General features: G+C 70.4%; 43 protein-coding genes and 1 pseudogene. 27 read left to right on the plus strand and 17 right to left on the minus strand.

Annotation, left to right across the window (positions count from 1 at the left end):
* A partial coding sequence (locus Q0R63_RS21370) for a hypothetical protein (RefSeq protein ID WP_295701944.1) occupies positions 1-203 on the plus strand: 203 nt, incomplete at its 5' end.
* 57 nt (positions 204-260) lie between these two features.
* Here Q0R63_RS21370 and Q0R63_RS21375 read toward each other — a convergent pair.
* Positions 261-1,946, minus strand: a complete 1,686-nt coding sequence (locus Q0R63_RS21375) for an APC family permease (RefSeq protein WP_295701946.1) — start codon at positions 1,944-1,946, stop codon at positions 261-263.
* A gap of 155 nt (positions 1,947-2,101) precedes the next feature.
* On the opposite strand from Q0R63_RS21375, the gene Q0R63_RS21380 reads away from it, so the two are divergent.
* Positions 2,102-2,794 carry an SDR family oxidoreductase gene (locus tag Q0R63_RS21380; protein WP_295701948.1) on the plus strand — a complete coding sequence of 231 codons (693 nt, stop codon included), beginning with the start codon at positions 2,102-2,104 and terminating at the stop codon, positions 2,792-2,794.
* Entirely contained in the window at positions 2,791-3,267 is a 477-nt protein-coding gene (locus Q0R63_RS21385) for a MarR family transcriptional regulator (protein ID WP_295701950.1), read from the plus strand. Before Q0R63_RS21380 ends, Q0R63_RS21385 begins: the two co-directional genes overlap by 4 nt.
* Positions 3,268-3,617: 350 nt before the next feature.
* On the opposite strand, the gene Q0R63_RS21390 is transcribed toward Q0R63_RS21385, so the two are convergent.
* Genes Q0R63_RS21390 through Q0R63_RS21400 form a run of 3 tightly spaced genes read right to left on the minus strand, consistent with a single transcriptional unit; the run spans position 3,618 to position 5,904 of the window.
* Positions 3,618-4,511 carry a biotin-dependent carboxyltransferase family protein gene (locus Q0R63_RS21390; RefSeq protein WP_295701951.1) on the minus strand — a complete coding sequence of 298 codons (894 nt, stop codon included), beginning with the start codon at positions 4,509-4,511 and terminating at the stop codon, positions 3,618-3,620.
* Positions 4,508-5,140 carry an allophanate hydrolase subunit 1 gene (locus Q0R63_RS21395; protein WP_295701953.1) on the minus strand — a complete coding sequence of 211 codons (633 nt, stop codon included), beginning with the start codon at positions 5,138-5,140 and terminating at the stop codon, positions 4,508-4,510. Before Q0R63_RS21395 ends, Q0R63_RS21390 begins: the two co-directional genes overlap by 4 nt.
* Positions 5,137-5,904 carry a 5-oxoprolinase subunit PxpA gene (locus Q0R63_RS21400; RefSeq protein ID WP_295701955.1) on the minus strand — a complete coding sequence of 256 codons (768 nt, stop codon included), beginning with the start codon at positions 5,902-5,904 and terminating at the stop codon, positions 5,137-5,139. The genes Q0R63_RS21395 and Q0R63_RS21400 overlap by 4 nt, the downstream gene beginning before the upstream one ends.
* 79 nt (positions 5,905-5,983) lie before the next feature.
* Here Q0R63_RS21400 and Q0R63_RS21405 point away from each other — a divergent pair, with 79 nt between their 5' ends.
* On the plus strand, positions 5,984-6,721 hold the full coding sequence (locus tag Q0R63_RS21405) for a GntR family transcriptional regulator (protein ID WP_295701957.1): 738 nt from the start codon (positions 5,984-5,986) through the stop codon (positions 6,719-6,721).
* 239 nt (positions 6,722-6,960) lie between these two features.
* Positions 6,961-7,989 carry a DUF2891 family protein gene (locus tag Q0R63_RS21410; RefSeq protein WP_295701959.1) on the plus strand — a complete coding sequence of 343 codons (1,029 nt, stop codon included), beginning with the start codon at positions 6,961-6,963 and terminating at the stop codon, positions 7,987-7,989.
* A gap of 75 nt (positions 7,990-8,064) precedes the next feature.
* Here the strand turns inward: Q0R63_RS21410 and Q0R63_RS21415 are convergent, their stop codons facing one another.
* Positions 8,065-8,670 (minus strand): hypothetical protein, encoded by a 606-nt coding sequence (locus Q0R63_RS21415; protein WP_295701962.1) that lies wholly within the window; start codon positions 8,668-8,670, stop codon positions 8,065-8,067.
* A 29-nt stretch (positions 8,671-8,699) separates the two neighbouring features.
* On the minus strand, positions 8,700-9,359 hold the full coding sequence (locus Q0R63_RS21420; protein ID WP_295701964.1) for a hypothetical protein: 660 nt from the start codon (positions 9,357-9,359) through the stop codon (positions 8,700-8,702).
* Between the two features lie 240 nt (positions 9,360-9,599).
* On the opposite strand from Q0R63_RS21420, the gene Q0R63_RS21425 reads away from it, so the two are divergent.
* Positions 9,600-10,832 carry a hypothetical protein gene (locus Q0R63_RS21425; RefSeq protein ID WP_295701966.1) on the plus strand — a complete coding sequence of 411 codons (1,233 nt, stop codon included), beginning with the start codon at positions 9,600-9,602 and terminating at the stop codon, positions 10,830-10,832.
* 12 nt (positions 10,833-10,844) lie between these two features.
* On the opposite strand, the gene Q0R63_RS21430 is transcribed toward Q0R63_RS21425, so the two are convergent.
* Positions 10,845-12,038 (minus strand): PucR family transcriptional regulator, encoded by a 1,194-nt coding sequence (locus Q0R63_RS21430; protein WP_295701968.1) that lies wholly within the window; start codon positions 12,036-12,038, stop codon positions 10,845-10,847.
* Between the two features lie 321 nt (positions 12,039-12,359).
* Here Q0R63_RS21430 and Q0R63_RS21435 point away from each other — a divergent pair, with 321 nt between their 5' ends.
* The 11 genes from Q0R63_RS21435 (at position 12,360) to Q0R63_RS21485 (ending at position 23,549) form a co-directional block, all read left to right on the plus strand.
* Complete coding sequence (locus Q0R63_RS21435) at positions 12,360-13,385, plus strand: ATP-binding cassette domain-containing protein (RefSeq protein WP_295701970.1); 1,026 nt, start codon at positions 12,360-12,362, stop codon at positions 13,383-13,385.
* A gap of 89 nt (positions 13,386-13,474) precedes the next feature.
* On the plus strand, positions 13,475-14,266 hold the full coding sequence (locus Q0R63_RS21440; protein WP_366521193.1) for an ABC transporter permease: 792 nt from the start codon (positions 13,475-13,477) through the stop codon (positions 14,264-14,266).
* The gene (locus Q0R63_RS21445) at positions 14,266-15,105 is read left to right on the plus strand and encodes an ABC transporter permease (RefSeq protein ID WP_295701975.1); all 840 of its coding nucleotides are present in this window, start codon (positions 14,266-14,268) and stop codon (positions 15,103-15,105) included. Before Q0R63_RS21440 ends, Q0R63_RS21445 begins: the two co-directional genes overlap by 1 nt.
* A gap of 22 nt (positions 15,106-15,127) precedes the next feature.
* Positions 15,128-16,489, plus strand: a complete 1,362-nt coding sequence (locus Q0R63_RS21450; protein ID WP_295701977.1) for an MCE family protein — start codon at positions 15,128-15,130, stop codon at positions 16,487-16,489.
* Positions 16,486-17,505 carry an MCE family protein gene (locus Q0R63_RS21455; RefSeq protein ID WP_295701979.1) on the plus strand — a complete coding sequence of 340 codons (1,020 nt, stop codon included), beginning with the start codon at positions 16,486-16,488 and terminating at the stop codon, positions 17,503-17,505. Before Q0R63_RS21450 ends, Q0R63_RS21455 begins: the two co-directional genes overlap by 4 nt.
* A gap of 13 nt (positions 17,506-17,518) precedes the next feature.
* Positions 17,519-18,532 (plus strand): MCE family protein, encoded by a 1,014-nt coding sequence (locus Q0R63_RS21460; RefSeq protein ID WP_295701981.1) that lies wholly within the window; start codon positions 17,519-17,521, stop codon positions 18,530-18,532.
* Positions 18,529-19,638 (plus strand): MCE family protein, encoded by a 1,110-nt coding sequence (locus Q0R63_RS21465; protein WP_295701983.1) that lies wholly within the window; start codon positions 18,529-18,531, stop codon positions 19,636-19,638. The genes Q0R63_RS21460 and Q0R63_RS21465 overlap by 4 nt, the downstream gene beginning before the upstream one ends.
* Positions 19,635-21,062, plus strand: a complete 1,428-nt coding sequence (locus tag Q0R63_RS21470) for an MCE family protein (RefSeq protein ID WP_295701985.1) — start codon at positions 19,635-19,637, stop codon at positions 21,060-21,062. Before Q0R63_RS21465 ends, Q0R63_RS21470 begins: the two co-directional genes overlap by 4 nt.
* The gene (locus tag Q0R63_RS21475; protein ID WP_295701987.1) at positions 21,062-22,264 is read left to right on the plus strand and encodes an MlaD family protein; all 1,203 of its coding nucleotides are present in this window, start codon (positions 21,062-21,064) and stop codon (positions 22,262-22,264) included. Before Q0R63_RS21470 ends, Q0R63_RS21475 begins: the two co-directional genes overlap by 1 nt.
* Positions 22,261-22,782 (plus strand): hypothetical protein, encoded by a 522-nt coding sequence (locus Q0R63_RS21480; RefSeq protein WP_295701989.1) that lies wholly within the window; start codon positions 22,261-22,263, stop codon positions 22,780-22,782. The genes Q0R63_RS21475 and Q0R63_RS21480 overlap by 4 nt, the downstream gene beginning before the upstream one ends.
* Positions 22,779-23,549, plus strand: a complete 771-nt coding sequence (locus Q0R63_RS21485) for a hypothetical protein (protein WP_295701991.1) — start codon at positions 22,779-22,781, stop codon at positions 23,547-23,549. Before Q0R63_RS21480 ends, Q0R63_RS21485 begins: the two co-directional genes overlap by 4 nt.
* Positions 23,550-23,692: 143 nt before the next feature.
* Here the strand turns inward: Q0R63_RS21485 and Q0R63_RS21490 are convergent, their stop codons facing one another.
* Positions 23,693-24,262 (minus strand): helix-turn-helix domain-containing protein, encoded by a 570-nt coding sequence (locus tag Q0R63_RS21490; protein WP_295701993.1) that lies wholly within the window; start codon positions 24,260-24,262, stop codon positions 23,693-23,695.
* A 243-nt stretch (positions 24,263-24,505) separates the two neighbouring features.
* Here Q0R63_RS21490 and rplM point away from each other — a divergent pair, with 243 nt between their 5' ends.
* From rplM to Q0R63_RS21510, 4 genes are all read left to right on the plus strand, one after another.
* Positions 24,506-24,949 (plus strand): 50S ribosomal protein L13, encoded by a 444-nt coding sequence (rplM, locus tag Q0R63_RS21495; RefSeq protein WP_295701995.1) that lies wholly within the window; start codon positions 24,506-24,508, stop codon positions 24,947-24,949.
* Between the two features lie 71 nt (positions 24,950-25,020).
* Positions 25,021-25,521, plus strand: a complete 501-nt coding sequence (gene rpsI / locus Q0R63_RS21500; RefSeq protein ID WP_295701997.1) for a 30S ribosomal protein S9 — start codon at positions 25,021-25,023, stop codon at positions 25,519-25,521.
* 131 nt (positions 25,522-25,652) lie between these two features.
* Positions 25,653-27,005 carry a phosphoglucosamine mutase gene (gene glmM / locus Q0R63_RS21505; RefSeq protein ID WP_295702000.1) on the plus strand — a complete coding sequence of 451 codons (1,353 nt, stop codon included), beginning with the start codon at positions 25,653-25,655 and terminating at the stop codon, positions 27,003-27,005.
* Between the two features lie 76 nt (positions 27,006-27,081).
* Positions 27,082-27,507 (plus strand): Ohr family peroxiredoxin, encoded by a 426-nt coding sequence (locus Q0R63_RS21510; RefSeq protein WP_295702002.1) that lies wholly within the window; start codon positions 27,082-27,084, stop codon positions 27,505-27,507.
* Between the two features lie 19 nt (positions 27,508-27,526).
* Here the strand turns inward: Q0R63_RS21510 and Q0R63_RS21515 are convergent, their stop codons facing one another.
* The gene (locus Q0R63_RS21515) at positions 27,527-28,516 is read right to left on the minus strand and encodes a S41 family peptidase (protein WP_295702004.1); all 990 of its coding nucleotides are present in this window, start codon (positions 28,514-28,516) and stop codon (positions 27,527-27,529) included.
* Between the two features lie 10 nt (positions 28,517-28,526).
* A complete protein-coding gene (locus Q0R63_RS21520) occupies positions 28,527-29,072 on the minus strand; it encodes a carbonic anhydrase (protein ID WP_295702005.1) in 546 nt (181 codons plus the stop codon).
* Positions 29,073-29,506: 434 nt separating this feature from the next.
* On the opposite strand from Q0R63_RS21520, the gene Q0R63_RS21525 reads away from it, so the two are divergent.
* The 4 genes from Q0R63_RS21525 to Q0R63_RS21540 all read left to right on the plus strand — a co-directional run bounded on the left by Q0R63_RS21525 (position 29,507) and on the right by Q0R63_RS21540 (position 33,883).
* Positions 29,507-30,793, plus strand: a complete 1,287-nt coding sequence (locus tag Q0R63_RS21525; RefSeq protein ID WP_295702007.1) for an extracellular solute-binding protein — start codon at positions 29,507-29,509, stop codon at positions 30,791-30,793.
* 84 nt (positions 30,794-30,877) lie between these two features.
* The gene (locus tag Q0R63_RS21530; protein ID WP_295702010.1) at positions 30,878-31,861 is read left to right on the plus strand and encodes a sugar ABC transporter permease; all 984 of its coding nucleotides are present in this window, start codon (positions 30,878-30,880) and stop codon (positions 31,859-31,861) included.
* Complete coding sequence (locus tag Q0R63_RS21535) at positions 31,858-32,808, plus strand: carbohydrate ABC transporter permease (protein WP_295702013.1); 951 nt, start codon at positions 31,858-31,860, stop codon at positions 32,806-32,808. The genes Q0R63_RS21530 and Q0R63_RS21535 overlap by 4 nt, the downstream gene beginning before the upstream one ends.
* A 64-nt stretch (positions 32,809-32,872) precedes the next feature.
* Entirely contained in the window at positions 32,873-33,883 is a 1,011-nt protein-coding gene (locus Q0R63_RS21540) for a LacI family DNA-binding transcriptional regulator (RefSeq protein WP_295702015.1), read from the plus strand.
* A 7-nt stretch (positions 33,884-33,890) separates the two neighbouring features.
* Here Q0R63_RS21540 and Q0R63_RS21545 read toward each other — a convergent pair whose 3' ends face one another.
* Genes Q0R63_RS21545 through glpX form a run of 3 tightly spaced genes read right to left on the minus strand, consistent with a single transcriptional unit; the run spans position 33,891 to position 37,551 of the window.
* Positions 33,891-35,636, minus strand: coding sequence for an alpha-glucosidase (locus tag Q0R63_RS21545; protein ID WP_295702017.1), 1,746 nt, complete (start codon positions 35,634-35,636; stop codon positions 33,891-33,893).
* On the minus strand, positions 35,633-36,550 hold the full coding sequence (locus Q0R63_RS21550) for a carbohydrate kinase (RefSeq protein ID WP_295702019.1): 918 nt from the start codon (positions 36,548-36,550) through the stop codon (positions 35,633-35,635). Before Q0R63_RS21550 ends, Q0R63_RS21545 begins: the two co-directional genes overlap by 4 nt.
* Positions 36,547-37,551: a class II fructose-bisphosphatase gene (gene glpX, locus Q0R63_RS21555; RefSeq protein WP_295702022.1), complete on the minus strand. Its 1,005-nt coding sequence runs from the start codon at positions 37,549-37,551 to the stop codon at positions 36,547-36,549. Before glpX ends, Q0R63_RS21550 begins: the two co-directional genes overlap by 4 nt.
* Before the next feature lie 123 nt (positions 37,552-37,674).
* On the opposite strand from glpX, the gene Q0R63_RS21560 reads away from it, so the two are divergent.
* Positions 37,675-38,313, plus strand: coding sequence for a DUF4245 domain-containing protein (locus Q0R63_RS21560; protein ID WP_295702024.1), 639 nt, complete (start codon positions 37,675-37,677; stop codon positions 38,311-38,313).
* On the opposite strand, the gene Q0R63_RS21565 is transcribed toward Q0R63_RS21560, so the two are convergent.
* The 4 genes from Q0R63_RS21565 to Q0R63_RS21580 form a co-directional block, all read right to left on the minus strand.
* A complete protein-coding gene (locus Q0R63_RS21565; RefSeq protein WP_295702026.1) occupies positions 38,291-38,614 on the minus strand; it encodes an exodeoxyribonuclease VII small subunit in 324 nt (107 codons plus the stop codon). The genes Q0R63_RS21560 and Q0R63_RS21565 overlap by 23 nt on opposite strands.
* Positions 38,615-38,784: 170 nt before the next feature.
* On the minus strand, positions 38,785-40,017 hold the full coding sequence (gene xseA / locus Q0R63_RS21570) for an exodeoxyribonuclease VII large subunit (RefSeq protein ID WP_295702028.1): 1,233 nt from the start codon (positions 40,015-40,017) through the stop codon (positions 38,785-38,787).
* Between the two features lie 82 nt (positions 40,018-40,099).
* Positions 40,100-40,747, minus strand: a complete 648-nt coding sequence (locus tag Q0R63_RS21575; protein WP_295702030.1) for a vWA domain-containing protein — start codon at positions 40,745-40,747, stop codon at positions 40,100-40,102.
* A gap of 55 nt (positions 40,748-40,802) precedes the next feature.
* A complete protein-coding gene (locus Q0R63_RS21580; RefSeq protein WP_295702032.1) occupies positions 40,803-41,204 on the minus strand; it encodes a hypothetical protein in 402 nt (133 codons plus the stop codon).
* 240 nt (positions 41,205-41,444) lie between these two features.
* Here Q0R63_RS21580 and Q0R63_RS21585 point away from each other — a divergent pair.
* A pseudogene (locus Q0R63_RS21585) lies at positions 41,445-41,568 on the plus strand (4-hydroxy-3-methylbut-2-enyl diphosphate reductase); the annotation flags it as partial.

Below are 41,568 nucleotides of genomic sequence, written 5' to 3' on the forward strand. Positions count from 1 at the left end.
TGGCGACAACGGTCTTCGCCCTCTGCGGCGTGCTCGTCGTGGTGTTCGTGCTGCTCGTCGTCGTCCCGGCGGCATACGGGGGCGCGGCGGAGCGGCTCCTCGCGCTCGCCGGGGCGGCCCTGCTCGGGGTGACTGCCACCCTGGTCCTGCGCCTCGAGCGAGCCCCCAACCCCCGCTTGTTGCTTTCGGCGGGCCCATCGTGACCGAAATGTCGGCCAGAACGGGCCATCCGGAAGCAACTAGCGGGGGGTGACGTCGGGCTACTCCGGGTCGGACTCGCCCTTGCCCCGGGTGAACTCCTCGCCGGTATGCGGGTTGACGGCGGTGGTGCCCGGCGGGAGGTTCGACAGGTCCGGGGCGATGACGGTCATCTCGCGGCTGTCGGGGAGCCGGACGCCGGTCGGGCGGCCACCACCCCCGACGAGGACGAGGTCGCTGGAGTCGCGCCTGGGAAGCGTCTCCCCCCGGAAGTAGGCCGGGGCGATGGCGCTCCAGACGAGCATCAGCACCACCCCCAGCAGCAGGGAGCCGACGCCGAGGATGAAGATGCCACCGATGCCGAAGATGCTCGTCGAGCCCTGGTCGGGGTTGGCGTAGGTCTTCGCGGCCCAGACGAAGGCCGCCAGCAGGATGAGGCCGCCGACGAACGGGATGACTCCCTGCATGATGATGTCGCGCGGCCTGGCCCACATCGTCTTGCGGTAGAACCAGGCGCAGGCGAACCCGGTGAGGCCGTAGTAGAAGGCGATCATAAGACCGACCGCCGCGATGGTGTCGGCGAGGATGTTCTGGCTGATGAGGGTGAGCCCGACGTAGAAGAGGATGGAGACGATCCCCATGCCGATGGTCGAGTCGGTGGGCGTGAGATACCTCGGGTGGATCCGGGCGAACCGCTCGGGGACGGCCTTGAAGACCGCCATCGACAAGGTGGTGCGGGCCGTCGGGAGGATCGTCGTCTGGGTGCTCGCGGAGGCGGACGTCAGCACGCTGATCGCCAGCAGGTGGACCATGATGAAGCCCACCGTGCCGCCGCCGAAGACCTCGTGGCCCATCGAGGCGAAGACGTCGCTGGCGTTGTCCGCGTTGCCCAGCCCGATGCCGTCGGTGCCGACGCCGGCGAAGGCGATCGTCGCGACGGACACCAACGCGTAGGTGATCAGCAGCAGCACGGTCGACATGATCGCCGCCCGTCCGGGGGTCGTCGCCGGGTCGTCGGCCTCCTCGTTGGTCGCCACCGCGGTGTCCCAGCCCCAGTAGATGAAGACGGCGATGAGGGTGGCGGTGACGACGGCGGTGCCGGACAGGCCGGTCGGGGTGAACCAGTCCCAGCTCGGCCGCAGCCCCTGGGGCGCCCCGCCCGAGTAGACCTTGACCAGGGCGAAGGCGGCGAACACGACCAGCGTGACGACCTCGATGCCGAGGAGGGCGTACTGCAGGCGCGCCGACACCTCGATCCCGCGGTAGCAGATCCAGGTCATGATGACGATCCAGACGATGCCCGCCACGGTGGACCAGAAGGTGCTCCCCGCGAGGTCCGCGAACCCGAAGAGGGTGAAGGTGTAGGACCCGGCGATCTGGGCGAGGTTGGCCATCACGATGACGTCGGCGATGATGATGCCCCAGCCGCCCATCCAGCCCACGCGGGTGCCGAAGGTGCGGGCGGCCCAGGTGAAGGTCGTGCCGCAGTCCGGCTCGGCCTTGTTGAGCTCGCTGTAGGCGACGGCGATCATGTACATCGGGATGAAGGCCAGCACCATCACGAGCGGCGCCTTGGTGCCGACGATGCCGTCGCCGTTCTTCGTGATGACGACGAAGCCGAGGCTGGCGGCCAGGCTGTAGGCCGGCGCCGTCGAGGCGACGCCGACGACGATGCTGCCGATCAGACCGAGCGCGCCGGCCTTGAGGCCCTTGCTCTCGGTGGTGCTGTGTGTCTCTGTGACGGTCACGGGGGCTCCTCTCCCGACGGGCCTCGGGGTTGGCAGTCGGTGAGGAGAATCTAGGGCCACCGGGGCACGGACGGGAGGGGTATGCCGGGTGAAGGTTCCTGGCCCCGTCGCCGCGAGGCTTGACGAAAGTAGTTGTACTAGTAACAATACTTGCTATGGCAATAACTAATGTGCTGTTGATCGGGGCGTCCCGCGGTCTCGGACTCGCGCTGGCCCGCGAATGGGTCGGAGGCGGTCGGGATGTCGTCGCCACGGTGCCTGGCTCGGCGCGGACGCCGGTGCACGACCTCGCCGACACCTGTCCGGGTCACCTCGAGATCGAGACCGTCGACGTCACCGTGCCCGAGCAGATCACGGCGCTGCGTGATCGCCTGGCGGATCGGCGGTTCGACCTGCTGTTCGTGAACGCCGGCGTCACGAACGCGCCCGAGGGCACGGTGTCCCAGACGTCGACCGACGACTTCAACCGGGTCATGGTCACCAACGCGCTCGGCCCGCTGCGTGTCGTCGAGGCGCTGCAGGACCTCGTCGAGCCGGCAGGCACGATCGGGGTGATGTCCTCGGGCCAGGGCAGCGTGGCCGGCAACGAGCGGGGTGGTCACGAGGTCTATCGCGGCAGCAAGGCCGCGCTCAACACCTTCATGCGCAGCTATGCGGCGCGGCACGCCGGCGATCGCCGCACCCTCGTCCTGATGGCGCCGGGCTGGGTGCGCACCGAGCTCGGCGGCCGGGACGCCCGGCTCACCGTCGACGAGAGCATCCCGAACGTCGTCCGCACGCTCGACGACCTCCGGGGCCGACCTGGTCTGCTCTCGGTCGACTACCTCGGCCGGACGGTCGCGTGGTGAGCGCGACCTCACGGTCCGCGGGCGATCCTGTCCGGCAGGCCTGGGCCCTCCTGCAGCGGTTCGCCGAGGTCCACGACCGCCGGGGCGAGCTCGCCGAGGCCCTCGGGTTCCGTCTCGGCGGCGGCCGGGGCAAGATCCTCTTCCAGCTCCGCGACGGACCGCTGACCCTCGGCCAGCTCGCGAAGTCCAACGGCGTCGATCCGCCTTATGCGACCGTGATCGTCGACCAGCTGGAAGCCCAGGGTCTCGTCGAACGGCGCCCGCACCCCGACGACCGGCGCCGCAAGCTGGTCACCCTCACGGCCGCCGGGCACCATGCCATCGTGACCGCCGACACCATCCTGCTGCGCCCACCCCGAGCCGTCAGTGCCCTTCCGGCCGACGACCTCGCGACGCTCACCCGGCTCCTGACGCGTCTTCTCGAAGCCGACGCGGCCGCACCCGACGATCGACGGTTGGCTCCCGACGGCTGATGGTCTTGAACCCCAGGGGTCGGCAGATCTCCCTGTGGACAACTCGTCAGGCCCGCGCGGCGAACGGGGCGCTGGTCCAACCACGCAGCGGGGGGCGAAGGTCATGATCGGGCACCAGATCCCGCCGGGGACGACGTGTGGACCACTCGATGTCGGTCTGCCATGGGGCTGCGATACCTGCGTTTCGGTGCGCGTCGGCCGGTCTCGGTCGCCGAGCACCTGGGCATCACCTCGCAGGAGGGCCGCTCGGGTCATCCGCGACCTCGAGCGCGCGGGCCTCGTCGTACGGTGACTCGGCTCGGGACAGCCTGTGGGCGGCTCGCACCTGGCTGCCCGACGACGACGGGGCACTACGTCCAGGACGGTCGGGTCGGCCGAAACCGCAGGCGTCCGCCCGGTCGCACCTGCGCAAGGGCATCGGTGTCCTCGTCGGCGAGGACACCGATGACGGGGTAGCCGCCGGTGGTGGGGTGGTCGGCGAGGAAGACGAGGGGCTGGCCCGAGGGAGGCACCTGGACCGACCCCCGAACCACGCCCTCGCTCGCGAGCTCGCCCGTGCGGGAACGAGCGAGCGGGGGGCCGGCCAGGCGGATGCCGACCCGATCGAGGTCGGCGGTGACCTCCCAGGCCGACGTGGTGAATCGCGCCACCGAGGCCGGGTCGAACCAGTCGTCACGGGGTCCGAGCACGACCCGGAGGACGAGGTCGCCGACGGCCGGGGACGCGGGTGCGGCGAGATCGGTTGCCGCGAGATCGTCTACGCCACAGCGCTGCTCGCTGCCCACGCGGGAGATCGAGAGGAGGGTGCCCGGCTCGAGGAGGGGCGGGCCCACCCCTGATGTCGGGTCGGTGCTGGCGCTGCCGAAGACCCGCGCCACCTCGAGCGGGCCGCGGACGGCGAGGTAGCTGCGCAGGCCGGTGGGCGGCATACCGAGGGAGAGGGTCTCGCCGTCGCGCAGGTCCAGGGGGACGCACGGCGAGGCCGGTCGCCCGGCCACGGTCAGCGGCGCCGGCGCCCCCGTGAGGGCGACGGTCGTGCGCCCGACCGAGCGCACCTCGAGGCCACCGAGGAGGACCTCGATCCCGGCGGCCGCCGGGTCGTTGCCGAGGATCCGGTTGGCCAGGCGGAGGGCGGAACGGTCCGCGGCGCCGCTCGTCGTCACCCCCAGCCGGGCGTGTCCCGGGCGACCGAGGTCCTGCACCGTCGCCAGCGGGCCGACCCGGATCACGAGCAGGGCGCTCACAGCCCGGCTTCCAGAAACCGCACCCGGCGCCCGGGCTCGAGCACCGCAGGCGGGTCCCGCCGGGTGTCCCACATCTCCAGATCGGTCCGCCCGATGAGCTGCCAGCCTCCGGGCGAGGCCCGGGGATAGACCCCGCTCCAGGGCCCCGCGAGCCCCACGGCACCCGCCGGGATGCGCGTCCGGGGCGTCGACCGCCGGGGGACCTCGAGCCCCCCTCGGTCGCCGAGGAGATACCCGAATCCCGGTGCGAAACCGGCGAACTCGACCAGCCACACCTGTCCCGTATGCCGCGTGACCACCTCCCGCACGTCGCAGCCCAGGTGTGTCGCGACCTCGGGGAGGTCGTCCCCGTCGTAGGTCACGGGGATCTCGAGCACGTCCGTGTCGGGCACGCTCTCGGTGGCCACGTCGGCACCGGTGAGCGGGAGGGTCAACGACCGCAGCGCGGCGACGACGCCGACGAGGCGGGTCGGGTCGTTCACGGTGACGAGCACCGTGCGGGCAGCCGGGACGTGCTCCAGCACGCCGGGCAGGGGCGTGGCCCGCAGCGCGGCTTCGAGCCGGCGCCGCTCGTCCGCGTCAGCGAGCTCGACCAGGACAGCGCGGTCGCCGCAGGGCCGCAGCCTCATGGGGCGAAGGCGGTGAGCGTGACGCCGGCGCTCGTCAAGGCCTTCCGAATGGCGTGGGCCAGCTCGACGGCGCCCGGGGAGTCGCCGTGGACGCATACCGAATCCGCATCGATCGCGATCTCGGTGCCGTCGACCGTGACGAGACGGCCGTGGGTCACGAGTCGCACGACGCGCTCGGAGACGGTTACCGGGTCGTGGAGGACGGCTCCGGGCTCGCGCCGGGAGACGAGCGTCCCGTCAGGGGTGTAGGCCCGGTCGGCGAACGCCTCGCGCACCGTGCGCAGGGCCCTGGCCTCAGCGGCGGCCAGGAACGCCGAGCCGGGCAGCCCGAGCACCATGAGGTCCGAGCGGTGGTCGGCGACCGCCGCAGCCACGGCGGCGGCCTGCTCGACATGGTGGACGATCGCGTTGTATAGCGCGCCGTGCGGCTTGACGTAGGTCACCGCCCCGCCGACGGACCGGGCGATGCCGTCGAGCGCGCCGATCTGATAAAGCACGTCCGCATAGAGGTCGTCCGGTGCGACGTCGATGAACCGGCGACCGAAGCCGGCGAGGTCGTGATATCCCACCTGCGCCCCGACAGCGACGCCGTGCGCGACGGCCTTCCGACACGTGGCGACGAGGGTCGCGGGGTCGCCCGCGTGGAAACCGCAGGCGATGTTGGCCGAGGTGACGACATCGAGCAGACCGGCGTCGTCGCCGAGGGTCCAGCGTCCGAAGGACTCACCCATGTCCGCGTTCAGGTCCACCTGCTGGCGCGTCATACGCCGAGGATTGTTCAACAAGCCGTCACCTGTCAAGATGCTGGCACCACAGAGACAGAGAACGAACGACGGAGGGTCGATGGGCAAGCTGGCTGCGGGGGCACTGGTCGACGCCTTGCGTGCCACGATCCTCGACGGGGGCCTGCGGCCGGGGACCCGGCTCGACGAGACGCGCCTCGGTGCCCAGTTCGAGGTCAGTCGCAACACCTTGCGCGAAGCCTTCCGCGTGCTCGCCCACGAGCACCTCGTGGAGCACCTGCCCAACCGGGGAGTGTTCGTCCGTCGGCCCAGCGTGCGCGAGGCCCGCGACGTCTACGAGACACGTCGACTGCTCGAGTGCGGCGCGCTACGGGAGGCCGCGGTGCGGCGGGCGGCCTGGTGCGGAGAGCCCGACCCGGACGGCTCCACGCGGGAGCGCCACTTGCAGCACCATTGGGAGACATCGGTCCTCGCGGTCGTCGATGCTGCCGAACGGGGATGGCGAGCCAGCGAGAGCGGTGACTGGGACGAGGTGGGCAGCGCGAACGGCCAGTTCCACCTGGCCCTGGCCACGCTCGCCGACAACGACGTCATCCTGCGCACGCTGCGGAGCCTCGTGACCGAGATGCGGCTGCTCTTCCTCGTCGTGGCCGCGGCCCGCGAAGTCCACGAGCCCTACCTCGAGGACAACCGCAGGATCGCCTCGCTCGTGGCGTCCGGCGAGCTGGTCCGGGCCGCGATCCTCCTGGAGGACTACCTGCTGCGCGCGGAGCGCCACCTCGTCGGCCTGTATGCCACACACACCCTCGACGGTCGCGCCGTCGAGCCCAGATCCTGACGCCGAGATCCACACGCGGAGATCCACACGCGGAGATCCCCACGCGGAGATCCCCACGCCGAGATCCCCACGCCGAGATCCACACGCCGAGCCCCTTGGCAAGATTGTTGAACAACTTCTAGAGTGCTTGTCGAGCGGCGCGACATCGTGCCGTCATCCCGACCTCAGCGAGGTGGCATGCCCATGTGGGTCCTGCTCGCGGCCAACGTCGCGATCATGTTCTTCTTCGCCTTCCCGCGATGAACGCCGCAGCCGTCGCGCCGGACTGGCGCCCGACCTATGCGACGCGCTGGGCGCAGACCGTGGCCACGGTGCTCCAGACGACGTATCCCTATGCCTCCCAACATGTTTCGGCGGACGCCGACGACGTCGACGTGACCCCGGTCCGATTGCACCCGGCGTTCCACGGCTCCTTCGACTGGCACTCCTCGGCGCACATGCAGTGGTCGGCGGTGCGCCTCCTGGGGCGCGCTGCCGACCACCTCGCGCCCGCGGCACGGGGAGAGCTCGTCCGCCTGCTCGACGAGCGCCTCACCCCACAGGCCTGCGAGGTCGAGGCGGCATACCTGCGTCGTCATCCCGGCTACGAGCGCCCCTACGGCTGGGCCTGGGTGGCGAGCCTCGCTGCCGCGACCGCGGGATCGACCGTGCCCGGCGCCGAACGCTGGGCGCAGGCGACGCGTCCGCTCTTCGACACCGTGGCGGACCTGCTGACCGACTGGCTGCCCAGGCTGGCCTACCCGGTGCGCCACGGTGAGCACTCCAACCTCGCGTTCGGACTGGCTCTCGTCCACGAGGCGGCGACGGCACTCGGTCGCGAGGACGTGACCCGGCTGGTGGAGGAGAGGGCACGGCACTGGTTCGGCGCGGACACCGACTACCCCGCCACGTGGGAGCCCGGTGGGAGCGACTTCCTGTCGCCCGCCCTCTGCGAGGCCGACCTCATGGGTCGCGTCCTGCCCCCCGGGGAGTATGCCGCGTGGCTGGCGGCCTTCCTCCCGCACCTCGCCGAGGAGGGGGACCCCCTGCTGACGGTCCCCGAGGTGCTCGACCGCACCGACGGCAAGGCTGTGCACCTCTACGGGTTGGGCCTGTCCCGCGCCTGGCAGCTGCGGCGGATCGCGCCGATCGTCGATGAGGAGCGTCGTCGACGGATCGCCACGGCGACCCGGGCGCAGGTCGAGCACGTCGAGCGCGAGATCGTCGTCGGTGACTTCATGTCCACCCACTGGCTCGTCTCGTTCGCCCTGCTGGCCGTGGACCCCTGACGACGGCGCCCGCCCGACACGGCGAAGCCCGGACCGCCGATGGCGGTCCGGGCTCCGTCCGTGAGCAGGGAGGTCTCAGGCCACGTGGCCGTTGCTCAGGGTAAGGGTCGCGGTGTTGCCCGGACCGGGGATGAGCTGGTTGATCAGCACCGTCGTCAGGCCGCAGTTCGAGAACTGCCCGATGGTGTAGGTGCCGGTGAGGTTACCGCCCTTGGTGAGGTCGAACTTCTCACCCTTGGGCGTGTTCGCCGGAATCACCGTGCGGCCGGTCTGGCACGAGTCGCCGACGGGTGTCGGGATCCCGGCCAGGGTGACGTCCGAGAGGCGGATGTCGAAGAACGCCTTGGACCGAACCTTGCCGATGCCCAGCGCACCCTTGACGGGACCGACCGGGATGAAGTTCACCGTCGCGGTGACCGGCAGGAAGCCCAGCAGCTTGAACGAGGTCTGGGCGGGCGGCAGGATCAGCGAACCGGTGAAGGTCCCGTCCGGCAGGACGTTGGTCGTCAACGTGGTCGGACCGAGTGCCACCACGCTGCCGGTCTTGAGCACTGTCGAAGAACCCGTGGCGTCGTAGATGACCTTGAGCACCGGGACCGGCGCGGCACTGGCGGTGGACACGGTCGTGCCGGTCAGGGCCAGGGCCCCGACCGCCACGGCGGCGATGGCTGACTTTCTCACGTCATCCTCCTGGGGGTGAAGTCAGACGCCTACGGGGTGGTGATCGAGAGCGGGCCGCTGGCCGCCGAGATCTTGTAGACACCAGCGAAGTTCGCCGTGTCGCCGTTGTTGATCTGGCCGAAGCAGCCGGCGACGTTGCTGACCTTCAGGGTGGACCCGGCCGTGATGACGGTGAGCTTCTGCTTGGTAGCGCCCGCGGCCGTGATCTTCGCCTTGACCCCGCCCGTGACGTTGAAGCTGCAGCTGCCAGCGTTGGCCGAGACCGTGGCGTTGACGCCGGTGACCGTGGCAGCAGTGACGCCGCCCGTCGTCGGGGTTCCGGTGAGGTTGATCGCCCACGGCGCGTTCTGCGTGACCGACACCGGCAGGCTGGCCGGCCCGAGGCAGCCGGTCCAGGTCGTCGAGGCGATGGAGCCGAGAGCGACACCGGAGATCTTGCTGCCGAGCTTGATCGAGCCGGCAGCGGTGCCGCTCGTGCACGACAGGGCGACACCGGTCGTGACGTCGTTGAACTTGATCTGGGGGGAGGCGCCTGTGGTGGCGGCCGTGTAGGTGGTCGTCCCGGTCGTCGTCGTGCCCGACTTGACTGTGTAGGTCGCCGCAGCGAACGCCGGTCCCGAGGACAGGACGAGAACTGCGGTCGCTCCCACAGCGGCGCTCGCCAGGGCGAGGGTCTTCGTGCGGTACATGGGGATTCCTCCAAACATCGTTGTCCGGTGGCCAAGGGCTGGCCCGAGAGTGAACGTAGGCCCGGAACGGCCCGGGGTGAAGCCCCTTCGGACAAGAACGGTGAAGTTCAGTACAGATGGATGGTCGAGCCGGAAGGGCGCGGGGCATCTGCACGAGATCAGCCAGAATTCTTCGCCGCACCGGCAAGAGGGGGGTGACGAGGCTTGTGCCGCCCGACGATCGGGACGTACGTTCGCCCGATGGATCGTCACTGGAGCCGATGGGGAGTGCGCGCGCTCGTCGTCGTCGCCTCGATGGCCTGCGTCGCCGGCGGCCTCCAGGGCGCGGGCGCGGCGACCGCTCCCGCACCCGACGGCTCCGTTCTCGCAGCCGTTGCTGCGCCCGATGCTGTCGGCGGCCTGGTGCTCCCCGACGCCAAGTCGGGCCTGGTCGTCCCGACCAACCCGCCCGCCCCGGGGCTGCCCAGCTTCTACCTCGGGACGACGCGCTCGCCCTGCAACCCTGGCCCGAAGTCAGGGCTGTGCCGCAATCAGCGTCCGGTGCTCGCCCAGAACGGCACCGCCACCTCGGCCCTCACGGTGGGCACGACGGATGTCGTCAAGGTCAAGCAGGCCATCCGGCTCCCCGTGACCCTCATCGGCGCGAACCTGATCGGGCAGTACTACAACGTCATCAGCGGCCACAAGAGCACGCAGTACCGGCAGAGCTTCCCGACCAGGGTCTTCGTCCAGTCGCCGACCGGGTCGCCCCACCCCTGGGGCGACCTGCCCGCGATCACCTCGACCGCCCTGGCCTTCGGGATGATCCCCGTCACGGTGACGACCCACCTGTCCCAGGTCCGCGACTCCAGCGACCTCCCCATCCCGATCCAGATCAAGGTCGACTCGACCCCGATCCCCGGCTCGTCCGCCTTCGACCTCTTCGACGTCGAGGCCTCGGGGCTGCTCACCATCCGCCTCGACGGGGTCACCATCGACGGCAGGCCGCTGGACGTCGGCCCCTCGTGCCGGGGGGTTGCCCCTCTGCCGTTGGCCTTCCTGGGGAAGTACGTCCCGGTGCCCGGGCTGCGCCCCACCCCACCCACGTACTACTACCCGATCTTCGGCGGCGACCTCTACGGCTCGCTCGACATACCCGCCTTCACGGGGTGCCGCTCCGCGTCGGGTGAAGACTTCTCGCAGCTGTTCACCAGCGCGCTCTCCGGCAAGGGCAACCCCGTCCACCTCGTCCAGGGGGCCACCGACGCGGCCAACAAGCTGGGGTGCCCCCCCGAAGCCGCCGGGCTGGGCTGCACCCTGCCGGTCAACACCGACAAGCTGACCGGGCCAGGAGCCATCTCCTCCGTCCCGCCGACCGATCCGCAGGGCAACCCGTGGAAACCGAACCCCACGCCCTGCGCGTGGCCGTCGTTCCTGCCCAACCTGCCGCTGACCCAGGAGACCCCGCCGACGGACACCTGCCTGAAGCCGTGACAGGCGGGTGGGCTACGGGGCCTCGGTGCCGAGCACGTCGGCCGGCGCCCGCAGGGCGTGCCGCAGGGCGAGGATGATCTCGACCCGCGCCTGCGGGTCCTCGAGCTGGTCGCCGTAGACGGCCTTGAGCTTGTTGACCCGGGACTGCAGGGTCTGCTGGTGGTAGTGCAGCTCGTGGGCGAGCTGGCGCACCGACTTGCCGGTCTCCAGCAGGGCCAGGAGGGCCACGGCATACTGCTCGCGGTCGCGTGGGGGGATGGCGGCGAGCGGTGCCAGCCGGCGCTCTGCGAGGGCACTGAGGCTGATGTGGTCCGAGAGCAGCAGCAGCTCGATGAGGTGGTCGTCGCAGCGGAAGACGTCCTCGCGGGGTAGCACGCCCGAGTCGAGGTGCCGCTGGGCGGCCCGGGCGACGGCGATCGACTCGGCGGCGTGCTGGGCCGAGACCACGGGCCCGACGGCCAGGCGGGTCATCGGGGGGAGGTTGGCAGCGGCGGCCGCGATGTCGTCGAGATGCTCGGCGGCGACCAGGATGACGGTGACCGGGCCGGACGCCGGCAGGAAGCCGTGCTCGTCGAGGGGCGGCAGGCGGCGCAGCGGTCGCCGCGTCCCCCCGACGACCACTGCCGCCACCCGGTCCGGCATCTGGAGCAGCGTGCTCTCGCCGAACTTCGCGAGGTCCTGGGTCGTCGCGCCGGAGGCGAGCAGGTCGAAGAGGTCACCACGGTCGCGTCGTGAGCCGATCTCCGCGGCCGGGGCAGCCGTGAAGCCGTCCTCGACGTAGACCCGGAGCTGGGTGAGGTACCGCGTCAACATCTGGATCAGCTGCACGGCGAGCGAGGCCGGCAGCGGATGCAGCTCCAGCAGCTGCTCCATCCGGTCGACGATGAGCGTGGACGCCTTCTCGAGGGCGCGCTGCATGGTCTCGAGCTCCACCCCGTCGACGGCCATCTGGTGCCCGATGCGGGAGAAGGTGCCGCCGATCGAGGCAGCCGCGAGGTCGGGGTTGTCGATCGAGCTCGCGAAGGCGGTGAAGGACATCTCGACGATGGACGTCACCGTCGCACCGTTGGGGGTGCGCGCCGCCTGCTCGACGAAGGCCGGCGCCACGTCGTGGACCGACCGGTCGACGTCGCGCACGAGCTGCACCATCTCGTGCTCGGGGAGGGAGGTGTACCACCGCATGATCTCTGCGACGCGGCTGCTCACGAGTTCTCCCGCCGTCACCGGCGCACCACCTGTCTCTGCCGCCGGAGCAGCCCCACTGGAGGCGCGGGCCGCGATTCGGGTCCGGCAGGTTTCGTGCACATGCACGGACCCGCCAAGATCGTCATGCTCGGATGAGCACTGTTTCCTACTCCGGAGTATTTCCCATCGCGGCGCTCTTGCACACCAGAATGGGCCTACTTACAGTGAGCGAGGTTCGGTGCTGAACCTGGTCCCGCCCTCCGAGAGGCGACCGATCGCGTTCTGCACCGAGGTTGAGCGTGCACGGCGCCACGAAAGATCGCGAAGAGACGGAGGCAGGTCATGGGGGCAACCGTCGAGGTTGACGCGCTGACCAAGTCGTTCGGTCGCCAGAACATCTGGAAGAACGTCGCGCTCACCCTGCCGCCCGGTGAGATCAGCGCCCTGCTCGGCCCCTCGGGCACCGGCAAGTCGGTCTTCCTCAAGACCGTCATCGGTCTGATCCGTCCGGAGCGAGGCAGCGTGCACGTCGACGGTGTCGACACGGTGTCCTGCAGCGAGCGCGAGCTCCAGGAGGTGCGGAAGCGTTTCGGGGTCCTCTTCCAGGACGGTGCCCTCTTCGGGTCCCTCAACCTCTACGACAACATCGCCTTCCCGCTGCGTGAGCACACCCGCAAAACCGAGACCGAGATCCGCCGGATCGTCCAGGACAAGATGGAGCTCGTCGGTCTCGGCGGCGAAGGCGCCAAGGTGCCCGGCCAGATCTCGGGCGGCATGCGCAAGCGCGCCGGTCTGGCCCGCGCGCTGGTCCTCGAGCCGGAGATCATCCTGGTCGACGAGCCCGACTCGGGCCTCGACCCGGTGCGCACCTCCTACCTCGCCCAGACGTTCATCGACCTCAACGCCGAGCTCGACATGACCATCCTCATCGTCACCCACAACATCGAGCTCGCCCGGCGCCTCCCCGACAACCTCGGGATGCTGTTCAACCGCGAGCTCGTGATGTTCGGGCCCCGTGAGGTCATGCTCACGAGTGAGGAGCCGGTCGTCGAGCAGTTCCTCAACGGCCGGCGCATCGGGCCCATCGGCATGTCCGAGGAGAAGGACGACGCCACCGCAGCACGCGAGGCCGAGCTCATCCACGACGACAACGAGGAGGACGTGCGCGGGCTCGTCCCCCAGATGCGACCGACCCGCGGGCTCCCGGCCCGGTCCGGCGAAGAGCGCCGCAGCCGGCGCGTCCTCGCGTCCCTGCACGAGCTGCCCGCCCGGGTGCGCGCCGAGATCCTCGCCGCGGCCCCCCCGGAGGAGGCCGCCCGCTGGCGGGCCATCAACGCCACGGTCGCCGGGCTGGGTGGAATGCCGTGACCCTGCTCGATCTCACGGGGGACCGTGACGACGACCGGGACCCCCCGGGTCTCGACATCGTCAAGCGCGCTGACCTGCACGACGACGACATCCCCTACCCGCCTCACCCCGGGGGCGCGCTCGCCCGCTCGCTGCGCGGCACCGGCCAGCTGTTCTCCCTCGGCCTCGACACGATCCGCCTGACCTTCCGGCGACCCTTCCAGTGGCGGGAGTTCATCGAGCAGTTCTGGTTCGTGGCGAGCGTGTCGATCCTCCCGGCGGCCCTCGTCGCCATCCCGTTCGGCGCCGTCATCGCCCTGCAGCTCGGCACCCTCACGGTGCAGCTCGGGGCGCAGTCCTTCACCGGGGCCGCCAGCGTCCTCGCGGTGATCCAACAGGCCAGCCCGATCGTCACGGCCCTGATGATCGCCGGCGCCGGTGGCGCTGCGATCTGCGCGGACCTCGGCGCACGGACGATCCGCGAGGAGATCGACGCGATGAAGGTGCTCGGGGTCTCGCCGATCCACCGCCTCGTCGTCCCCCGCGTCCTCGCCTCCATGCTCGTCGCGGTGCTGCTCAACGGCATGGTGTCCGTGGTGGGCGTCGCCGGTGGCTACTTCTTCAACGTGGTGGTCCAGGGCGGCACGCCCGGCGCCTACCTCGCCAGCTTCTCGGCGCTCGCCCAGCTGCCCGATCTCTACGTCGGTGAGCTCAAGGCCCTGATCTTCGGCTTCATCGCCGGGGTCGTCGCCTGCTTCCGCGGGCTCAACCCCCCGCCGGGCGCCAAGGGTGTCGGTGACGCCGTGAACCAGTCGGTCGTCATCACCTTCCTGCTGACCTTCTTCGTCAACTTCGCGATGACGACTCTCTATCTCCAAGTCATTCCGCCGAAGGGGACCTGATGAGCCTCGATCGCGAGACCCTCGGCGGCGTCGCCCAGCGCCCTGTGCGGTGGGTCGCCGGAGTCGGCTCCCAGGTGCGCTTCCACCTGCGTGCCGTGTCGCTCACGCCGGTCGCCCTGCGCCGCTACCCCAAGGACGTCGTCCGGCTGCTCGCCGACGTGAGCTTCGGCTCCGGCGCCCTCGCCGTCATCGGCGGCACCATCGGGGTGATGATCGCCCTCAGCCTCTTCACGGGCACGGTCGTGGGCATCCAGGGGTATGCCGCGCTCGACCAGATCGGCACCTCGACCCTCAACGGCTTCGTGTCGGCCTACTTCAACACCCGCGAGATCGCACCACTCGTCGCCGCCCTCGCGCTCGCGGCGACCGTCGGGGCGGGCTTCACGGCCCAGCTCGGCTCGATGCGGATCAACGAGGAGATCGACGCGCTGGACGCCATCGGTGTCTCGACCATCCCCTATCTCGTCACCTGCCGGATGATCGCGGGGATCATCGCCGTGGTCCCGCTCTACATCGTGGGGCTGCTCACCTCCTACCTCGGATCACGGGTGGTGACGGTCTACTTCTACGGCCAGTCAGCCGGCACCTACGACCACTACTTCTCCCTCTTCCTGCCGCCCGTCGACATCGTCCTCTCGTTCGTGAAGGTCCTCGTCTTCTCGATCCTCATCATCCTCATCCACTGCTACCACGGCTTCCACGCCGAGGGTGGTCCCGCCGGTGTGGGGCTCGCCGTCGGCACGGCCGTGCGTCGCAGCATCGTCACTGTCGCCGTCATCGACTTCTTCCTCTCGCTCGCTCTCTGGGGCGCGACGACGACGGTGCGGATCGCCGGATGACGGCGCCGCAGAAGGTGGTTCGGTGACACGCGTCAGCCGCGGGGACCTCAGCACGGGCATCGTCTCCCTCCTGGTGCTGGCCGGCCTGCTCGCCGCCACGCTGCTCATCTACGCCAAGACGTTCACCCCGTCGGTGTCGGTGACGCTGCTCGCGAGCAACGCCGGCAACGCCATGCAGCGGGGTGCCGACGTCAAGGTGCGGGGGGTGCTCGTGGGCCGGGTCACCTCGGTGACCTCGGTTGGTGACGGCGCCCGCATCTCCCTCTCGCTCGACCCGGCGCAGGCGGAGCAGATCCCCGCCGACGCGACCGCCCGGCTACTCCCCAAGACGCTGTTCGGCGAGCGGTTCGTCAGCGTCGTCGTCCCGTCCGCGAGCGACGGGTCACCCGCCATCAGCTCGGGCGCCACCATCCGCCAGGACAGCTCGTTCGAGGGCGTCGAGCTGCAGCGGGTCTTCGACGACCTTCTGCCCGTCCTGCAGACCCTCCAGCCCGAGAAGCTCGCCTCCACGCTCTCCGAGGTGTCCACTGCCCTCCGTGGCCGGGGCACGCAGATCGGCGCGAGCCTCGACGAGTTCAGCGCCTACCTCACGAAGTTCGGCCCGGAGGTCCCGAAGCTCGCCGACGACCTCCAGGCCCTCGCGAGCGTCGCCAACACCTACTCCGACTCGCTGCCGGACCTGCTCGGGGCGCTCAACGACCTCACGACCTTCGCGCAGACCCAGGTCGACCAGCAGCAGCAGCTCAAGACCCTCTTCTCGACGGTCATCAGCTCGGCCAACACCACCGGCGGCTGGGTCGGGTCGAACTCCTCGACGATCATCGGGCTGTCGCGCGACAGCCTCCCTGCTCTCGACGTCAGCGCGCAGTACGCCTCCGAGTTCCCCTGCACGTTCTCGGCCCTGACCGGAATGATCCCGAAGATGGACAAGGCGCTGGGGGTCGGCACCTCGCAGGTCGGGCTCCACGGCACCATGACGATCGTCCCGTCACGCGGCAAGTACGTCGCCGGCAAGGACGTGGTCGTGCCGACGGCGACCGGCAACCCCGCCTGCCCCTACGTCCCCACGGGTACGCCCGTGACGGCGCCGGACGGGTCGACCACGGCCTACCAGCCGGCGATCGCCCCGGCTGCGCCGAGCGCCGCGGTCACCACCGCCGCAAAGACGGCCGCGACCACTGCCGGGACAGCCACCACCACCGGGGCGGCCCTGTCGTCGCTCGCGGCGGCGCCGGGGCTGGGTATGGCCAACTCGCCCGCGGAGAACGCCTGGATCGCCGAGCTCGTGGCGCCCTCGTCGGGTGTCTCCCCGAGCCAGTTCCCCGACTTCGGCTCCCTCCTGCTCGGGCCGGCGCTGCGCGGATCGGTGGTGACGGTGCGATGAGGAGCCTGACCGGACCGATCATCAAGAGCATCGCGTTCATCGTCGCCACCGTCCTCGCCACGACGGTGCTCGCCGCGACGATCGCCAACGGCTCGAGTGCGTCGGGTGCGACGTTCACGGCCCTGTTCACCGATGCGACGAGCCTCAACCCGGGCGACGACGTCCGGATGGCGGGGGTGCGGATCGGGACCGTGGGCTCGATCGAGGTCCAGGACCGGCGGGTCGCCCGCGTCGAGTTCGTCGTCGACTCCACCATCCACCTCGCCAGCACCGTGTCCGCCGTGCTGCGCTACCGCAACCTCGTCGGACAGCGCTACCTCGCCCTGGACCAGGGCAGCGGGTCGCCCGACCAGCAGCTGTCGCCGGGCGCGACGATCGGGCTCGACCACACCCAACCCGCCCTCGACATGACGATGCTCTTCAACGGCTTCCAGCCGCTCTTCAAAGCCCTCTCACCCGGGGAGGTCAACACCTTGGCCTACGAGATCATCCAGGTCTTCCAGGGCGAGGGCGGCACCGTCGAGAGCCTGCTCACCCAGACCGCGGCCTTCACCCAGACGCTGGCCTCCAAGGACCAGGTCATCGGTGAGGTCATCACCAACCTCACCCAGGTCCTCGACACGGTCAACTCCCGTTCGGAGCAGCTGTCCCAGATGCTCATCACGCTGCAGCAGCTGACGTCCGGGCTCGCCTCCGACCGCGCGACCATCGGCGAGGCGATCCAGAGCATCGGCGGTCTCACCACGAGCGTGGGGGGCCTGTTGCAGAACGGGCGGGCCCCGCTGAAGTCGTCGATCGCCCAGCTCGGCACGCTGTCCGGCACCCTCGCCGGGTCCCCCAAGCTCGACCAGTTCCTCACCACCCTCCCGACCAAGCTCAACGCCCTCGGGCGCGCCTCGAGCTATGGCTCCTGGGTCAACTTCTACCTCTGCTCGGTGACCGGTCGCATCCCCGTCCCCGAGGGCTACTACGGAGGGGTCGGGGTCAACCCGGTCGCGGCGAGGTGCCAAGGATGACGAGGTGCCAGGGATGAAGCCGTTCAGCGAGCGCAACCCCATCGTCATCGCCGTGGTCGGGATCCTCGCCCTCGTGCTCGTCGGCGCAGGGGTCTTCTGGTCGCGTGACCTGCCGGTCATCGGCGGCGGCACGACCTACCACGCCTACTTCACGGAGGCCGCCGGGCTCAAGACCGGCAACGAGGTCCGGATCGCCGGGGTGAAGGTCGGCGAGGTCCAGGGGGTCCGGCTCGAGGACGACGTGGTGGCCGTCGACTTCCAGGTCAAGAACGCGTGGATCGGTGACGCGAGCTCGGCGTCCATCCGGATCCGGACGGCCCTCGGCCAGAAGTACCTCGCGGTCGATCCCGAGGGGACGGCGCCGCTCGATCCCTCGGCGGCGATCCCCGTCTCCCGCACGACGTCCCCCTTCGACGTCGAGCAGGCGTTCGCCGGCTTCACGACGACGGTCGACCAGATCGACACCGCGCAGCTGGCCAAGAGCTTCGACACCCTGTCCGCGACCTTCGCCAACACCCCGGACTCCGTCCGCGGGACGTTGCAGGGCTTGTCCGCCCTCTCGAAGACGATCTCGTCCCGGGACGCGGAGCTGGCCAAGCTCGTCGCCAGCACGAAGCAGATCTCGGCCACCCTCGACGACCGCAGCCCGCAGATCGAGGCCCTCGTCACGGACGGCAACCTCCTGCTCGGCGAGCTCCAGCGTCGCCGTGACGCGGTCTCCGCGCTGCTGGAGGGCACCCAGACCTTCGCCGTCCAGGTGCAGGGACTCGTGACCGACAACCAGGCGCAGCTGCAGCCGGCCCTCGACAAGCTCCACGCGGTCACCGTCATCCTCGACCGCAACCAGAAGAACCTGGAGAGCGCCATCAGTCTCGCTGCTCCCTACTACGGCCTGCTCACCAGCGCCTCCGGCAACGGCCGGTGGCTCGACGCCTACGTCTGCGGCCTCTTCGACGCGACGGGCAGCCCGATCCTCGACGCCAACGCCCAGCGCACCTGTGCTCCCAAGTCAGGAGGGGGCTCATGAGCCTCCGCTCCAAGCGGCTCGCGACCATGGCCGTCGTCCTCGTGCTCGTCCTCGTGGCCGCCGCGACCTACCTCCTGACCGGCAGCGGACGCTCCGGCACGCAGGTCAGGGCCATCTTCAACAGCGGAGTAGGGGTGTATGCCGGCTCCGACGTCCGCGTCCTCGGCGTGCGCGTGGGTCGGATCGACTCGGTGGTGCCCCAGGGGCAGACCGTAGTGGTCGCGATGACCGTCGACCCGGACGTGCGGATCGCCAAGGAGAGCCACGCCGTGGTCATCGCGCCGAGCGTGGTGAGCGACCGCTACATCCAGCTCACCGGGGCCAAGCGTGGCGCCGAGACCATCGCTCCGGGCACGACGATCGCCCTCACCCAGACGGCGACACCCGTCGAGCTCGACCAGCTCTACTCGGCGATCGACAACCTCAGCAGCGCCCTCGGCCCGGCGGGTGCCAACAAGACGGGCTCGTTGTCCCAGGTGCTCACCGTCGCCTCGAAGAACCTCAAAGGCAACGGCGCCACCTTCAACCAGACCATCAAGGACTTCGGGTCGGCGGCGAAGACCCTCGACAACTCCCAGGCCGATCTCTTCAGCACCGTCTCCAACCTCAAGTCCTTCAACGACGTGCTCGCCCGCAACGACGCCGGCGTGACCCAGGTCAACGCCCAGCTGGCCTCCGTCTCGGGCTATCTCGCGGCCGACCGCCAGGACTTTGCCGCCGCCACCTCGCAGCTCGGCCAGGCGCTGGCTCAGGTGCAGGGCTTCATCCACGACAACCGCTCGTCGATCACGGCCGACGTCAACGGGTTGCAGAGCACGGCCCAGACCCTGGCCCGGCAGCAGGCGGCGCTCCAGCAGATCAGTGCGACGCTGCCCGTCACCCTGCAGAACTTCCTCGACGCCTACGACCCGACGACCGGGACGCTCAGCTCGCGCGGCAACCTCAACGACATCGGGGTCTGGGCGGGCGCGTCGGCTGCCGGCGCGGCGGCGACGAAGGGCGCGGCCAGCGCACTTCCCGGGGGCACCGGTGCCCCTTCGAGCGCGGCCGGCAGCTCCGCACCCCCTCCCTTGTTCCTCCCGAGCGTGACCGGAGCCGTCCCGTGACCCGCCGCCCTGCCCCGCGCGTCGGCCGCGCCACGCATACCGGCCGCCGGATGCTCGTCGCCCTCCTGCTCCTCGCCGTCACGGCGACCCTCGGCGGGTGCGGCCTGACGGGTGGTCTCTACGACCTGCCCCTGCCCGGTGGGCCGGCCATCGGCAACAACGGCTACCAGGTCACGGCGGAGTTCAACGATGCGCTGGACCTCGTCCCGCAGTCTTCGGTGAAGGTCAACAACGTCCCGGTGGGCAAGGTCACCCAGATCGCTCTGCGGTCCGACGGGCGGGCGGCCGTGGTGACGATGCTCCTCAACGGCGACGTGCACCTTCCGGCGAACGCCACGGCCCGCATCCAGCAGACGAGCCTGCTCGGCGAGAAGTACGTCTCTCTCGACAACCCGACCTCCGCCCCGATCGGGTCCCTGCGGGCGATCGGCAAGATCGGTCTCGAAGGCACCTCCGAGTCGGTCGACGCGGAGCGGGTCCTCGGCGCGATGTCGTTGCTGCTCAACGGTGGTGGCATCGCCCAGATGCAGGACATCTCCCGGGAGCTCGCCAACGTCTCCCGTGGTCGCGATGGCGAGATCCGGGCCTTCCTCACCAACGTGTCGGCCTTCGTCACCACCCTCAACTCGCGCAAGACGGCCATCACCGGCGCTCTCGACAGCCTCAACCGGCTGTCCACCACCCTGCAGGCCAACGAGGGCCAGCTGACCAATGCGCTCGACCGGCTGCCGCCCGGGCTGCAGGTCCTCGTCGAGCAGCGCACGCAGCTCGTCGCCATGCTCAAGGCGTTGGACTCGCTCTCGACCGTCACGGTCAGCACCCTCGACCAGAGCTCGGCCGACATGGTCGCCGACCTCCAGCGCCTCGACCCGATCCTCACCCAGCTGGCGGCCTCGGGCCAGGCCCTGCCCGATGCCCTGCAGATCCTCTTCACCTTCCCCTTCCCCGATTCCGTCCTCGGAGCGATCAAGGGCGACTACCTCAACGCCTTCCTCGTCACCAACCTCTCGACCCCGGGCACGACGATCCCGGCGGTCAGCTCGATGAGCTGGCCTCAGGGGTATGCCGCGGCGCTCAGCGCGCCGGTGGCGGGGACGACCCTCAACCAGATAGGCGCGCCCCCGATGCTGCTGCCCTCCACGTCGTCGGCAGCTCCGGGCATCCCGACGCCGACCCTCACGACGAGTACTCCCACCTCGCCGCCCAGCCCGTCGGGCACGCCCACCACACCCGGCGCGGGAACCCCGTCGGGCACGCCGAGCACGCCTCCGACGACGCCGACGACACCACCGACGACGCCGACGACGCCGGCAACGACCTCCACCCCGTCGGCCACGGCCACACCGACGCCCACCCCCACAGCCACACCCACACCGACGACGTCCGGGCCGACCGGCGCGCGACGTGGGGGAGCGGGCAGCTGATGCTCGGACGCAAGGTCATCGTGCAGGTCGCCCTGTTCCTCGTCGTCGCCCTCGTCGGGACGGCGGTCATCGCGATCCGCTACGTCCAGGTGCCGCGCCTCATCGGGGCCTCCGGCTACACCGTCGTGATGTCGATGCCGGACACCGGTGGCGCCTACACCGACGCCGAGGTGACTTATCGCGGGGTCTCGGTCGGGCAGGTCGGCGCCATCCGGCTGACCGGTTCCGGGGTCGAAGCCGATCTCGACATCACCAGCGAGGCCCCGCCCATCCCGGCGGACCTCGTCGCCGTGGTCGCCAACCGCTCGGCGATCGGCGAGCAGTACGTCGACCTGCGGCCCAAGAGCGACTCCGGGCCGTTCCTCGCGGCCGGGTCGCACGTCGCGGTGGCGGCGAGCGACCTCCCGATCGACATCAACACCCTGCTGCTCCACGTCGACGGCTTCGTGCAGTCGGTGCCGCAGGACTCGCTGCGGACCGTCGTCGACGAGCTCGGGAACGCGACGAAGGGTAGCGGCGAGAACATCCAGGTCCTGGTCGACGCGGGCCGCGCCTTCACCAAGGCGGCGAGCGACAACTTCCCCGCCACCCAGGGGCTGATCAACAACTCGGTCACGGTGCTGGCGACCCAGCAGGGGTCGTCCGACAACATCAAGTCCTTCAGCAGCAGCCTGCAGCTGGTCGCGAAGCAGCTCCAGAGCTCCGACGGGGACCTGCGCACGCTCATCGCCGCCGCGCCGGGTGCGGCGACGGAGCTGAACGCCCTCATTACCGAGGTCGGGGTGCCGCTCGGCGTCCTGATGGGCAACCTGCTGACGACGGCACAGGTGTTCAGCGCGAACTCCGCCGGGCTGCAAGGGGTCTACGTCCGGGTGCCTCAGGCCATCAGCGCCGGCTACAACATCATCGGCCCCGATGGTCTCAAGGTCGGTCTCGTGACCACCTTCTTCGACCCGCTCCCCTGCACGAGCGGCTACGGCGGCACGGCGCTGCGTCCGCCGACGGACACCTCGGCCGGCCAGCCGCTCAACCAGCAGGCCCGCTGCACCGCCCCCGCGAGCTCGGGCACGGACGTGCGCGGCATCGGCCCGGCGCTCGCCGCGTCCACGGCGGCCGGCACCCTCGGCGCCGGCGGCACCGGGGCACAGACGATCATCAACCCCGTGAGTAGTCTTGCTGACCTCATGGGTGGACAGGGGTGACGTCGATCGGGGCGACGCGGCGGAGCACGACGTATGCCGCGGTCGTGGCAGTCCTCGGTGTCGTCGTGCTCGCGATCGGGCTCTGGCAGTGGCGCGCTGCGGACGGTGACCAGGGCCTGCACTACGCGGCCATGCGCGACACCGTCACCCTCGAGGGTCGCCAGGACATCGTCGTGATGAACAGCCTCGACACGACCCAGGTCCAGGCCGGGCTCACCGCCTGGCTGTCCGTGACGACCGGCACGCTCCACGACCAGCTGGGCCAGGTCAGTGACGCCGACAAGAAGACGCTCGCCAGCTCCGGGGCCAAGACGACCGGCAAGGTCGTCGATGCCGTCGTGACCCAGCTCGACGACCGGGCCGGGACCGCCCAGCTGATCGCCTCGGTCGAGCTCAACGTCATCGACAAGGCGGGCAAGGCGACCGTGAAGCGCAACCGCTTCAGCGCCAACCTCACCCTCGACGGCGCGCAGTGGAAGCTCTCCCAGCTCCAGCAGGTGGCGGTGAACGCGTCGTGAGCACCCCACCCGCCCGCCCGGCCCGCAAGGGTCCCCGCCGTGCCATGGCGCCGGTGAGTGCGCCCGCCGCTCGCCCGACTCCGACCGTCGAGACCACCCCGGCCGTCCGGCTCGAGAAGCGACCGTCGGCCCCGCTCGTCGCCGAGCCGCAGGCTCCTGAGCCCCCTGAGGAACTTGGGGAACTCGGGGAACTCGGGGAACTCGGGGAACTCGAGGCACCCGATGCCCCGGCCCCCGTCGAACCGAGCGCCCCGCCGCGACAGGGCCTGTCTGCGGCGGCCCTCGCGCTCGTCCTCGTCGCGGTCCTGGCCCTGGGCGGCGCCGGGGTGGCCTTCGTCAAGGCCCACCAGCTGCGGAGCACCGACTCCGCCCGCAACGCGGCCCTCGTGGACACGAGCGTGACCAACGAGGTCGTCGGCCAGGTCAGCGTGGCGCTCAACCGGATCTTCAGCTACGACTACACCAACCCGAAGCCGACGCAGGACGCGGCCGCGGCGCTGCTCACGGGCGACGCGGCAGGCCAGTACAAGACGATCTTCGACGCCCTGCAGTCCAAGGCCAGCGGCCAGCAGCTCACCCTCAAGGCCAAGTCCGTCATCGGCGGGGTGTCCTCCCTGACCGGCGACTCGGCCCGCCTGCTCATCTTCCTCGACCAGTCGTCCACGCGGGCCACCGACTCGTCGACCTCGACCGCAGCCGCGCAGCTGTCCGTGCAGGCCGTCAAGCAGGGCGGGATCTGGAAGATCAGCGAGATGCGCCCACTCTGAGCTGTTCCGCGTGCGGCTCGCCCGCGTGACACTACCAGCCACCCCTCCACGTGTCGCGGTGAGATCCGGACCTTCCGGACGCCGGGGTCGGCCGATGCGGCGTGTCGCCGCAACACGTGGAGGGGGGTCTCGGGGACACGGGGTCAGGGGCGGTCGGCCCTCGGGGTCTGGTCGAGGTCGACGGGGTAGGCATAGACGTAGACGGCGACGCGCTTGGCCTGCGGGTTGCCCTGGCCGACCCGGCGGTACCTCTGCAGCACGTCCTCGAGCTCCGCGCGCATGGCGGCCAGCTGCTCGCGGCTCACCAGGGCGACGTTGTCGGTGAGGCCCAGGTGGTCCGACCAGTCGGCGGGCCACGTCGGCGCCACGTCGAGCCACTGCTCGGCCCTGGTGGCGAAGTGGCGGACGTAGTCGCGCTCGATCCAGTTCAGCGCGATGGTCGCGTCCTCGTCGTCGGCGACCTCGCCCGGGGTCCACGAGGGCTGTTCGGTGGTGGCCCGCCACAGCCGCTCCCTGCCCCTGCCCTCCTCGGTGTCGGTCACCAGCCCGACGGACTCCAGCTTGCGCAGGTGATAGCTCGTGGCGCCCGAGTTGGTCTGCAGGAGGGTGGCGAGCGCCGTCGCGGACAGGGGTCCGGTGCGGCGCAGCTGGCTGACCAGGCGGGAGCGCAGCGGGTGGGCGAGCACCGAGATGGCTGCGGAGTTCGGTGGCATGTGTGCACAATACCTGTGCACACATCTGGTGCACAATCACTCTGGACGGCTATGGGTGACGGTCATCCCTGCAGGTCAGACCCGGTATGCCGCCTCTCCCGGACCGATTTGGGCCCGTCGGGGCCTGCCCCCTAAACTGATGAGGTTGTGCGCTGGCCCCACCCGCGAGGGTGAGCGAGCCGGCATACCTCGACCAACCTCGGGCTCCTTGAGGAGCCCACCCGGACCAGAGAGCGGATCACCGTGCGCACCTACACCCCCAAGCCGGGCGAGGTCACTCGTGCCTGGCACGTGATCGACGCGACCGACATCGTGCTCGGTCGCCTCGCGAGCCAGACGGCCATCCTCCTGCGCGGCAAGCACAAGACGACCTTCGCCCCGCACGTCGACACCGGTGACTTCGTCGTCATCATCAACGCCGAGAAGGTGGCCCTCACCGGCGCCAAGCTCGAGCAGAAGCTGGCCTACCGCCACTCGGGGTTCCCGGGCGGCCTCAAGTCGCGGACCTACACCGAGATGCTCGAGAAGCACCCGACCAAGGCCGTCGAGAAGGCGATCCGCGGGATGCTCCCGAAGAATTCGCTCGCCCGCCAGCAGATGACCAAGCTCAAGGTCTACGCCGGCGCCGCCCACCCGCACGAGGCCCAGAAGCCCGTCCCCTACACGATCTCCCAGGTCTCACAATAGGCGTCGCGCAGTAGGCCTCGCGCTGCTGCCGCACTGACGACCCGCGACGAACCCAAGACAAGGAACACGCAGTGTCTGATACGACCACCGACGTCCTCGAGGCCGACGAGCCCGAGCTGACCGAATACACCTCCGAGTCCGACTCCAGCGTGGGCGCCGAGCCGGCCCGCAAGCCGAGCGCCTCGGCGCCCGGAGCGGCCACCGGTCGACGCAAGCAGGCCATCGCCCGCGTGCGCATCGTCCCGGGCAACGGCCAGTGGACGATCAACGGTCGCACCCTGGAGTCCTACTTCCCCAACAAGGTGCACCAGCAGATCGTGGGTGAGCCGTTCGCCGTGCTCGACCTCACCGGTGCCTACGACGTGCTCGTGCGCGTCCACGGAGGTGGCCCCTCCGGCCAGGCCGGCGCTGTCCGCCTCGGCGTGGCCCGCTCCCTCAACGGGGTCGACGAGGAGCTGAACCGCGCCACGCTCAAGAAGGCCGGCTTCCTCACCCGTGACGCCCGCGTCCCCGAGCGCAAGAAGGCGGGTCTGAAGAAGGCCCGCAAGGCTCCGCAGTACAGCAAGCGCTGACCCTGCACCACCAGCACGAGGGCGGCCCGGTTCCTCCGGGCCGCCCTTCGGCTCTCTGTCGCAGCTCCTCCCGCGCCGCCCGTTCTCCGGCGCGTCGTTGCAGCAGCACCCAGAAGGAAGGCACCGCCGCCGTGGCTCGACTGTTCGGTACTGACGGGGTCCGGGGTGAGGCCAACAGCGACATCACCGCGGAGCTGGCTCTCGACCTCTCGGTCGCCGCCGCCCATGTCCTCGGGGAGATCGGCGAGTTCGCCGGACACCGGCCCATCGCCGTCGTCGGCACGGACGGCCGCGCCTCCGGCGAGTTCCTCTCCGCCGCTGTGCTCGCGGGCCTGGCGTCGGCCGGTGTCGACGTCCTCGACGCCGGTGTCCTGCCCACGCCGGCGATCGCCTTCCTCACCGCCGACCTCGGAGCGGACCTCGGCGTCGTGCTCTCGGCGTCCCACAACCCGATGCCCGACAACGGGATCAAGTTCTTCGCCCGAGGCGGCCACAAGCTGCCCGACCACGTCGAGGACACCATCGAGCACCGGATGGGGGAGGTGTGGGACCGACCCACCGGGGCGGCGGTCGGCCGGGTGCGTCGGCTCGAGGACGGCCACGCCCGTTACGTCGCGCACCTGCTCGCGGTGCTGCCGCACCGGCTCGACGGCCTGAAGGTCGTCATCGACGCGGCCCACGGCGCCGCGTCCGCGGTCTCGCCCGACGCCTTCCGACAGGCGGGGGCCCAGGTGAACGTCATCGGCGCCGAGCCCGACGGGCTCAACATCAACGACGGCTACGGGTCCACCCACCTCGAGAAGCTGTGTGCGGCCGTGCTCGAGGTGGGCGCCGACCTCGGCATCGCCCACGACGGCGACGCCGATCGCTGCCTCGCGGTGGACGCGGCCGGCCGGCCGGTGGACGGCGACCAGATCATGTCCATCCTCGCTCTGTCGATGCGCGACCGCGGGACGCTGCGGGACGACACGCTCGTCGCCACGGTGATGAGCAACCTCGGGATGCTGCAGGCGATGCAGCGCGAGGGAGTCGTGGTGCGCCAGACCGGCGTCGGCGACCGGTACGTGCTGGAGGACATGCGGGCCGGCGGCTACTCGCTCGGTGGCGAGCAGTCCGGTCACGTGATCTTCCTCGACCACGGCACGACCGGCGACGGCGTGCTGACCGGTCTGATGGTCGCCTCGCGGATGGCCGAGACGGGCCGAAGCCTGGCCGACCTGGCGGCCGTGATGACGCGGCTGCCGCAGGTGCTCATCAACGTCCCCGGCGTCGACAAGGCGGCGGTCGACTCCGACCCCCACGTCCAGGCCGACGTGGCTGCGGCCGCCGCCGAGCTGGACGGCACCGGCCGGGTCCTGCTGCGCAAGTCCGGCACCGAGCCCCTCGTCCGCGTCATGGTCGAGGCCGCTGACGAGGCGCGGGCCAGGGCGGTCGCCACGCGGCTCGCCGAGTCCGTGCGCACCCACCTGTCGCTGCCCGCCTGAGGCTGCTTCCCCGGCATACGCGAGGATCGGCGGGACCGGACCCGATCCGCGACGCACCCCGACCCAGGAGCCATCCATGCCCTTCGAAGCCCTGACCGACGTCTCCTACACCACCTCGGCCACCGCGGTCGGCGGACGCGAGGGGACGGTCAGGAGCGAGGACGGGGTCATCGACCTGCCGCTCGGCAAGCCGGGCAGCGTCGCGAACCCCAAGGCCAACCCCGAGAGCCTCTTCGCCGCCGGGTATGCCGCGTGCTTCAACAGCGCACTCCTCGGCGCCGCCCGCCAGCGGGGCCTCGACATCACCGGCACCAGCGTCACCGCGAAGGTCAGCCTGGGGTCGACCGAGACCGGTTTCGGGATCGCTGTCGACCTCGTCGCGCACATCGTCGGCGTGGGGGACGAGGTGGCGACCGAGCTCCTCGCCGCCGCCCACCAGGGCTGCCCCTACAGCAAGGCGACCCGCGGCACCATCGAGGTCACGGTGGCGGCGAAGGGTTAGCTCCAGCCGGCACCACGGCTCATCGGCACTGCCCCTGCAGCCAGGACCGGGCGGCGGTCAGCTGCGCTGCCGGATCCGTGACGAGGTCGTCCGGGGCGATCGGCCCCCCGGCAAGCTGAGCGCGACGGTCACCCATCGTGCTCCTCGCGATGTAGAGGTGCGCCCCGTCCGGCAGGAGCTCGGTGACGCCGTCGGTGGGCTGCCCGAAGGTCGGCGTCCCGATGCTGCGGGACCGGTCCCTCGCGTGGAAGGCGAGCACGACGGCCTCGCCGGCGCGCGTCGTGCCGCTGTCCTGGAGGACGACGACCGGCTGGGTGATCGGGTGGACAGGGTCCAGGGGCATCACGGGCTCGGTGCCGATCGTCACCGCGTCACCCTGCAGGCCGATCCGCTGGGACCGCGCGACGCGGTCGACCTCGACCAGCGTCGGACCGCTCGGGAGGAGAGCCGCGATGCTGCCGACCATGACGGGCACGTCCGTGCTGCCGTTCCCCCGCACGTCGACGATCCACCCGCACGTCGTCAGTGCGGTCGCATTGGCGATGACGGCGCTGCCCCTGCGGACGTAGGACCTCTCGGCCGAGGTGGGCTGCCCGGATCCGGGCCGGGAGGAGAGGTCCACGAACCCGGGCAGCGTGATCGTGGTGATCCGGTCCGTGCTCGACGTCATCGGTTGCGCGGTGCTCGGCGGCACCGTCGTCATGTCGGCGGTCGAGACGAGGTCACCCGCGCGTTGTCCGGCGGCAGCCAGCGCGTCCCGCAGGGCGGCATACGTGTCCGTGGTCCTGACCGCCTTCTCGACCCGCTGCAGGGCTACCGCCCGCACCGCGGGCCAGTTGGCGTCGACGAAGAGGTTGGTGCCGATGAGGTCGAGCGCTTGGGTGGCGTAGGCGGTGGGGCTCGGGAGGGTGGCGGAGACCACCGGTGCGGGAGTCGACGACCCGGTGCAGGCCGCGGCGGCCCCGACCGCCAGGGCGATCAGCGGGGCGAGCAGGAGGCGCCGGGGCACCGACACATCATCACACCACCTGGGTGAGCAGGCCCGTGTCGACGTCGTAGAGGAACCCCCCGATGAGGATGTCGGAGGGGATGAGCGGGTGCTCCCGCAGCGTCCGGGCGTCGCGGCGCAGGGCGGCCAGCTGGTCCGTGATGACGTGGAAGCCGAACTGCGAGGTGTCCTGGCCGGAGGCTGCCGTCGTCCGGGCGACGATCTCCTGCTCGGTGCTGCTCGCGACGGCGCAGCGCGTGTGGGGGATGATGAGGATCCGCTCCACCTCGAGCAGGTGGACGCCGAGGACCATCGCCTCGAGCGCGGCGTCGGTGAGCCGGGCGCCGGCGTTCCGGACGATCTTCGCGTCCCCCGGCTCGAGCCCGAGCATCCCGAGCGGGTCGATCCGCGAGTCCATGCAGGTGAAGACGAGGACGCCGGCGTGGGCGACCCCGTCGAAGCCCCCGAGGGCGAAGGTCGCGGCATACGACCGGTTGGCCGTGAGGAGGTCGTCGAAGTCGGTCGGAGACTCGGGCCGGGCGCTCACGAGCCCGACCTCGTGGTGGGAGTGGGGCACACGGTGGGCTCCTCCTGCGTCGTGGTGGGGTGCGTCCTGGGGGCATTGACCGCAACGAATGCCGGTGCTGCCTAAGCCTACCCACGGGAAGCGGCGAGCTGCTGTCGGCTGTGCCCTGAGGTCTCCCGGTCGGTCGGGCGCCGGCGTCATCCGTCGTCGGGGCGTGGTGACTCTCGGAACCGGTTCCCGAAAGGGCGGTATTCACCAACGTTTTCTCACGTGGGGTGGTTCCCGCGCAGCGGCGGAGCGTGTTACGCAACCGTTACGGCTACCCCTTGCTTTGGACTGCGAAAGCGTTTTTACTTTGAGCCGCACCACCTCATCGTCGAGGCCCTCCGCGTCCTCGTTCATGTCTTCAGGGCGCAGGCCCGGGGCTCCAAAGGAGAAGCAACGGAATGATTACACGCAGGGCAACTGGAACCGCGGTCGCCGCGGTGGCTGTGGCAGGACTCGCCTCAGGCTGTCTCTCGTCCAACACGACGAGCACCAACAACGCCAGCGCCGCGGCCGGGGCGGGCAAGAGCACCGTCGAGGTGATGTACGGCTTCGGCAACGAGCAGGAGACGGGCTTCCAGACCGACATCAAGAAGTTCGCCGCCGCCAACGGGATCACCATCAAGTTCACCAAGGCCGCCTCCTGGGACACCGAGATCAACGCGCGGGTCGCCGGCGGCAGCCCGCCCGACGTGGGTCTCTTCCCCCAGCCGGGCCTGATGTGCGACCTCGCCAAGCAGAACAAGCTCATCCCCTACGACGACGCCACGGTCGCCACCGACAAGGCCACCCTGGTCCCGGGGCTCGTGGCCGCCGGCACCTGCGCCGATGGGAAGGTCTACGGGCTCCCGTCCGAGGTCAGCGTCAAGAGCCTCCTCTGGTACGACCAGGCGGCCTACAAGGCCGCCGGCGTCCAGGTGCCGACCACGCTCGACGAGCTGCTCTCGGTGACTGCTCAGCTGAAGGCCGCGGGCAAGACGCCCTGGTGCATCGCCGCGGAGTCCGGCAACGCCACCGGCTGGCCGATCACCGACTGGATCGAGGACCTCGTCCTGCGGATCGCCGGCCCTGACAACTACGACAAGTGGGTCAAGGGCACGCTGAAGTTCAACAGCCCCGAGATCAAGCCGGCCTTCGAGTACTTCCAGAAGATCGCCTTCACCGACGGCAACGTCCGCGGCGGCACGAAGTCCATCGTCGCGACGAACTTCCAGACCGGCGGCAACGCGCTGTTCACGCAGCCCCCCGGGTGCTACCTCTTCAAGCAGGCGACGTTCATCGCCGCCAAGGGCGGCTTCCCCGACTCGGTGGTCGCGGCGCTCGACACAACTGCCGGCGTCACGGCGTTCCCGGCCAAGGAGGCCGGCAACAACCCGGTCGAGGTCGGCGGCGACATCGCCGCAGCCTTCAACAACGACGCCAACACGCTCAAGGTGCGCAACTTCATCGCCAGCAAGGAGAACGGCACCGAGGCCGGAAAGGCAGGATCCCTTTCGCCGCACACGACGTTCGACGCGTCGCTCTACCCCAACGCCACGATCCGCAAGATCGCGACGGACGTGCTCTACAAGGCCACTGCCGCCCGCTTCGACGGGTCGGACTCCATGCCGGCGCGAGTCGGTGCCGGCACGTTCTGGACCGAGCCCACGAAGTGGATCTCCGGCCAGGAGGACCTCGACACGGCCCTGAACAACATCGACGCCAGCTTCCCCAAGACTGCCGGCTGACGACGAACGGGGTGTAGGGGCGGTCGCCACGGCCGCCCCTACACCCACGAGCCACTTCCCCCCTCGTCAGAAAGGACGCCAGACGTGGCCCTCAAGATCGTCAACGCGCTGCTCGCCATCATCGGCGGCATCGGCGGTGCCATGCTCATCTTCTGGATTCTCAACAAGCTGTCGGAGTCGCTCAAGGGGCGCTGGGAGGACCGGGTCAAGCCCTGGATGTTCGCCGGCCCGGCGATCCTGGCCATCGCCGTCTTCCTCATCTACCCGGCGATCACCACGCTGCAGTACAGCTTCGCCAACGACCAGACCACGTCCTACGTCGGTTTCCAGAACTACATCGACCTGTTCTCCGACCCGACGTTCCGCACGGCGCTGTTCAACAACGTGCTCTGGATCATCCTCGTCCCCGTCATCACCGTGGGCTTCGGGCTGCTTGTGGCGATCCTCACCGACCGCCTCCGCCCGCGCGGCGAGAAGCTGACGAAGACGATCATCTTCCTGCCGATGGCGATCAGCATGGTGGGCGCGGCGACGATCTGGTCGACCATCTTCTCGTTCCAGCCGGCCGGTTCCCCCCAGACCGGGCTGCTCAACGCCGCGCTCGGCATCTTCGGCAAGGACCCGGTCTCGTGGTACCAGACCAGCACGCTCCGACTCAACAGCCTCCTGCTCATGGTCATCCTCATCTGGACCCAGGTGGGCTACTCCATGGTGCTGCTCTCCTCGGCCATCAAGGCCGTGCCCGAGGACACCGTCGAGGCGGGCCGGATCGACGGCGCCGGTGAGCGCCGGATCTTCACCAGCATTATCGTCCCCCAGATCTGGGGGACCATGGTCACCGTCTTCATCACCGTGCTCATCGGGGTCATGAAGGTCTTCGACATCGTCTACGTCGTCACCAACGGCGGGTTCAACACGGACGTCATCGGCCGCCGCTTCTACGACGAGCTCTTCACCTTCCGCAACAACGGGTATGCCGCCAGCATCGTCGTCATCCTGATGATCGCGATCATTCCGGTCCTGATCTACCAAGTCCGTCACTTCCGCGCTGAGGAGCTCGCACGATGACCGCCAACATCCAGCTGGGGGTCGGTGGGCCTGAGGGCCTGGCCGACGACACGAAACCCAGCCAGGTCCTCAAGCAGAGCAAGAACGGCACCGGCGCGGGCAGCGCCGGGTGGGCCGTGCGGATCGTCCTGGGCATCCTCTGCACCTTGTGGATGATCCCCGTGCTGGGCCTCTTCGTGAACTCCTTCCGGCCCCGGGACCAGCAGCTGGGCTCGGGCTGGTGGTCGGTGATCAACAACCCGCTCGACCTGACGAAGTGGACCCTCTCGAACTACAAGAACGTCATCCTCACGCAGGACGGCGGGGTCAACATGGGGTCGGCGTTCATCAACAGCCTCGTCGTCGCCCTGCCGGCGACGGTCATCCCGATCCTCGTCGCCTGCTTTGCGGCATACGCCTTCACGTTCATGCAGTGGCGGGGCCGTGACATCGTCTTCGTGGTCATCGTCGGCCTGCTCGTGATCCCCAATCAGGTGGCCCTCGTGCCGCTGCTGAAGCTCTACGGGCAGCTCGGGATCAACCAAACGTTCCTCGCGGTCTGGCTGGCGCACATCGGCTTCGGTATGCCGCTCGCGGTCTACATCTTCCGCAACTACATGTCGACCCTGCCGATGGCGCTCATCGAGTCGGCGAAGATCGACGGGGCGAGCCACTTCACGACGTTCTGGCGGCTCATCATCCCGATGTCGACACCGGCGATCGCCTCCTTCGCGATCTTCCAGTTCCTCTGGGTCTGGAACGACCTGCTCGTGGCGCTGCTCTTCCTCGGCCGCGGTGACAACACCGTCGTCACGGTCGCTCTCCAGGGGCTGCAGGGCCAGACCGGGCAGGGGCGCGAGCTCATCCCGTCGGCGGCCTTCGTCGCGATCATCATCCCGATCATCGTCTTCCTCTCGCTGCAGCGGTTCTTCATCCGCGGCATGACGTCCGGCGCGGTCAAGGGCTGAGTCCGACGAGGACGGCGCCCACCCCCTCTCGGGTGGGTGCCGTCCGTCGAGGGACCCGCAGCAGATGACCACGATCCTCGACGTCGCCCGAGCCTCCGGAGTCTCGGTCGCCACCGTCTCGCGTGCCCTTCGCGGGCTCGACCGGGTCAGTGCCACGACCCGTGCCAGAGTCCTCGAGGCGGCGACGCAGCTCCACTACGTCGCCTCGCCCACCGCGACCTCCCTCGTCTCCGGACGGACGCGGGTGATCGGTGTCGTCACGCCCTTCGTCGACCGGTGGTACTTCTCGACGCTGATCAGTGCGATCGAGAAGTCCATCCGGCACCAGGCCCACCACGTGCTCCTGCTCGACCTCGAGGAGAGCCCCAACCGGCGACTGTCGCTGACGCGGGACATGGTGAGCAAGAGGGTCGACGGGGTCGTCGTCCTCAACGTCATGCTCGCCGAGCAGGAGAAGGTCCTGCTGAGCGACCTCAGGCTGCCGACCGTCACGATCGGCAACACCTATCCCGGGTGGTCCTCGGTGCGGATCGACGACGGCGCGACGGTGACGACAGCGGTGCAGCACCTCGTGGCGTTGGGCCACACCGAGATCGCCTACATCGGCGCCGTGCTGCGTCCCGAAGCCTATGGGGCCGTGCCCCGGGAGCGGCGGGACGCGTTCGTGCAGGCGATGCGTGACGCGGCGCTGCCGGTGCACCGAGGCTGGGTGCGGTTGTCGGACTGGACCGCCGGTGACGCGACGGTCGACGCGATGATGCTCTTCTCGGAGGAGCGACGACCCACGGCCGTCGTCGCGGCGTCCGACGAGATGGCCCTCGGCGTCCTCGCCGCCGCGAACCGCGCCGGGCTGCGCGTCCCCGAGGAGCTCTCGATCATCGGCGTCGACGACCACCCGCTCGCGTCGGTCTTCGGTCTCACCACCGTCCGCCAGGACGTCCGCGCCCAGGCCGCGATGGCGAGCGCCATGCTGCTGCGGACCATCGCCAGCCCGTTCCCCCCGGCCGTCGAGGGCGTGGTGCTCCCGACGGAGCTCATGGTGCGGGACACGACCGGACCGGCGGGACGCGGCTAGGGGTCGGTCAGGCCGTGCGGCGGAGGACGACGGCCTCCCACGGGCGGAGGGTCGTTCCGCTCCAATCGCCCTTGCTGGCAGCGTAGTTCGTCGAGATGACCTCGGCTGCTCGCCACCCGTCGGTCACCGCCGAGACGTCGAGGTCGGCGCCGGAGAGGTTCGCGACGACGAGCAGGCGGGTGCTGCCGAGCTGCCGGGTGAAGGCCCAGAGGATCTCGTCGTCGGGGGCGAGGAGGGCGAAGTCGCCGTGGGAGACGGCGGGCTCGTGATGCCGGAGCGCGACGAGGTGCCGGTAGTGGTGCAGCACCGAGTCGGGGTCGGCCCACGCGGCCGCCGCGTTGACCTGCTCGTGGCCGGGGGTGAGCCGCAGCCACGGGGTGCCGGTCGTGAAGCCGGCCTGCGGGCCGTCGTCCCAGGGCATCGGCGTGCGGGCGTTGTCCCGGCCGATCCACTGCAGGGCCGCGAGGACGTCGCCGGGCGCCACCCCGCTCGCCGTCGCCTCGCGGTGGTGGTTCAGCGACTCGATGTCGCGGTAGTCCTCGATCCGCGCGAAGCCGGCGTTCGGCATACCCAGCTCCTCGCCCTGGTAGACGTAGGGCGTGCCCCGGTGCAGGTGCAGGACCGTGGCCAGCAGCTTGGCCGACAGGACCCGGTATGCCGCGTCGTCACCGAAGCGGGAGACCGCGCGCGGCTGGTCGTGGTTGCCCCAGTAGAGGCTGTTCCACCCCACCTCGGCCAGCCCGTCCTGCCAGCGGGCGAGGACCTGCTTCAGCCGCGACACCCGCAGCGGCAGCCGGTCGAACTTCGTGCGGCCCTGGTCGAGCCCGACGTGCTCGAAGGTGAAGACCATGTCGAGCTCGTGCCGGGCCGGGTCGGTGTAGAGCCGGGCCTCCTCCACCGTGGACCCCGGCATCTCCCCGACGGTGACCAGCGGCAGGTCGGGCGCCGAGCGGTCCGCCCAGACGGCCTCGTTCATCTCGCGCAGGAACTCGTGGATCCGGGGACCGTTCGTGACGAACGGGGCGCCGTCACCCAGCGGGCTGCCCGAGGCGGAGGTCGCGTGCACGACGCCGTCGGGCAGCCCGGGCACCTTGGAGATGAGGTTGATGACGTCCATCCGGAATCCGTCGACGCCGCGCTCCAGCCAGCGCCGCATCATCGCGTGCACGGCGCCGCGGACCGCGGGGTTCTCCCAGTCGAGGTCGGGCTGCTTGCGCGAGAACAGGTGGAGGTAGTACTCCCCGGACGCCTCGTCGAGCTCCCACGCGGGTCCGGAGAAGAAGGACTCCCAGTTGTTGGGTTCGGCGCCCGGCGCGCCGGCCTCGAACCCCTCGCGGGGCGGACGCCAGACGTACCAGTCCCGTTGCGGGGCAAGCGGGCTCGATCGCGAGGCGACGAACCACGGGTGCTCGTCGGAGGTGTGGTTGACGACGAGGTCCATCATCAGCCGCATCCCGCGCGCGTGGATGCCGGCGACGAGCTCGTCGAAGGTCGCGAGGTCGCCGAAGAGCGGGTCGATGTCCTCGTAGTCGCTGATGTCGTAGCCGTTGTCGTCCATCGGCGACCGGTAGACCGGCGACAGCCAGATCACGTCGACGCCGAGCCGGGCGATGTGGTCGAGGTGGTCGATGATCCCGCGGAGGTCGCCGACGCCGTCACCGTCGGAGTCGGCGAAGCTGCGCGGATAGACCTGGTAGACGACCGCCTTCTGCCACCAAGGGGATTCGTCGGCGGTCGTGGCCGATGTCGTCACAGCTCGGCCAGCGACGGGCCGTAGGCGCCGGCGTGGGCGACGGTGATCCCGCTGCAGGCCAGACCCCGCTCGAGGGCGGGTCGGATGTCCTGCAGCGTGGCCTCCGCCAGCCGCGCGCGAGCCTCGGGCCCGCCGAGGAGGCCATCCGCGAGGAGACCGGAGACCAGGCCGGCCATGAAGGAGTCGCCCGCGCCGACGGTGTCCACGACGGACGTCGCCCGGGTCGGCTCGGACGCGACCTCGCCGGTGCGCGGGACGGAGAAGACGACGCCGTCGGCGCCGCGGGTCACGACGAGCACGGCGGGCCCCATCGCCCCCCAGACCCGCAGCACCTCCGGCACGCTGAGGCCGGGGTAGAGCGCAGCGAGGTCCTCGTCGCTGGCCTTGACGACGTCGGACAGCGCGATGACCTCCTCGATGCGCGCCTTGGCGGCGGCGAGGTCGGTCATGATGTGGATCCGGACGTTGGGGTCGTAGGAGACCGTCGCCCGGTCGCGGGTCGCCCGCAGCGCCTCCACCACCTGCGTGCCGCCGGGCTCGAGGACGGCGGCGATCGACCCGGTGTGCACGTGGTGGGTGCCCTCCGGCGCCGTCACGCGGGCGAGGTCCCAGACGAGGTCGAAGGTGTAGGTCGCAGCCCCGCTCCCGTCGAGGTGCGCCAGGGCCGTCGAGGTGCGGTCGGCGGTGTCGCTGTCCGGCACGAGGCTGACGTCGCCCTCGGCGAGCTGGTCGGCGATCCGGTGGCCGCGTTCGTCGTCGCCGAAGCGGGTGCCGAAGTCGACCGCCTCCCCGAGCCGCGAGAGTCCGAGCGCGACGTTGAGCGGGGAGCCGCCGACATACTCGCTCCGCTCGCCGTCGTCACGCTCGACGATGTCGACGAGCGACTCGCCGAGGACCAGGGTGCGACCGCTCACGGTGCACCGCCGTCGTGGACGAAGTCGAGGTGGCTGTACGCCGCGAGCTTGTGGAACTGGTGCTGGGCTTCGATGACCCGGATCGTGCCGCTCCGCGACCGCATCACGAGGGAGTGCGTCGTCGCCGACTCCGAGCCGTAGCGCACGCCACGCAGGAGCTGCCCGTCGGTGATGCCGGTAGCGACGAAGTAGCACTCGCCGCTGACGAGCTCGTCGGTGGAGAGCACCGCATCGAGGTCGTGGCCGGCGTCGAGCGCCTTCTGCCGCTCCTCGTCGTCGACCGGGGCGAGCCGCCCCTGGATGACACCGCCCATGCACTTGATCGCGCACGCGGCGATGATGCCCTCGGGGGTGCCGCCGACGCCGAGCAGGAGGTCGACACCGGTATCGGGTCGGGCGGCCATCACGGCCCCGGCCACGTCGCCGTCGCTGATGTAGAAGAGCCGGGCCCCCGCGGCGCGGATCTGGTCGGCGAGGGCGTTGTGCCGCGGTCGGTCGAGCATGACGACGGTGACGTCGGAGGGCTGCTCCTTCTTGGCCTTGGCGATCCGCCTGATGTTCTCGGCGGGGGGGAGCCGGATGTCGACGACGTCGGCGGCGTCGGGTCCGGTGGCGAGCTTGTCCATGTAGAACACCGCGCTGGGGTCGTACATCGTGCCCCGCTCGGCCACGGCCATCACGGATACGGCGTTGCTCATGCCCTTGGCCGTGAGGGTGGTGCCATCGACGGGGTCGACGGCCACGTCGACCTCGGGCCCGGTCCCGTCGCCGACGCGCTCGCCGTTGAAGAGCATCGGCGCGTTGTCCTTCTCGCCCTCGCCGATGACCACGGTGCCGTTCATGGCGATGCTCGAGATGAGGTGGCGCATGGCCTCCACCGCTGCTCCGTCGGCGGAGTTCTTGTCCCCCCGCCCGACCCAGCGGCCCGCAGCCAGCGCGGCGGCCTCGGTCACCCGCACGAGCTCGAGGGCGAGGTTGCGGTCGGGATAGTCATTGCTCATCGTCGAACTGGGCTCCTCGCGGGAAGGTCTCACTCGGCGGCCCCACTCTAGGGGGCGGACGGCGCAGCGAGCCACCGGCACAGGTCGTTTGGCAACAGGGGCGGCGTGGGCGACTATGGAGGGGTGAGCATCGCGACGCCGGAGAGCACCCCCACCGAGGAAGCGTCGCCCGACGTCCCGGAGCCGGTGGCGTCCGAGCCCGACTCTCCCGCGGCGCCGCCGAAGAGCCGCTACTCGATGGGGTCCTCGGCCAACATGGTCCGCTCCCTCATCGTCATCCTCGGACTCGTCGCCGTGCTCATCGCGATCGTGCCGCGGATCTCCTCCGTCGACCAGCCGGCCGTCGACGCCGCGTCCGTCGTCGGATATGCGGTCACGTCCTCCAAGGGTGTCGCCTTCGAGGCCCCCGTCGGGCTGCCCACCGGGTGGAAGGCCACCAGCGCGCGCTACGAGCCGAGCACCGACGGGATCGTCACCTGGCAGGGCGGGTGGACCACGCCGTCCACCGACGGCTACGTCTCGATCCGGCAGGCGGTCAAGGTGAGCGGGAAGTGGATCACCGCCGCGACCGACGACGGTGTTGTCCAGGGCGCCGTCCAGGCCGGCGGACGGACCTGGGAGAAGCGCTACTCCGCGCAGCACAACCAGACCAGCCTCGTGGACGAGCACCCCGACGGCCTCACGACGGTCATCACCGCGACCGCGCCGATGGGCGACATCCTGACCTTCACCAACGACCTCAAGCCGGCCGCGGCCCGCTGACCCCTGGGGTCTGCCCGGGTCCGGTGGCCTCGGCGATCTGCCGTTGCGCGCCGTCGAGCCAGGCGGTGCAGTGCGCCGCGAGCGCCTCACCCCGGCGCCAGAGCGCCATGCTCTCCTCGAGCGGCACCTGCCCGTTCTCGAGCCCACCGACGATGGCGACGAGCTCGTCGCGGGCCTCCTCGTAGGACAGCCCCGCGATGTCCGGGAACGCATGGATGTCCGAGTTCGCAGGAACGGCCTCACCCGGGTCCGGGACGGCCGAGTCTTCCGACGCGGCAGGCTTCTTCGCGGCGGGGCTCATCCGACCACCCTAACCAGACGCTGTGGAGCGGTGAGACAACGGCGGTCGGACGGGGGGAGTCACCTGGGCCGGGTGGGTCAGCCCTCATCCCGGGGTGGGGACGGTCGACCGGCACGAGTCCGGTATGCCGCCCGGCTGGCGGCAAACGGCCGGCCGAGCAGTCGGACCTCCTAGGACGCGCCGCCGACGGTCCGGACCCCGAAGTCGCCGTGGGCGACCCGCACCCGCAGCAGCTCGGCCGGTTCGAGCTCGGCCTGGTCGGTGACGAGGCGTCCGTCGGCGTGCTGCACGACGGCATACCCGCGCTCGAGGGTCGACTGGGGGGAGAGCGCGCGGACCTGGGTGGCGAGGTGGCCGACCTGGTCGTGGGCGCGTCGGAGCCGCCCGAGGAGTCGCTCGGTGCCGCGCGAGCGCAGGGCCGAGACCTGCTCGCGGTGGCGCACGACGAGGGCGGTCGGGTCGGCCATCACGGGTCGTGACCGGAGCGACGCGATGACGTGCCGCTCGTGGCCGAGCCGCCCGATCAGCGCCCGGCCGGCACGTGAGGCGAGCTGCTCGATGCGGGCGCGTTCCTCCGCCGCGTCGGGGACGACCCGCTTGCCGGCGTCGGTGGGGGTCGAGGCGCGCCAGTCGGCGACGAGGTCGAGCAAGGGCTGGTCGACGTCGTGGCCGATGGCGCTGACGACGGGGGTCACCGCCTCGGACACCGCCCGCAGGAGGGTCTCGTTGGAGAACGGCAGCAGCTCCTCGGCCGACCCGCCGCCGCGCGCGATGATGATCACATCGATGCTGTTGTCCGCGTCCAGCTCGCGCAGGGCCTCGGTGACCTCGAGGACCGTGTTGGAGCCCTGGACGGCGACCTCACGGATGACGAACTGCACTGATGGCCAACGCCGCCGGGCATTCTCGACGACGTCTTTCTCGGCGGCGCTCTCGCGTCCGGTGATGAGTCCGACGGTGCGCGGGAGGAAGGGTAGCGGGCGCTTGCGCTCCCGGTCGAAGAGACCCTCCTGCGCGAGCCGCTGCTTGAGCACCTCGATGCGAGCGAGCAGGTCGCCGATGCCGACGGGGCGGATCTGGCGGGCGTCGAGGCTGAGGGTGCCGCGCTTCGGCCAGAAGCTCGGCTTCGCCTGGAGGACCACCCGGGCGCCCTCGATGAGCGGCGTCGGCATGGCGTTGAGGGCGTGGATCGAGATGTTGGCCGTGAGCGACATGTCGACCTCGGGATCACGCACGACGAGGTATGCCGTGTTGCCCCGGCGGTTGACCTGGACGACCTGGCCCTCGACCCAGAGCGACGACATCTTGTCGACGTAGGCGACGATCTTCATACTGAGGTGCCGCACCGGCCAGGGCTGCTCGGCGCTCGTGTCGGCGGCGCGTTCGGGCAGCGGTTGGCTCACGCAAGCAGTATGACGTCACCGTCGCCAGCCAAAGAATCACCCCTTCGGAGCTCCCAGAGGTGATTCTTTGGCGGGCAACGGGTCACTCGTCGGCGGCCGACTCGCGGCGCTCCTGCGCGGTGTAGGCGCGCATGGGTGCTGCGGCGTCGACGAGCCGCGCCTGACGGAGGGAGGCGACCTTGGCGGACGTCGCCGCCATCACCTTGTCCACGCTGCCCCTCCCGTAGGTCACGGCGTGCTCGGCCGCGATGCCCATGCTCGTGCCGACCTCGATCGCGTCCTGGTCGGCGCCCATGTAGAGGAACTGCCAGCCGTATGCCGTCGTCTGCTGCTCGACCAGGGCCTTGATCCCGGGGTGGGTCCACTCGCGGCTGGCGTTCTCGAGCCCGTCGGTCATGATCGCCACGACGACGGTGCCGGGCCGCTGGTGCTCGGGAAGGGCGGCCAGCCGAGCACCGGACTCGGTGACGAGGCGACCGATCGAGTCGAGCAGGGCTGTGCTGCCTCGGGGTTCGAGCTTCAGCGGCGCCACTTCGGCGACCGGCACGTCGCGGAACACCTCCTCGTAGACCGAGTCGAACTGCGCGAGCGTCACCCGGCACGCTCCGGAAGCCGAGCGCTGCTGCTCGATGAAGGCTGCGAAGCCACCCTCGGTGTCGGACTTGATGGACTGCATCGAGCCCGACCGGTCGAGCAGGAAGTAGAGGTGGGTGAGGTCGCTGCGCGTCATGGTGGTGCCCTTCCGGTGGTGGATCACGGTGGTGCTCAGACCAGGTCGATGGTGCTCAGCTCGGTCGGCGCGGCTTGAATCGCATCGGCGGTCGGGCCGGGCTGGGGGTGGCCGGTGCCGGAGGGACGGCGCCGGTCTCCTGGTCGTAGCGAGCACGTTCGACCCCCGAGGCAGTGACCCGCCCGTCGTCGTTGGCGTAGGCGCGCAGGGCCGCGGTGCGCGCGAGCCGGGGCCCGACGGCATTCTCCGAGAGCCCGGCTCCAGCGCCGGCGGAGCGCAAAGAGGCGTCGCCCGACAGCACCGCCTGCGCCATCGACTCGTCGATCAGGTCGGTCAAGCGGTCGGCAGCCGCCCGCAGGTGGGGGAGCGCCTCGTGGGGGCCTTCAGCGGACTGGGCGGCGGCCAGGTCGTCGCGGATGGCCTCGAGCGGGACGCTCCGGGCGGCGTCTGGGGTCATCGCACGAGCATGCCGCACTAAGTGCGGTTACGCAAGATCTGCGGCGCCGTTCCGCCTTCTCCGCCAAACATGCAAGGGGCCGAAGGCTGACCATCATGTCCCGGTATGCCACCCCTGCCGGCTGCTTCTGTATGTCTGGCTGTCCGGGCTCCACCAGGTCGGCCCCTGAAGCGGCCCGTTGGGCCGTCACCCGCGGCATACGGGGGCGGGCGGCTTCTGACTCCGCCGTACGATGGACGCATGTCCGAACCCGCTGCGCCCACCCCCCGGACGTCCACGAAGCGCGTCCTGCTGGCTGCCCCCCGGGGCTACTGCGCAGGGGTCGACCGGGCGGTCATCACGGTCGAGAAGGCACTCGAGCTCT

It is taken from the genome of Lapillicoccus sp. (assembly GCF_025353065.1).
In the GTDB taxonomy this organism is placed as follows: Bacteria; Actinomycetota; Actinomycetes; order Actinomycetales; family Dermatophilaceae; genus Lapillicoccus.

Excerpts from the sequence above, each read along its gene's own strand:
- Q0R63_RS21425 (WP_295701966.1), top strand. The coding sequence starts at position 9,600 with ATGGATCGTCACTGGAGCCGATGGGGAGTGCGCGCGCTCGTCGTCGTC.
- Q0R63_RS21475 (WP_295701987.1), top strand. The coding sequence starts at position 21,062 with ATGCTCGGACGCAAGGTCATCGTGCAGGTCGCCCTGTTCCTCGTCGTC.
- Q0R63_RS21380 (WP_295701948.1), top strand. The coding sequence starts at position 2,102 with ATGGCAATAACTAATGTGCTGTTGATCGGGGCGTCCCGCGGTCTCGGA.
- Q0R63_RS21460 (WP_295701981.1), top strand. The coding sequence starts at position 17,519 with ATGAAGCCGTTCAGCGAGCGCAACCCCATCGTCATCGCCGTGGTCGGG.
- Q0R63_RS21465 (WP_295701983.1), top strand. The coding sequence starts at position 18,529 with ATGAGCCTCCGCTCCAAGCGGCTCGCGACCATGGCCGTCGTCCTCGTG.
- Q0R63_RS21565 (WP_295702026.1), bottom strand. The coding sequence starts at position 38,614 with ATGAGCCCCGCCGCGAAGAAGCCTGCCGCGTCGGAAGACTCGGCCGTC.
- Q0R63_RS21420 (WP_295701964.1), bottom strand. The coding sequence starts at position 9,359 with ATGTACCGCACGAAGACCCTCGCCCTGGCGAGCGCCGCTGTGGGAGCG.
- Q0R63_RS21540 (WP_295702015.1), top strand. The coding sequence starts at position 32,873 with ATGACCACGATCCTCGACGTCGCCCGAGCCTCCGGAGTCTCGGTCGCC.
- Q0R63_RS21405 (WP_295701957.1), top strand. The coding sequence starts at position 5,984 with ATGGGCAAGCTGGCTGCGGGGGCACTGGTCGACGCCTTGCGTGCCACG.
- Q0R63_RS21410 (WP_295701959.1), top strand. The coding sequence starts at position 6,961 with ATGAACGCCGCAGCCGTCGCGCCGGACTGGCGCCCGACCTATGCGACG.
- Q0R63_RS21580 (WP_295702032.1), bottom strand. The coding sequence starts at position 41,204 with ATGACCCCAGACGCCGCCCGGAGCGTCCCGCTCGAGGCCATCCGCGAC.
- Q0R63_RS21435 (WP_295701970.1), top strand. The coding sequence starts at position 12,360 with ATGGGGGCAACCGTCGAGGTTGACGCGCTGACCAAGTCGTTCGGTCGC.
- Q0R63_RS21400 (WP_295701955.1), bottom strand. The coding sequence starts at position 5,904 with ATGACGCGCCAGCAGGTGGACCTGAACGCGGACATGGGTGAGTCCTTC.
- glpX (WP_295702022.1), bottom strand. The coding sequence starts at position 37,551 with ATGAGCAATGACTATCCCGACCGCAACCTCGCCCTCGAGCTCGTGCGG.
- Q0R63_RS21510 (WP_295702002.1), top strand. The coding sequence starts at position 27,082 with ATGCCCTTCGAAGCCCTGACCGACGTCTCCTACACCACCTCGGCCACC.
- Q0R63_RS21395 (WP_295701953.1), bottom strand. The coding sequence starts at position 5,140 with ATGAGGCTGCGGCCCTGCGGCGACCGCGCTGTCCTGGTCGAGCTCGCT.
- Q0R63_RS21535 (WP_295702013.1), top strand. The coding sequence starts at position 31,858 with ATGACCGCCAACATCCAGCTGGGGGTCGGTGGGCCTGAGGGCCTGGCC.
- Q0R63_RS21455 (WP_295701979.1), top strand. The coding sequence starts at position 16,486 with ATGAGGAGCCTGACCGGACCGATCATCAAGAGCATCGCGTTCATCGTC.
- Q0R63_RS21575 (WP_295702030.1), bottom strand. The coding sequence starts at position 40,747 with ATGACGCGCAGCGACCTCACCCACCTCTACTTCCTGCTCGACCGGTCG.
- Q0R63_RS21490 (WP_295701993.1), bottom strand. The coding sequence starts at position 24,262 with ATGCCACCGAACTCCGCAGCCATCTCGGTGCTCGCCCACCCGCTGCGC.
- Q0R63_RS21445 (WP_295701975.1), top strand. The coding sequence starts at position 14,266 with ATGAGCCTCGATCGCGAGACCCTCGGCGGCGTCGCCCAGCGCCCTGTG.